Origin of the sequence: Paenibacillus thiaminolyticus, from assembly GCF_003591545.1 — a bacterium.
GTDB classification, from domain to species: Bacteria; Bacillota; Bacilli; order Paenibacillales; family Paenibacillaceae; genus Paenibacillus_B; species Paenibacillus_B thiaminolyticus_A.
The window spans coordinates 57672-114684 of sequence record NZ_QYZD01000009.1 but is presented as its reverse complement, the minus strand read 5'-3'; the positions used below and the strand labels follow the sequence as shown (position 1 = coordinate 114684).

The following is a 57013-nucleotide window of genomic DNA, read 5'->3' as shown; positions in this document are numbered from 1 at the left end:
AACTTCACCTTCACCATCGCCCCAGCCATAATAATAATGAACAGGGCCGCAAAAAGGCGGGTGCCTAGGCCAAGAATAAGAGCGATACCACCGATGATCTCAATCAGGGCAACGGCATAAGCCGCAAATCCAGGCAACCCCAGACTCTCGAAGAATCCCATCGTATTGCCAATGCCGCCCTGGAACTTCTGAAAGCCGTGAATAAGAAACGCTACCCCCAAAAAGATCCTTAACAGCAGAGCACCTATTTCGTGAAGTTTCGTCATTTCCGAATACACATCCTTTAATTTTAGAATAAATGCAACCTGGCGCTGCCATCACCACGGTTACTAATTACAAGTAAATATAAATTAGTCAATCGATATTGTCAAGTAATTATATTTTTTTGGGAAAGATGCTTATTTCCGCTCACCAGTGCTATAATAGAAGAGTAGAGGTGATGGAACATGAACGGAACATCCAGTGAACGATGCCCCCGCTTCGACAAAGCGATGAGCATTTTGAGCCAACGTTGGACAGGGCTTATCATCCATCAATTGCTGGCAGGCCCGCAACGCTTCTGCACGATGGAATCGGCAATCGCTATTAGCGGACGGGTCTTGTCCGAACGATTGAAGGATCTTGAGCGCGAAGGCATCGTGCGTCGCGAAGTATATCCCGACACGCCGGTGCGCATTGAATATTCTTTGACAGAGAAGGGACACGCACTCGAACCGATCATTCGAGACATTGAAGCTTGGGCCGCGCAATGGATCGAGCTATAGCCCACCGCTGCGCTGCGCCTTGTTGCCGATAACATCAAAGCCGGATCTCCTGCGGGAGAATCCGGCTTTGTTCGCTTGCGCGCCTATGAATGGCTACGGCGTCGGCTTCTTTGTAAGCTGCTCTTGTGCGAGTCGAATCATCTCCCGCACCATCGTGCCGCCAATCCGGCCCCCGACGCGCCCTGCCGACTCCGTCGACAACTCTCCGTTGTCTCCCGGCTGCAGCGGCACGCCCAACGTCTTGGCAACCTCGTACTTAACGTCGTCCGGCCGGTTCGGATCAACGGCGAAGCCTTCCTGCCGCATCACTTCCGCCTTGAACGCATTGACGCCCTGCTCTGCTCCGTTCACGAGCAGCCTTCTTCGGTTCCTGCGGGCCATCATCCTGCCTCCTTGCCAGTATAAAGTATGAATCCTTCATACAATGGCCCGGAAGCGGCCAAATTATGTGCCTTGTTCGCCCTCTCCCTCCTGCCCGCCCATAGCAGTCTCCACACGGCAGCGCCGGGCTCCGGCCTTACTACGCGGAATGCAGCCTTATTTTCGTAATGAACATACCCGCGTGATCGTCTTTGCCGGTAAATGTGTCCAGATGTTATCTTCTCCCTTACGCTTTTCGCTACCTTCGTCGGCCGAAGGCCCAAGAAGATCAAGTGCGGCAAGAGTGGTAGCGGATGAAAATCGGTGACGGCATTATTGCAAATGCTGTGGGAACGAATACGAGGCATGCTCTCAAGAAATGATAAGTTCGACAGACTCTCCGATGATTCAACATGGGCGTTCCAAACATAAACAATTGGCAAGCGATGGGTATATGTCTTTCAGCAGCGTGAGAATGTGTCCTTCGTTCATCGGTGTGGTAGTATGGGAAAAGGGAGTACATACCATTGTTTGAGGTGAAGTATCGTGAAAAATGAAATTATTCAACGATTTACAACCTATGCCAAAGTAGACACCCAATCGAATGATGACAGCCAGACATGCCCGTCGACACCGGGGCAACTGGATCTGGCCCGCTTGCTGGTGGAAGAACTGCAAGCGATCGGCATGCAGGAGGTTACTCTGGATGAGAACGGTTATGTCATGGCCACGCTGCCGGCCAATACGGACCAGGACATCCCTACGATCGGGTTCCTCTCCCATCTGGATACGGCGACGGATTTCACCGGAGCCAACGTCAACCCGCAGATCGTGGATAATTATGACGGGAATGCAATCGTCTTGAATGAGGCGCTCCAGGTCGTGCTGTCGCCGGCTGATTTCCCGGAATTGGCCAATTACAAGGGCCATACGCTGATTACGACGGACGGGACGACGCTGCTCGGCGCGGATGACAAGGCAGGCATTGCCGAGATTATGACCGCGATGGCTTATCTTCTCCAACATCCAGAGATCAAGCATGGCAAGGTGCGGGTCGCCTTCACCCCGGACGAGGAGATCGGGCGGGGGCCTCATCGCTTCGATGTCGCCGCCTTCGGCGCCAAGTACGCCTATACCGTGGACGGCGGCCCGCTCGGCGAGCTCGAATACGAGAGCTTCAACGCGGCACAAGCGAAGATTACGGTCAAGGGGACGAATGTCCACCCCGGATCGGCGAAGGGCAAGATGATCAATTCGGCCAAAATCGCTATGGAGCTGAATAACCGGCTTCCGGTCGATGAAGCCCCTGAATTCACCGACGGCTATGACGGCTTCTATCATCTCATCTCCATCCAGGGAGATGTGGAGCAGACCGATCTGCGTTATATCATCCGCGACTTCGATAAGGCCAACTTCGAAGCCCGCAAAGCGAAGCTCGAAGCAATCGTGAAGGAGCTTCAGGGCAAATTCGGTGAAAAAAGCATCATTCTCGACATGAAAGACCAATACTACAACATGAAAGATAAGATCGAGCCAGTCAAGCATATTGTCGATATCGCCTACCAGGCGATGAAGCAGGTCGGCCTCGAGCCGATCATTACCCCGATTCGAGGCGGCACGGACGGCTCGCAGCTCTCCTATATGGGGCTGCCGACACCGAATATTTTCACCGGCGGAGAGAACTACCACGGCAAGTTCGAGTACGTCTCGGCTGATAATATGGTGAAGGCGACAGAGGTCATTATCGAGATTATCAAGCTGTATGAGCAGCAGGCTGCCCAATAAAGCATGAAAAAGGGGCTATCCCGTATCTGATATGCTCCCCTTACGGCAGACAGGTGAAATAATAAAACCTGTGTAAGGGGAGCTTATTAATCTGTCACCGTTCGTGACGATGGGATAGCCCCTTGCTGTGCAGGCCGGCCTTGCGGCCCGGTCAGGCTGCTGTCATGGCGCGCCTCAACAATGCATATGACGCGCCGCTTCCTTCCAGGGAACGCTGTAACCCTGCCCTTTGGCGCAGAAGATAGAGGCTGAGGTGTAGAGCGGATCCGCGTCTTTATTGTACGCCTTTGCCTCCATAATCTCCTCGGCATTATGGCAGCGCTCATATCCACCGAAGCGCAGCTGCAGCATTCCCTTGCCCTGGGTAAAGGCGGCTAGCTCGGCGCTGTAATTCATAAAGGTGCTCACAGGCGCCTTGCCCGTTATCACGACCTGCTCTCCGGCGAACTCTGGCGGATCGAATCGGCCTGACGCCTTCTGGATATCGGTCATGACACGTCCCATATGCTCGGACGCGACCTTCACCTTCACCTCATAGTACGGTTCGAGCAGCACATTGTCCGCCTGCTCCAGACCTTGACGGAGCGCCCGGTAGGCCGCCTCGCGGAAATCGCCGCCGCTCGTGTGCTTATTATGGGCCCGGCCCTTCGTCAGCGTCATCATGACATCGGTGACGGGGGAGCCGGTCAGCAGACCATGGTGATCCCGTTCCAGCAAATACTGCTCAATGACATGCTGATAGTTGACGGTCAGCACGTCAGGGTGGCACTCGTTCCGGAATACGATCCCGCTGCCTCTCGCACCGGGCTCCAGCCGAAGATGTACCTCCGCGTAATGCCCGAGCGGTTCGAAATGCCCGCATCCTGCAACCGCCGAAGCAATCGTCTCCTTGTACAAAATGTCCGGGGTCCCGAAGGAGACGTCGATACCGAACCGCTCCTTGACCAGCCGCTCCAGCACCTCCAGCTGAATGACGCCCATCACATGAATATGAATCTCCTGCAGCGCCTCATCCCACTGAACCTGAAGCGAAGGATCTTCGGCATCGAGCAGGCGGAAGCAGTGGAGCACCTCCTTCACATGGAGCGAAGGCGGAAAGATGACCTTCGACGTCAGCATGGGCACCATCTCGTATGCCACCCGATCGTTCAGCCCGCCCAAGCCTTCCCCCGCTGCCGCAGCCGACAAACCGGTAACAGCGCAGATATGGCCGGCCTCCGCCCGCTCGGCATTGTCATATTTGCGGCCGTTAACTATTCTTATCGAGGTCACCTTCTCGGCGATCCGGTCCGGTCCGGCGCCATAGCGGATCTCGTCCCTGACCTGCAAGGATCCGGCCATTACCTTCAGATGGGTAACGCGGGTGCCGTTCCCGTCATGGCGGATCTTGTATACCCGGGCCGCGAACGGCTGATCGTTCAGGCCGCCCCCCGGAGTGAAGGCATCCACCAGCTGCAGCAGATCGGTTACGCCCACATCCTGCAGGGCGGATCCTGCGGCGCAGGGGAACAGGCGATGCGTCCGGATCAGGTCGGCCGCCGCGTTCCGCCATATATCCCGATCATATTCATCCTCCATGTAACGGACGAGCAATTCCTCATCGCGTTCGGCCAGAAAAGTAATCAGCCCATCGTCCCATTCCGCTTCGCCGCAGACAGAGGTCAAATCCACCGCGTCCGGCGTCAGTTGGGCACGAATATCGTCCAGCACCCGCCCGGCATCCGCTCCGATCCGATCCGTCTTGTTGATGAAAAAGAAGACCGGCACCCGGTGTCTGTCCAGCAGCTGCCAGACGGTCTCCGTATGGCCCTGCACACCCTCCACCGCGCTGACGACGACAATCGCGGCATCCATCACCTGTATGGCCCGCTCCATCTCGGCGGAGAAATCGACGTGCCCCGGGGTGTCGATCAACGTGTAGATACTGCCATTGTATGTCATCACCGCCTGATCGGCGAAGATCGTAATGCCCCGTTCCTTCTCGATCTCATGACTGTCCATGTAGGCGTCCCGGTTATCGACCCGCCCCCGGCTCCGAATGCTGCGGGTATGGTACAGCAACTGCTCGGCCAGCGTCGTCTTCCCTGCGTCTACATGGGCAAATATGCCGATTGTTCTATACATCCTGACACCTCTCGTAGCGGATTCATTGATTGTTATGCTTTCATGTCACGCATGTTCCATCGCCAAAGAGCTGTTCCCATCATAGCACAGAGATCATGGAGGCATCACGGGTCGCTACTGATATGCCGGCGTCCGTCCGTTCTTCTATATAGCGGGCTCAACAGGCGGGCTGCGGCTGGACTTCGGCAAAAGCCCCTAACACAAGCGCACCGCAATATACTAGAATGCTGGATGAATGAAAGCCTCCAGCCGCTCCTTCTAAAGAAGATGGGTGGCGGTAATGCATCTCCGGCATCGCGAATCATTCGGCCGCATTCTTCCCCTTCCGTATTGGATGATATTTACATCGAGGCGAATTCGCGTTATTATCTTATTACGTAATTACGTGAAATAATAAAAAGGTTGTGAGAACATGGGGAACCGGGATTACGGAGCGGAGCTCGATGCATTGCAGTCCCAACTGAGTGAGATCCAACAGCTCGTGAAGCAGCTTGCTGACCTACAATCGGAGGTGGAGATTCATATCGAGCAGGGAGACCTCGGTTCAGAAGGCACGCCAAGTCACCCGAGCGAAGAAGAGGAAGCCGGGGGTATCCTGTACTCCGGCCGCTATCGGGGAGAGAATGGAAGCTGCCGATGGACGCCGCAGGAGAGAACGGTCCGGCAGCTGCTCGATCTGGACGGGGAGAAGGCGGCCAAGATGTTGGCCGCCCTCGGGCATAAGCAGCGAATCGATATTCTCAAATCCGTGTTTGCCGCTCCACTTACCGGAGCCGAGCTGGTCGAACAGCTCCATATGGGCACAACCGGCCAGTTGTACCACCATCTGAAGGCGCTGCAGGGAGCTGATCTGCTTGTCCAAGAGGAACGGGGCGGCACGTATGCCATCCCTCCCTACCGCGCCCTTCCCCTTCTTCTGCTATGGGCCGCCGCTTCTGAACTGCTCGATGCGAGCGACTTTATCGCCCTGACCGAAGCCCGGAACAATGCAGGCAACTATTTAGGAAGCAATCAGAATGGATACGACCCGCTCCATCTGGTAGCGGCGCTCATCGAGAATTCGGTCCTGGAACACCAAGCCGGTCACTGCAGCGAATTGCATCTCTTCATGCACGATGACGGCAGCGTAACCATCGCCGACAACGGCCGGGGCATCCCGGTTCAGGCCTTCGCCCCCGCAGACAAGACGCCGCTGCAGGCGATTCTTACCGAAATCGGCCGCACCAGCCCAAGCGCCTTCATTACGGCGCCCGGCGCCGAGCACAGAATCAATGCCGCCGTCGTCAACGCGCTCTCGCACAGGCTGACGGTCGATATTCGCCGCGACGGCAGCATATTCCGGCAGGACTTCAAGCATGGAATCCCCCAGACCGGATTATTGACGGTAGGGGCGACACGGGAGACCGGCACAAGCATCACCTTCCTGCCGGATCGGGATCTCTTCCGCCTTCCTGTGTCACCGGAAGCTCTGAGCCGGTATACCCGCTCCGTCTCCGAGGCGAACCCCGGCCTGAGCATCCGGCTTCATCGGAACGAATCCCGGTAAGCCTGACTGCGGCCGGCCCCCTCTAGCAGGAGGGGGCTTCCCCTGTGGTTCATAGGGGCACGTCCACTTGCAGAATGCGCTTTGCCCGGAGCCGGACTCCAAAGGACAAGCGTGTAACCCCGAACCAGTATAAGGAGAGCTCAGTGCTAACCCTGACGAAGGATGGCTTGGAGTAATTCCGCGACAGTAACTCCGCCCATTTGCTCAGCAACCTTATCTGCCTTGGTTTTCCTGCGGATCGATCCGACAAGGACAATTTCTACAGCCTGATTACGATCGAGCAGGACAGAGTCGACTTGCAGGGCATTGGTCAACAAACCAACGATGACCGCAATTTGTTGCGGGGACAGCTTGGGACCGGCGTTCGTTTTTCTTTTGTTATTGCGATTGTTACTCCCACTCTTCGCCACGGATGTCACCATCCATCTTAAATTATAATCGTTTCCAGCCTACCTCCACCTTCTCCGACTCCAAGGCCTATAAATAGTGAAGTGAACACAACAATAAGCACAATCGCGGTAATGGTTCTCACCGTCTCATCTTTATCCAAGAAGAACCCTCCTCTCGCATGAAGGTGGTTACTTCATCATATGACGATAACGCTCCCGCGTACCGGATATCCGGCAATTTAGCGAGTTTGTCCGGCAGCAAATCGCCCCTCCCTGCAGGTGCGCCGTTCACCAGTAGGTTCCGCAACGCGCTCCTGCATAATCCCGACTCCTGCCCGCCGGATCGCCCGCAAGACTTCGATGAGTTGGCAGGGCTGGTCATATCCGGGGAACTGGCTGACCAGGAGCGGATCGTCGCGATCTCCAAAGCGAACTGGCAAGGGCCGAGAACCTGGGCGTCCAAGCATCGCAATACGATCGTCATGCCAGCGAAGCCATTGTAGAAGAAAAGAGACCGCGTTCCGCTGCGGGTCTCTCAGTCTGTCCGGCTCCCTTCGGGTTAACCGTCCCCTTCTTGCCGGTTAACGGTTCAGCACGATGCCGTAATTCCGTTCCAGGTACTTATGTATCCGTTGAAAATCGGCATGCGTCAATTGCTTCAGACGCTTATGCTTCAGCTCTTTCCCCAAAATAATCCCGATCGTCTCAGCAGCAAGCGCGGTGTTCGGCATAATGCGGGCCGTGCCGTACGCTTTGATCGTCGACCCGACATTTTTGCCGACGACGAGCACGTTCTCATAGGACTTCAATTGGAAGGAGCGCAGCGGCATGCCGTACCGGTTCGGTGTGCCGAAGCCGATTCCTTTGGGAATCGCCCGCACCGCCTGCAGATCGACTGAATAGCCGCCGATGCTGACATTGTCCCAGAACATTCTGCCTGACATCACGTCCGGATAGTCCAAAATATAATCCGTCTCGAAGCGGTTATAATCCCGAATATATAAATAATCGGGGAACCCGTCCAATTCGGCGTTCTTATATCCGGGAATATGCTCTTGCAAAAATTTCAGAATATGCAGCGCCTCGGCCTTCCCCTTCTCGACGGCGGAACGAACCGATTCCGGATTCGCCGGATCGACGTTGAAGATAAGCAGCGCATTCATAATCACTTGACCGTTCCGCTGGTAGGTGGAATTGATGCCGCGAAAAGTCAGCTGATCATCCTTCGGCTTATATTGAAAGGTCAGATTGCTGAAGCCCGTTGCCGTATTCCAATCGACATATGTATTCGGACCATACTTCTTCTGCACATTGGTCAGCGGATAATCAAGCAGCACCTGCTGGTGCAGTTCGTTCCAGTCTACGTTATTGAACCTCAGCATCAGGGTCGCGGCCATATGATCCGGCTTTTTGCTCTTATGAATGCTCTCCATGCCGGGAATCCGCTTCACTTCCAGCTTGCCCGTCAAGGGGTTGAAATCGGTATTTTCCACGAAATATTCCGCTTCCGCCTTATACTGCTTGCCCTCCTTCGTCCGGTACGTCAGCGATCGGATCGCCTTCTCTTTCCCCCGGGGAACGACATCTACCGCCTCGATGCGGATGCTGCTTTGAATCGGAATATTTTTGCTGACCGATTGGAAATAGCGGTCGAACTCTTCTTCCTTGCGAATGGTGCCTGCGTTATAGCCATTGAATAATCTCCGAATCTCGCCCTGCACGAGGCTGCGCCTCTGATTATCATTCGGCTGGTCGAGTACGATCATCTGGCCTTGAATCAGCTCGCCTCCCGGCTTGCTGCGCGGATCGAGGATGATCACCTTCAGCCCGAGATCGCGGGCGGCCTTCGCCAAGAGCACCCCCTGAATCTCGCTGCCGATAACGACAACGTCGTAACGGGTGCAGCCCGTTCCGCAGGAAGACTTCGCCGGGGCGGCAGCCGCTCCCGCAGGAGGGACTGATGCGGCGACGAGGACCGCAGCGAACAACAACATCATGCACCGGATGAAGATGGTGCGGCTCTGTGACTGTTTCATTCTCGTGTACGTTGCTCCTCCTACTGAAATTTTTCATATTCTATAACAACATATCTTTCCTTGGTAAAGGTTACAAAGAAACAAGTTCCGCTTGCCGGCGAGGTCAAGGCTTGACTTCCCCTTCCGCACGGTGAAATAGTAATAGTAATTCTAGGGGAGGCGGTATCAAAATGACTCAATCGATGACAGAGCTTTACCGATTGGCGGAGGAGCAGATCCAAGAGTATGAACTGGAGCCCGCGGCCCGGCAGTTGATGGCGGTCTGCAGGCAGGGAATCCGCCTGGATATTGGCGTGCCAGATGACGAAGCGGCCCGGGGCCGTTCCCGCGTCGGCGGCAGTCCCGATCTCCCGCCGCAGGCCGAGTGGCCGCTGACAGCGGATGGGGAGCCGATGACCTTCCTGGCCCAGCTCAACCTGGAGCAGCTCGCCGCCTGCGATTCGTTGAAGCGGCTGCCTGTGCGGGGCATGCTCTATTTCTTCATCGGCATCGATGAGCCCGCGTACGATATCGAGCACCGGGTTATCTATGCGGCATCCGCCGATGGCCTGGAGCGGCGGGGGCCTGGCGGGGCTACCGCGCTCGGCGAGGATTTCGATTCCTTCGATGCGCTTGCCCGCCCCACGCTGGAGTTCCCTAACTATGCTTATGTTGATGAGGATATGGTGTCCTTCGATGACGATTCATATGATCGGTATCTTGATTTCGTCCTGGAGATGTCCTCGGCGGGAGAAGCTTCGGAGAATTGGGGCTCGATGTTCGGCTTCGCGGAAGGCCAGCATGGGGATGATGAGATCGAGGCCGCTTGCGCGCTGATTCTGCGACAGGAGTACGGGTATGACCCCACTCAAGCGATGAAAGCGCTGGCCGCCCACTACGGAGGGGACGCCGAGCGAGCCCGGCGCGAGGTGGACGATATCGTCATGCTGCTGGAGATCGACAGCTCGGATGCCGTCGGCTTCCAATGGTGGGATTGCGGAGTCCTGCATTTCTTCATTCGCGGAGAAGACTTGCGGAACGGCCGCTTCGACCGCACCTATTGCTCGCTGTATTCGAGCTGACGGAACCTGCCCGAACCGCTCAGGAAGCCAGCCGCGCGCAGGCCGGCGGCATCAGCCGCTGACCTGCCCTGCCCCTTCCCGTTGCCGTCATGTGAGCCAGTCCGGAATTACACACGTTCCAGCAGGCTGGCTACATATTGATCGAGGCGCTCCCGCATCAGCCGATCGGACAGCCCCTCCACCCCGAGATCGGTCCAGCCCCGGTAGACGGATGGCGGTTCGAAGAGGATGTCCATCAGCGAGACGAGATCCCAGTACGGGTCATAGCGGAACGCGGATCCGGCGTGCCTGATGTAAGCGGACAAAAAGGCATCTGCCGCCTGCACGCCATGCAGCATCGCGAGATTGAGGCGGCAATGGCCGACATCGATGCCCGCCGGACCCAGGCACCCGTTCACCCAATCGACGACACCGCTGACCTTACCGCCCTGCCACAGCACATTGGCCGGATGGTAATCGCGGTGGATGAAGCGCGTCGCAGCATCTGGGCGCGAACCGCCCGCGATGCGGATCGCCTCGTCCCACCGTTCGGGAATGGCCGACCACTCCTGCCTCGTGATTGCACCAATATCGATGTATGTATAGTAATTCCAAGGGAAGCCAGCCGACTCCACCGCATGAATCTGCGCCAGCGCTTCCGCCAGACCGTTCACCCAGCCGTCTGTATCGCGCGGCTCAAGCACAACCGCCCCTTCCAGGCGGGTCATCAGCACGGCCGGCATGCCGCATTCCCGGCCCGTCTCGTCGTAAGCCACCATGCGCGGCGTCGGCAAGCTGCCGATGCGGGCGGCCTGACCGAGGCATTCCGCTTCGTGGCGAGCCAGATCTGGCTCATCCTCCAGCCATTCCGCATTATCGAACAGGCGCACGACGACATCGATTTCTCCGTCGTGAGCAGGGGAACGAAGCGTGACTTGATGAAGCAACGACGAGATGCCGCCCTCCAAGCGTCGGATCGACCGTACGGCCGCTTGCGGATGGACGGCTTGCGCTACCCAGGCCAGCACGCGGTCCGGCAGGTCATGTTCGGCGGTTCGGTTCATCGTTTCCATTCCTTTCCTGATAGGTTACGAATTATTTTACCATGTCTATTGAATCCTTGGGATCGGTTACACGTTTTCACTCGGTCGCAGACCCTCCGTGGATTGACAATGGTAGTACAATAAAGAGTGGCATTATGATCAATCTATTTCATAGACCGTAGATAGCAGATTTTATAAGATTGAAGGGATAGTACAGATGAAATCCATGCTAGACAAAGTGTTCAACCAGTATTGGAGCCCTTATGCCGCCATGGGCATTGCCGGCATTCTGAGCGCAGTGTACTTCGGGATCACCGGGACCGTATGGGCGGTCACCGGCGAATTCACCCGGCTGGGCGGCCATATCCTGCAGATGCTCGGCGTCGATATTTCCGATTGGGCTTACTTTAATCTGGTTCATATGAACGGAACGACATGGAGCCGGACGGACGGCTGGATTGTATGGGGCATGTTCATCGGCGCGCTCATGATGATCTTGTTCAGCAACAATTTCAAAATACGCGCTCCGCGGCAGAAGCGCCGCTTCGTCCAGGGGCTGATCGGCGGCATCATCGCAGGGGCGGGCGCGCGGCTGGCGCTGGGCTGCAACCTGGCAGCCTTCTTCACCGGCGTTCCCCAATTCTCGCTCCATTCCTGGATCTTCATCGTGGCGACGGGAGCGGGTACGTATCTTGGCACGAAGGCCGTCAACACCTCCTGGTGGAAGGGCAAGCCTGCCTTGCAGCGAGGCGGTGCAGCGGCGCGTCCCGCCAAGACCCGGAAGATTCAGCCGTATGTCGGCGGCCTGATAGCGCTGCTGTATGCGGGACTGATCGTCTATTTCTTCCTTGCCGGCCGCACGATGCTGGGCGTGGCTGCGATATTCGGCGCCGCCTTCGGCATTCTGATCGAGAGAGGTCAGATCTGCTTCACGTCCGCCTTCCGCGACCTGTGGATTAGCGGCCGCGCGACGATGACGAAGGCGATCACGGCCGGGATGGCGGTCAGCTCCGTGGCGACCCTCATCATCATTCTCGTGTATGGCATGGAGCCGATCACGAAGATTGCCGCGCCGAGCACCTTCGTCGGCGGCGCCCTGTTCGGCCTCGGCATCGTCATGGCGGGCGGCTGCGAGACCGGCATGATGTACCGCCTTATGGAAGGACAGGTCGTCTTCCTGCCGGTATTTATCGGCAACATTATCGGGGCGACCGGACTGGCCTATGCGTGGGATCATCTCGGCGTATACAACCTGCTCGTGAAGAGCGGTTCGCCGATTAATCTGATTGACCTCATGGGGCCTGCCGCCGCACTTATCGCGACGCTGCTTCTGCTGGGCATCGGCTTCATTATCGCCGTGTATTGGCAGAAAAACTACCGCTTCGGCGTCGGATTCAATTACAAGAAAGGAGCTTGACTTATGACTGTCGATTTCACGTTGGATCTGCGAGGAGAACCATGCCCGTATCCGGTGATTTACACGCTGGAGACGCTGCAAGGGATGAAGAAAGGCCAACTGCTGCAAGTCATCGCCGACTGTCCGGCCGCCTTCCGCAACGTGCCGGAGGAAGTCGTCAAGCACGGCTACACGATGGCTCAGGAGCCTGTGCGGAACGGTCAAGAGTTCACGTTCTATATTACCGCTTAATTGGCATCGGGAGAGCCGGCCTGCAGCGAGTGCAGCCGGGCCGACGACAGGAAGGGCGCACCGCTTGGCGGTGCGCCCTTATCGTGTCCTATGAGGCCATCAATGCGAGATGGCGGAATCGATGCCGGCCAGATGCTTCCGTCTGGCGGCCAGGAACAGCACGCCGAGCAGCACCATGGAGGCGCCGAACACGAACAGCACCATCGGATTGAACCATTCGGCCAGCTTCCCGGCGAGCCAAGGGGAGACGGCGCCCCCCATGAACCGGACGAAGCTGTAGGCAGCGGAGGCGACCGGCCGTTCGACCGGCGCCGATTCCATGAAGGCCGTCGTATTCACCCCAATCCCCATAAATGAAATCACACAAGTAAAAGCAACGACCCATACGGACAGCGGCTGGTTGAACGTACCGGATCGCTTCTTCAACTCCTCATATTGAGTCGCAGAAGACATCAACTCTCCAACCTCCATCCTCATGTTGAACGGACCAGACGGTCCATCCTGCGCTCCCTGCCTGATCGGCAGGCACAAAAAAAACCGTCCTTCTGCCAAGCGTTTGGTAACGGCCAATCTAGTTGTATAATGCAACTATAGTCTACTTGTAGTACACAACTTCTTAGCACCCTGTCAATATCCCCTTCGAGAAACGTGTTGAATTCGGTTGTATGAATCAAGTAAAGTAACAGGTAGAAGCTTGCATGCGAAAGGGTGAGAAACCGATGGAAGAGAAGCAACTGGCCGAGATCTACTTTCAGCTCTCCACACTCGTTCGCCACGCCACTTCCTCAGGTATTGATAAAAAACTGAGAATTTTGGAACGCTCCGCCTATCTGCTCCTGCATGAGCTGTCTACCCGCGGCCCGCTCGGCGTCAAAGCGCTGGCCGATCATTTCCGGCTCGATATCTCCACGATTAGCCGTCAGACCGCGGGACTGGAAGCCAAGGGATATATCCGGCGTCTGCCTGATCCGACAGATGGCCGCTCCAGTTTTCTCGAGATTACGGAATCGGGCATGCACGAGCTTGAACGCACGAAGCGGATTCGGGTGGAACGGCTGACCCGTTTTTTGCAGGAATGGTCTCCAGAGGAATGTCATACCCTGCATCATTTGCTCGTAAAGCTGAACCATTCCCTGCGGATGGGTGACGATCCCGGCATTGACGATGGCTTGAGCATTCATCCTGCCTTATTGCCTGCAGAAGGAGGCGCCTGCACGCATGACGACGGTCAATCATAAGCAGCCGGGCATCATTATTTCGCTGATTACGGCGGTATGTCTGCTCGGGAACTTGATGCTCTATGTCGTGATGCCGATTCGGTGACAGGAGTTCGGGCTGTCCTCCTTGTGGGAGGTTGGCATTCTGCTGTCGGTCAATCGGCTGGTGCGGCTTCCGCTCAACCCGCTGATTGGCTGGCTCTACCGCAAAATGTCCAAGCGGGCGGGCATCCTGCTTGCCGTATTGCTTGCCTCCGTGACGACGGCATCGTACGGGTTGGCAGGGAGCTTCTGGCTCTTAATACTGATACGCTCAGTGTGGGGGGGGCTCGCATGGAGCTTTCTGCGTCTTGGGGGCTATTTCACGAGTATTGAGCTGTCGGACAAAACGAACCGGGGACGAATCATGGGCGGCGCGCAAACCGGTGGAAGTTGGATGAAGCAGTGAAATGCTGCGTGGATGCATCAATTTCTACTTTTTAAGTCGCTATTTGATGAAATTCCTGCAAAAGTACATGATGTTCATCGATTTTTGTCTTTTATCGATTGGATAGTCAGAAATTGGTGCCCTTTTGCAGGATTCCCTGTAACGGAGTACACGTCAAAAAGGAAAAGATGTATTATTGCAGTTTTTCGGCGAGTCGAGCTTTGAAAATCAGGGGGGGGCTGTCTCACTGTAGTGAAACTACTTTTGGGACACCCCCTTTTTCACATTCCCGAATGGGGATTAGTTAATCATCTGCTTCACCAGCTCGCGATTGCGCTGCTTGAACAAGTCGTTGTGCGAAGAGACCATCCCGTAGCCATTCGCATCCGGCTGAATAAATTGCTTCGCCTTGTTCACCGCGTTGGCCGCATCCTGGAAGGCGCCCGCGATCAGATGCAGCTTGCCTTCATGATGCAAAATATCGCCTGCCGCATACAAGCCGGGAATGGAGGACTCGCTGTTCGCATTGCCTTTGACATAGAAATTGTCCACCATCTCAATGTTCAGTTCGCTATTGCCGAGCAAGGCATTATCCCGCTCATAGCCATGATTGATGATCACTTCATCGATGGCTAGGCCCGTCACCTCTCCAGTCGAGTGGTTGGTCAGCTCCACACGCTCGATTACTTCATGATTGGCGCTGGCAATCAGCTTCGTAATCGTCGTATTGAAATAGCATTCCACGGAGCTGTTCTTCAATTGGGTCACCTGCGCTTCATGACCTGACAGCTCTTCCTTGCGATAGGTTAGGTATACCTTCTTCGCGATAGGCTCCAACTCATTGGCCCAATCGATCGCCGCGTTCCCGCCGCCCGAGATGATGACCGTCTTACCCTTGAAATGCCGTAGTGACTTGACCGTATAATTCAGATTTGATACCTCGAACCGTTCGGCACCTTCGATCTCCAGCTTCTGCGGAGTGAGGATCCCGCCGCCGATCGCAGCGATGACCGTCTTCGAATAATGCTGTCTGCCGGAAGCCGCATGAAGCACGAACAGGCCGTCTTCATTTTTGGAAATGGATACGATCTTCTCATTCAGCACCACTTCCGGATCGAAGGTTAACCCTTGCTTCACCATCTGCTCAATTAATTGAGCCCCGGGAACTGGCGTCACCCCGCCGACATCCCAGATCATTTTCTCCGGGTAGACATGGACCTTGCCGCCCAGACGGGGCTGGTACTCGATTAGCTTCGTCTTCATCTCTCGCAAACCGCTATAGAAGGCCGAGAACAGTCCTGCCGGGCCTCCGCCAATTATCGTTACATCAAAGCATTCGTGCTGCGTCAATCCGCTCACTCCCGCATCGTATTCTAATTGCAATTGATTATCATTATCAACCAGTAGTATACAGATCTTGCCTACCCAATACAAGCGAAAACTATTGACAGTTGAAAAGAAGGCAAACTATAGTAAGATCATACTCGACGCTGATAATCATTATCAATAATTATTCTATTTTATTCTATGGAGGTTGCATCATGGCTCGCCTATATACCGAAGCCTTAAATATTGGCTATGGTGAACGTCTCATTGTGAAAAATCTGAGCGTCACGATTCCCGACAAAAAAATTACCACCATTATCGGCTCGAACGGCTGCGGGAAATCAACCTTGCTGAAAGCGATCACCCGCATCATTTCCCATCAATCGGGCTCCGTCATTCTGGACGGCAAAAATATCGCAAGCGAGAATACGAAGCTGCTGGCGAAGAAGATGGCGATACTCCCCCAATCCCCGGAAAGCGCGAGCGGATTGACGGTCGGAGAGCTGGTCTCCTATGGCCGCTTCCCATATCAGAAAGGGTTCGGGCGCCTGACCAAAAAAGACCTCGACGTCATCGACTGGGCGCTGGAGGTCACCGGCACGAAGGAGTTCAAGCACCGCACGGTCGATGCGCTCTCCGGCGGCCAGCGCCAGCGCGTCTGGATTGCGATGGCCTTGGCGCAGGAGACGGATATCATTTTCCTCGATGAGCCGACCACCTATCTCGATATGGCGCACCAGCTGGAAGTGCTGGAGTTGCTGCAGAAATTGAACCACGAGCAAGAGCGCACGATTGTCATGGTGCTTCATGACTTGAATCAAGCGGCCCGCTTCGCCGACTACATGATTGCGATGAAGGACGGGCATATCGTCAAGGCCGGAGACTGCGAAGAGGTCATGCACCACGACGTGCTGAAGCAAGTGTTCCATATCGATGCCGAGATCGGCCGCGATCCGCGAACCGACAAGCCGATGTGCGTCACCTATAACCTGGCTACCGTGTAGAAGAAGGAGAACATTTAAGATGAAAAAAGCAATTATCCCGTTTATTCTGCTCTGCCTGCTGCTGGCTACCGCCTGCGGCAACGGATCAAATAACAACGGCGGCCCCGGCGCCGCAGACGCTCAACCGGAGACAAACGGCTCAAGCACGATTACGTATCAATCGGAGAACGGACCCGTCGAGGTGCCCGCTCATCCGGAGCGCGTGGTCGTCTTGTCCACCTTCGCGGGCAATGTTATGGCCCTGGACGTCAATCTTGTCGGCGTGGACTCCTGGTCGAAAATGAATCCGCGCTTCGAAGAGAAATTGAAGGACGTCCAGGAAGTGTCCGATGAGAACCTGGAGAAAATCATCGAGATGCAGCCCGATCTTATCATCGGTCTGTCCAACATCAAAAATATCGATAAATTGAAGCAAATTGCTCCTACTGTCACCTTCACGTATGGCAAAGTGGATTATTTGACCCAGCATACCGAAATTGGCAAGGTGCTGAACAAGGAGAAGGAAGCGCAGGACTGGGTGGACGATTTCAAGAAGCGGACGCAGCAAGCCGGCGAAGAGATTCAGGCAAAGATCGGCAAGGATGCCACCGTCTCAGTTCTGGAGAAGTTCGACAAGCAGATCTACGTCTTCGGCGATAACTGGGGACGCGGCACCGAGATCCTGTACCAGGCAATGCATCTGAATATGCCGGACAAGGTTAAGGAAATGGCGCTCAAGGACGGTTATTATGCCGTGTCGCTGGAAGTGCTGCCCGACTTTGCGGGCGACTATGTCATCCTGAGCAAGAACGGCGATGCCGACAATTCATTCCAGAACACGGATACGTATAAAAATATTCCTGCGGTGAAGAACAACCGGCTGTTCGAGGTCAATGCGAAGGAATTCTACTTCAATGACCCGTTAACGCTTGATTTCCAACTGGACTTCTTCCGCAAGAGCTTCCTTGGACAATAATGCGAGAAAAGGGCTTTGTTCCGAGAATCTATTGCCGTGTATCTATTGCCGTGAATCTATTACAGAAAAGATGAGAGATCAATGATGAAGGAAACGAAACGCTCCTCCCCCTTTACGTACAAATGGCTGGCCGGATTGCTGTTCTTCGCCTCCACGTTCCTCGTCGCTATGCGGTTCGGCGCAGCCGACACAACACTGAAGGATGTCTGGCTGGCCCTGACGTCCCGCGCCACGGATGAGCATATTGCGCTGATCCGGGAGATCCGGCTGCCGCGGGAGATTGCGGCGGCGGCCGTCGGAGCGGCCTTGGCCGTAGCCGGCGCCATTATGCAGGGCATGACGAGGAATCCGCTGGCCGATCCTGGACTGCTCGGGCTTACGTCGGGCGCTAATGCCGCCTTGGCCATCGCCATCGCGCTCCTCCCGGGAGCCGGATACTTGACGATGGTGGCGGCTTGCTTCCTCGGAGCGGCGGCAGGCGCCGGGATGGTGTTCGGGATCGGCGCCCTGCGCAGGGGCGGCTTCTCCCCGCTGCGGATGGTGCTGGCCGGCGCGGCCGTCTCCGCGCTGCTGTATGCGATCGCCGAAGGAGTAGCCCTTTATTTTAAAATAGCGAAGGATGTGTCGATGTGGACCGCCGGCGGCTTGATCGGCATGTCTTGGATACAGCTGCAAGCGGTGGGGCCGTTCATTGCCCTCGGCATTGTCATTGCCCTGCTGCTGGCCAGACAGCTTACCATTCTTAGCTTGAATGAGCAGGTGGCGGTCGGACTGGGGCAGAAGACGAACCGCATCAAGGCGCTCTTGTTCGTCGTCATCGTCTTGCTCGCCGGAGCCTCCGTCGCTCTGGTCGGCAATCTGACCTTCATCGGCCTGATGATCCCTCATATCGTGCGTGCCGTCGTCGGGACCGATTACCGCTATGTGCTGCCAATGTCGGCCATTATGGGCGCATCCTTCATGCTGCTCGCCGACACGTTGGGACGAACCATCCATGCGCCGTATGAGACGCCGGTCGCGGCGATTGTCGCCATCGTCGGCCTGCCCTTCTTCCTGTTCATCGTACATAAGGGAGGGAAGGCATTCTCATGATCGAACCTGCACTCCGAATCAGACAGCGCCTCATCGTATCCAGCCTGCTGGCCCTTATCGTGATCACGATCGTTATCGGCATGGGGATGGGCTATGCCTCCCTGTCTTACGACAGATTGATCCCGACGATTCTCGGGCAAGGCAGCTTCAAGGAGGAGTTTGTCTTATTTTCCGTTCGTCTGCCGCGCATTCTCATCACGCTGCTGGCCGGGATGGGTCTGGCGCTGTCCGGTGCGATACTGCAAGGCATCACCCGCAATGATCTGGCCGATCCGGGCATTATCGGCATCAACTCGGGTGCCGGTGTTGGTGTGGCCGTGTTCTTTTTATTCTTTCCGGTGAATGCCGGCTCGTTCGTATACATGCTCCCGCTGGTCGCGTTCGCGGGCGCGCTGCTTACCGCGTGCTGCATCTATCTGTTCTCTTACAAGAGACAGCAAGGCTTGCAGCCAATTCGGCTCGTCCTGACCGGTGTCGGCTTCTCCATGGCGCTGTCCGGGGTTATGATCGTCCTGATCTCGTCGGCGGAACGCGCCAAGGTCGACTTTATCGCCAAATGGCTCGCGGGGAACATATGGGGAACGGACTGGCCGTTCATCGGGGCGCTTCTCCCCTGGCTGATCATCCTGATCCCGTTCACGCTGTACAAGGCGAACCGCCTGAATGTGCTCGCCCTTAGCGAGCCTGTCGCCATCGGGCTCGGCATGCCGCTGAACAAGGAGCGGCTCATCCTGCTGTTCACCGCAGTCGCGCTGGCCGCTTCGGCGGTCTCTGTCACCGGCGGCATCGCCTTCATCGGCCTGATGGCGCCCCATATCGCCAAAGCGATGGTCGGCCCGCGGCATCAGCTCTTCCTCCCCGTCGCCATTCTGATGGGCGGCTGGCTACTGCTGCTTGCCGATACGATCGGCCGCCAGCTGGCGGATCCCGACGGCATCGCGGCAGGCATCATGGTCGCCTTCATCGGCGCGCCATACTTCATCTATTTGCTGCTGAAGAAGTAGCTGCTCAACCCAAAAATCCCTTGTGTTCGGATGCTCAGGGGATTCTTTGCGTGCGATCGGACGCTTACTGATGCGGAAGCCGCAAGGAGCGCGGCGCCCGGCTGGTCATTGTGAACCGGGAGCCGACCCCTGCGGATGGAGCAGCCGATCTGATTATCCGCCATTCGATAGGCGAGGTGCTGCGGTGGACGGATGGGCAGCTTTTCGGCAGGCGCACATTGAACCTGCCACTGTACGAATCATGTGCAGCCGGCTCCGGGATGTCGTAGCCATTCCATCGGCAGCTGGCGGAGCAGGCGGAACGGGAAGGTGTATCCTTAAATCAATACGTGCTTTACAAACTAAGTCGCTGATTATTCAGCGGCTTGGTTTTTATTGCAGGGAAATCCTTCAACGTCAGTTAATAGCTTATAATTTGCTATTACTACACGAGGCAGGGTTTGTTAAGGGCACAATTCTGTGGACAAAAGAAAAGTTTGGGTTGGGGACTTAATAGCGGAGGGGTGGGGGCATGCGTTTAAACGAGCCTAACCATACGATGGAAATCAAAACAAACGCTCCTGGGAACGTAGGCAGCAAAAAGACGGAGCCTCGCATCTGCGGCTCCGCCTCTTCAACTTGCAAGATGAACCTTATTTGAGATCAGGTTGTTCGGCCGGCTCTCCCCAGCATTCGACATTGCGAAGCGATTTGAAATTCGAGAGATGGAAGACCGGATTTTTACCCTGGCGCTTCTGCTCCCGGTAATCCTTCAGCGCATCGAAGGCGACTCGGCCCAGCAGCACAATGGCAATCAGGTTCGTAATGGCCATGAACGCCATGAACAGGTCGGCCAAATCCCATACGATCCCGACCTTGGCCACGGACCCGAACAGAACCATGCCCACCACGGCAAGACGATAAATGAACAGCCACTTTTTACTCTTTTTAATAAACTCGATATTCGTCTCCCCATAATAATAGTTGCCGACGACCGAGGTGAACGCAAAAAGAAATACGGCAACCGCAACGAAGCTAACGGCCCAATTGCCGGTATGAGTGGACAACGCGGCTTGCACAAGCTCGATTCCCGTCAGCCCTTCCGTACCGTACGCGCTGGAGAACAGTACGATAAAAGCGGTCGCGCTACATACCAGCAGCGTGTCCACAAAGACGCCAAGGGCCTGCACCAAACCTTGCTTCACTGGATGCGTAACGTCGGCTGCGGCTGCGGCATTCGGGACGCTACCCATTCCCGCTTCATTGGAGAACAGCCCCCGCTTAATCCCCATCATCAGTGCAGCGCCCAATCCGCCGCCGGCTACTTGCTCAAATCCAAATGCGTTCCGTACGATGAGTCCCATCACCGCAGGAAGCTCCGATATATTGGTAATGACAATGTAAAGGGCAAGAAGTACATAACCGCCCGCCATCACGGGAACCAAGTACTCAGAAGCCTTCACGATTCGCTGTACGCCGCCAAAAATGACAAACGCAGTGAGGGCAGCGACACCGACGCCGACCCAGAAGCGATCCAGGCCATAGGCGCTCTCCAAGGCTAGGGAGATCGTGTTCGCTTGCACCGAGTTAAACACAAAGCCGTAGCATATAGTGATGAGAACGGCGAACAGCACGCCCATCCAGCGTTTGTTCAGCCCCTTCTCCATATAATAGGCAGGCCCTCCGCGGAAGCCGCCTTTGTCCTTCACCTTATAGATCTGCGCCAGTGTCGATTCAATAAACCCAGTTGCCGCTCCAATCAAGGCGATAATCCACATCCAGAAGACGGCACCCGGTCCACCCGCTGCAATCGCGAGCGCAACCCCCGCCAGGTTCCCCGTGCCTACCCGGGAAGCCGCGCTGAGGCAAAAAGCGCCAAACGAGGATATCCCGCCTTGACCGTCTTTGGAGCTGCCTGCGCCTTCTCCCAATAAGCGAACCATCTCGCCCACCATTCTAAATTGGACGAACTTCGTTCTGAACGTGAAGTACAAGCCTGCCACAACCAGAATAACAATCAGTACATAAGACCATATCGTATTGTTAAAAGAAATAAAATCGTAAATAAACTCCAAAATTCTATCCACCTTCCTTGTGTTCGTCAAATGTCATCAACCGCATGAAGCTACTGGAAACGTGATATGAGGGGCGGCCCAAAATAGATCTGTTCGGGTGGTAGAATCCTAGGGATTACCGTATAAAAATGTTTCACTTATTATACATTCACGATAATAATATGTAAATAAAAACTATTAATTGGTACTCTATGACCCTTGATTGGTTAATCGAATCACATCTAGCAACGCTATTTTTTGCTTCGTCTTCTCGTGATACAGCCATCTGTCCTTCACATGGTCCACGAACAGCACGCCATTCAAATGATCAATCTCATGCTGAATGCAGCGCGCAAGGTACCCTTCCCCCTTCAGCGTGAAGGACTTCCCTTCCCGGTCCAGACTGGTCACGGTGACCGCATTCGCTCTCTTCACATGTCCGTAATAACCGGGTAACGATAAACAGGCTTCCGGTCCATCCTGTTCCCCGCTTAATTCCACGATCTCGGGATTGATCAGCTCGATTAAGCCTTCACCGCAATCCATCACGATCACTCTGCGCAGGACCCCGACCTGCGGGGCGGCGAGGCCGGCGCGTCCTTCGCTGGCATACAGCGTATCCACCATATCATCCAGCAGCTTGATGATTCGCGGCGTCATCGCATCCACGGGCTTGGCAACCTTGCGCAGAATCGGGTCCCCAAAAGGCAATATCGCGCGTTCTGCCATCACTTTACTCCTTTCTCCTTCATTGGTGGCGTATGCACCCACAAATCATTCGGCGTGCATTCCAGAGCCGTGCACAAGGCGTCTAGCGTCTCGGCCTTCATTTGCCGCGGTTGTCCGTTCATCAATGCGCTAATCGATGGCGCGGACAAAATATAATTCGCTCTTTCACGCAGCAAGCGGGACAGTGCCGCCCCCGACCATATTCCCCTCTCCGCCATCACCTTGCGCAGCATCCATACGAGCATATGAATGATCCTCCTGTTTCCGGAAATTTAGCTGTCGGCTAAATTTATTAGGTATTACCTAATATATGCGATAGAACGCAAAATGTCACCTGAAAATATCCTGAAAAGACAAAAAAATCATTTTCCGGCGAGGAATCTGTCTGCCCCTTCGCAGCCCGACAACCCGGATCGATGTGTCACAGGCGAGAGTGGCCGGTAAGGCGACTATCCAAGAACCAGGCGGCATAGTCTATGAAGAAAGAATGCATATGGGATGTGATGTCATGCAGGATCATCCGCCAACCTCGCGGCATTGTTTGTGCCCGCCCGAACTTCCTTGTCTTTCTTGTGGATGAGGAGCGATACCCGCCTGAATATGAAAATGCGGATCGGCAAATGATGAAGGTCTGTGAAGCGCTGACCCGTTCTTCCTTTTACGATAATACGATTGTCATCTTTACATCCGATCATGGCGAATTGCTGGGGGCGCATGGCAATCTGCATCAAAAATGGTACTGTGCCTACGAGGAGGTCATTCACGTCCCATTCGTCATTCATCATCGGGGTCTTTTCCCGCAGCCGCAGCACACGGATATGCTCACGAGCAGTGCGGATCTCCTGCCTACCCTGCTCGGGCTGTCAAATATAGATACCGAGGAGATTAGAGGGCGGCTCCACGGCCGATTCAGCGAAGCCCGCCCCCTGGTGGGACGGAATCTCGCTCCGTTGATTACGGGACAGAGCCGCCCTTCGCTGCCCGATGAACCGATTTATTTCATGACCGATGATGACGTGACTCGAGGCCAGCATCAGGCGAATCCGCTCGGTATGCCTTATCCGTCAGTTCGTCAACCGAACCATGTCGAGACCGTCATGGCCACCCTGGATCGCAATGGCAGCACAGAGCTCTGGAAGCTGTCCCGCTATTTCGATAACACCCAATTTTGGAACCTGCCTGGACAAAAAGATGTGATCTCCCAACCCGTGGGAAACCCGGCTTGCGGACAACCCCGTTGGGTTACTCAGGTAAAGACGCAGCCGCTGCCATCTCCATCTCCTCCCTACGGGGATGGAGGATGGGGATATTTTCGTGCCCGAACGGGTTATTTCGAGATATCGACGAACCCTTCGCCGAACACGTCTCGCACATCATGAATCGTAATGAAGGCGTCTTTATCAATCGCTTTTACGATCTTTTTGAGCGTGCTCACTTCTTGCTTGCTGATGACAATATACAGAATCTCCTTCGGCATTTTCGTATAATGCCCATGACCGTATAAGACGGTAACTCCCCGATCCATGACGACATTGACCTGCTCTGCGATCTTGTCATGCTCCTTGGACACGATCGTAACGGCCTTCTTCGGGTTGACGCCTTCAATGATGAAATCCATCACCTTCGTCCCGATATAGAGCATCACAATGGTGAACATCAGACTCTCCGCGCCAATAATGAAATAGGAGGAGAAGGCGACGATCAGATCAAAGAATAACAGAGCATAGCTCACGTTCCAGTCCAGATATTTATTCATGATGCGGGCTAAAATGGTCGTTCCCGCGGTCGTTCCGCCGACTCTGATTATTAAGCCGATCCCTACGCCCGTAAAGATTCCCCCGAATATCGTGTTAATGATCAGCTCATTCGATTCAATGCGCCAATCCTGGGTCAGATGCAGGAACAGCGAGTTGAAGACGACGGCGATGATCGTATATACGGTCGTATTTTTGTCCAGAAATTTGTAACCGACGATTAACAAAATGGAGTTCAAAATGAAGCTGACGAGCCCCGGAGACCATTGGAACAGGTAGTACAGTATGATGGTGACCCCCGTCACCCCGCCTTCGCCGAGCTCGTTCGGAATGACGAACACATTGATGGCCAGAGCAAAAATCAATGCCCCCGCCATAATGACAAAAATGTCGATGCAACGTTTTTTCATAATATGATCCTTTCCCGTAACGCTTGTAGTGATTATGGCAGCTATTCTGATGTACGCGCGCAAGCCCGTATCCGTATATTTTATCAAAAAAAGGGAGTCCGGTATGCGATCCGCAGCAAAAAAGCACCTGACTTAGCGCCGGTGCTCTTGTTGTATCTCTATGCGATAATTCCATTCATCATGATATGATTCCGCGGTCTATGTATCCATCGGGATATGATCCCAATCTTCCTCATCGCAGCCGACCATCCAGAACAATCCCCTGCGTCTCTCCATGACGATGCTTTCGTTCATGCCGGCCGGGGCTTCCTTCCCATGGATCCGGCTATCGACGCATGCCCAATGCAGCCGGTAGATTTGGTCGGCTTCATCCAAGATCTCCTCCCGGCTGCGCAGAACGGTCTTCCCATAGAATTCCTCGAACGATTCGCATCTGGACACCGCCTCAATCGCATACTCGCAGTCACAAATATGATCGGGGAAGTCGAGCGATTCCACCAGACCGAGCGCCCAGATAAGCGTCCAGTACGCTTCGTACTGCCACACAATATTGACCGCCTCTTGCTCCACCGGTTCGGCATCCTGCAGCAGCTTGCGCTCCTTCTCCGTCAATTGGTCCTCCACCTCGAATTTGCGCAGCATGCGCATCACGAAGTCCTTCGATTCTTCCAGATCTCCGCCTTGGGCCGCATCGCAAGCGTATTGGATCACAATTAACAGAGCAACCGCTCTTCTCGCAATATCTTCTTGCGGCTTCCACAGACATGCCGCTGCGGGCGGGAGCAGAGGCAAGGTCTCCAGATGCGGAATGCCGCGCTCCTGGATATAGGCGATGGACGCGCGCTTTCTTCGCTCGCCTTCCTCGGAAGTCATCTCCTGCCCCATCACTTTATTGGTGCAGGCCCGGGGAGAGAAGTCGGCCGGTCCCGACGTTCCGTCGGGGTGGACAATCACTTGTCCGTCGCTATCGAGCAGCGTCCCGTCCTGCAGGAATCCGATGCCTTCGATGGCGGCCAGCAGCGCCGTGCACAATTGCAGTTGGCCTTCGTTCAGCTCCTTCTCCGCTTCGATCGCAAGCAGCGTATTGAAGACGGATATTTGCGTAAGGACCAGTTCCTTCCGATTCTTGTCGGCGAAAGGAATACGATTATAAAAGCCCAGCATCCCGGGTATATTGGCTTCGAAATAATCGGGATTTGTTGTATCCTCGGTCGAGACTCGAATCGTCAGCTTGTGCTTTTGGAACAGCGAATTGGATTGGATGACATACTCATTGCCGGCTTGTTCGATCTGGTAGCCTGTCGCGAACACGTCCGCTATCTTATCCCCGATATCATCGATATCGTTCCTGGAAGCAAATATGGTGAAATACTTCAAACTCCACGACCTCCCCGGAATACATATATTGCTAGCCTACTTGACTCCCGAAGCGGCTGTCAAACGCACGAATGCATGTCCCGTCCTTGGATCGGTCGAGCACGGCGTACACAATTCGCTCGAAGAACCTGCCGTAGCCTTCCTTCAGGAGCAGCTCATGCCACCAACCGGCGACCAGCTCCGGATCATTGCGGAACACCCCGCAGCCATATGCGCCCAAGACAAGATTGCGGTCCCCCCGGTTGGCGAAGATGGCCAGCGCCAGACGCATGCGTTCTTGCATGACCCGCTTCGCCTGTTCCGGGTCCTCGCCCTTCAGCAGCACCTGCCCGTAATTGACTGCCGGCAGCGTCAACACCGAGGCGGTCACCGGCTGCTCCAGCAGCTCGAACCGCTTATCGCGGAAAAACACCACATCCGGCGAATAGATGGCATGGTCGGTATACATCATCGATTTGCATGCGCGGTTGGCCCGATAGTAGCCCTCATGGCGCACTTGCGTAGCGTACAGGCCGCTTGATGCGGCGAGGCTCTCCTCCTGCGCCATCGCCCCGTTCAGGAAGCCGCCTCCCGGATTTTTGGCGCTGGCGAAGTTGAGCACGCCGACCCGCTCGGTGCCGGCCCGAGCGAAATCAAGAATCGCCTGTACCGTCGCCTCGTTGGCTACCGTGTGCTCCGCCAGCTTCCCTGCGGAAGGCGGCATACAGTTCCGCACCAGTTCGGCCCCCTGTTCCGGCGTAATAAGCACGCTGCGGTCCTCCGAATCGTGCTGCGCCGCGGCGAAATCGACCCGCCGCCCGTTCATTTCATAATATCCTTGCTGCATATAGCGCAGCGTATCTTGTGCGATTCCCTTTCGTTTCATACTACTCCCCTTCTTGTGCTAAAAGCTGATCCCGGATCTCGGTCAATGCGAAGCCCAATAGATTTCGGCCCCGCCATTTCATCGGATTCTCCGCGTCCGGATTGGCCTTGCCCATCCCGATGCCCCAGATGCGGTCGCGCGGGCTTGCCTCCACGAGGATCCGGTTTTTCGTCGTTTTCAGAAAATTCCACAGCTCCGGATTTTGCGAAAACTTGGCATGGTTGCCCCGCTTCACGATTTCATAGCAGTTGCGCTCCCATATGTCCTTATCGAAGTTCTTCACGGCGCGGCCATAAGCTTTCATCTCTTTCGGATGCTTCGCGTTCATAATCGCCGCCTTCATCTCGTCGTCGCCGAACAGGCGTGCCTTCTCCGCCATCATATACTGTTCCGTGCAGGAATAGCGCTCGCCGTCGACCGTGAATTCGCACATCCACCATTGGCTGAAGCAGCTCTGGTTGACGCTGCCGTCTGCTGGCGGCGTATGTCCCCAGAAGAATACATATTTGAATTTCTGACCCGCGTTATGAGCCTTCCGCAGCTCTTCTATGCTGTACATCATCATATCCTCTCCCAGCTTCTCCGGTACAGCCGCGACGGGCGGTGACCGGCGTTCTCCGTATAGTGATCCGTCTCCTCGACGAGATGGGCCACCTTCCGCCGGAATGCGGCCTTCAGCAGCTCACGGTCGAGAATGACCTCGTATACTTGCTGCAATTCCGTCAAGGTGAACAGCTTCGGCATCAGATGCAGCGCAATGTCCGTATACTCGACCTTGCCCCGCAGCCGCTCGATGGCGCAGGCGATGATCTTCGTATGATCGAAGGCCAGTCCTTCGTTGGAGACGATGGCATACTCCGTCGCATAAGCCGTATCCGTCGATGTGACCTTCCGCTCCACTACGGCAGTCAATATGTCATCTCCGTTGACCAGCGTCAGCTCGTACTGCCGCGTCTTGAGGTATCCATCCCCCAGCAGCTCCTTCGACTCCCGCAGCAGCCGGTACGAGACCTGGAACCAGGCGGCGTTGTCAGCGTCGTCCCCCGCCTCCACCTGCACCTGGCTGCTGTCGATGAGCGCCATATACGAGCAGCTCATTACCCACGTCCGCGGGTCGCGGCCGGGCTCGCTGAACGTATACAATTGCTCCAGGTAGACGTTATCTACGCCCGTCTCCTCCCGCAGCTCCCGCTGGGCCGCTTGCTCCGTCGTCTCAACGGGACGGACGAACCCGCCCGGCAGCGCCCACTGCCCCAGATAAGGATGCCCGCCGCGCTGAATGAGCAGGATGCGCAGCTCCTTCTCCGGCAGCTTGCGGTAATTATCCTCCGCGGTATCCGTCACCGTGAAGATGACCATGTCCGTCGCGACCGACGGACGCTCATAATCCCCTGCGCGGTATTGCTCCAGGAACTCCCGTTCCGTTAGCCCATTGCGATCCCGCAACTCCATTGTTCATCACCTGTTCGTAAATATTTGATATTATCTATTTGATACTAACAATATATGCGACGGGGCGCGCTTTGTCAAGGTTGTCGTGGTTAGGTTGGCCAAAAAAGACCGTATCCATAACAACGGCAGACAAGGCGGGCATTCATTGAGATTTCGAATCCAACGTTTCCAGCACATCTTTAATAATGCGATAAATTAGTTTCTTTTCTTCCAAGGATCGGTTATAAAGTAGTGAATTAACAACTTCCAGTAGTTGCGCATCTTCCAGATTGGAAGATAACACATCCATCTCGTGCAACTGAAACATCTCAGTAGGAGTAATATTGAGACCATGGATAAGCTTCTCCAGTGTTTGTATGGAAATATTGCGATCTCCCCGCTCAACAGAGCCTATATAGGATGGATTCAGACCTGCTTTTTCCGCTAATTCTTCTTGTGTGAGGTTAATTTTCTTTCTCAAATATCTTAATCTCTCCCCAATCAACTGCAGCAACAACGGTTTACCACCTCTCTTTCAGGTTAGAGAAGCATCATACCTGAAAACAGAGTATTAAAGAAGGGATTTGTTTGATATCTGTTCATATATACACTAATATTAAGGATCAGTACTGTTCATAATTCTGACCGCATTATGACCAAGAAGGGTGAAAAGGAATGCATTACTTTAATGTAGCTTTATGCCCCGAAAAAAATAGGCTGCCTTATTTGCAAGGCAGCTTTGTTCGACCGCATGTCTATTTATTTGAAGACTGTCCGGCAGGGGATGAGGATGATGCTTACTCTCTCTCCTATCATAAAATGCAAAACTTGATTGCGTCTACACCTTATCAGGCTCATATTAATCTGTATGCTACCCATATGGATTCGTTACTGAGAGGGGCGGTTGACGGCTTTATTCATTATCAATCCCGCTCCTGCAGGAGATTGCTCGTATGGATGATATATTCCTTGCAAAAGGACAGCAAGGCTTGGGGTTATTATCAGCATGCCATCGAATAGAAAGTGTCCTCTGCCTATCGCCTAGGAAATCATGCCCCGAAACTCCTCCACAAAGCCGTTCAGCCCGTCTTCTGTGAATCGGGCGCGCACTTGCGCCAAGGTTATCCTTCTAGATCTTTTTCACAAATTCAGACTTTAACTTCATCGCTCCAAAGCCATCGATTTTGCATTCGATGTCATGATCCCCATCGACCAAGCGTATATTTTTAACCTTTGTTCCGATTTTCACAACGGATGAGCTTCCTTTGACTTTCAAGTCTTTGATCACGGTTACGGAATCCCCATCGTTCAGGACATTTCCATTGGCATCTCGGATGATTCGTCCATCCTCGTTAGCTTCCGCTTCGGCCCCTGGCGTCCACTCATGTGCACATTCCGGACATACCAATAGATGTCCATCTTCGTACGTATATTCAGAGTTGCATTGCGGGCAGTTTGGCAAATTAGACATAGTTACATTAACTCCAATCGTTATTAATATGTTTATATACTGGCATAGATTTCTCATATTGGCAAATTCACTGGACCCTACGGTTACTGCATAAGCGAAGAAAATAAAAAAGAGCGGGATAATCCGCCCTAACGCAAGGTTTACTCGTTTTCCTTATGCCACATTTCTACGACTTCCGAAATAGGAAGCAAGCCGCCGGAAGCAAGCCGAAATCGTGTATCTTCCGGAACACGAAGCTGCTTACCAGGATGATACGTAATTCCTTCAAACCGACCTCCTTCGTGCCAATTGGTTATGGTGGTTTGACTTACCCCAAAATATTTCGCTAATTCTCCAGATGTGTAAGTTATGAGAGATGTCGGAGCATGCGCTTCAAGCGGAAACCGGGTGTACCACTTCGGCACAATCAACTCGAAATGGTCATGATCATCCATGACTCTGTCGATCTTCATCATCATGGAATCCAGCTCCTCCGGCCGCACCTTCAGAATCCAGACAACGGATGAGATCAATGTCATGCCCAGATAGAGCGAATACAGCCGCCAAAATGCCTCGTCAGGCTCATTGTGATGATGATAGCCCCGAATTTGCCCGACTGCAAAAGGCACGCTCACTTCGGCGCTGAACATCCCGACCTTCACGAAGTCGTGCAGCGGATCTCCCCAGTCGCTTCGGTTGAAATCGATGACCCCCGAGAGCTTGCCGTCCTTCACGATGAGATTGCCGCTATGGTAGTCGTCATGCTGGAAAAGATTCGGCCTGTCCTGCATCAAGTGAAGGTGGCCGTCAATGAAGGATAACAGCCTCTCCTCATGGTCGATCGCCACGCCGCAGCTGGCATATTCCGACCGGTACCGCTGATGCTTGGCAGCCATCCTGTCATGCCAGGATTTCATGCTGTCCGGGCAGGCGACATGATGGATCTTTTGCAACTCCTCGCCCGCTTGCACGCCAATCGCGTACTGCTCTTTCCCGGGAAGGAGCGGCAGATCGTCCGACGCCTCATTTCCCTCCACGTAGGAGACAATCATATACCCGAGCCGCTTATTAGGGAGGACGCCGATGTCAACCGCCCGGGAGCATGTCACCCCCTGTTCCTCCATCATGATGAGCCTGCTGTACTCCATTCTTTTGTTCTCAACTTGATCAATGCCATACGTCCTTAAAATATATTGAGGCCAGCCGCTCTGCCCATACACGATATACTTACTGTCGCTGGAGTATCCCTTGTGAATCTGCTCGATATTGGCGCTGTCCCGCAAGCAGGGAATCGCGCTGCGGAACAGGCCTGCATCGTTCATCATATCCCTCACCTTCGTATCCTCCTCCGTACGTTCATTTCAACGAACCCAAAGCATTCTCAGTTATATTTATTCGCGTCTGGGTGCGAAGACCCTTTTCCCAGATCGATAGCGGGCCGATATATATGTAGTGACAAAAGAAAAAGACACCTGGTAGGATGTCAGATGTCAGAATGCTCGCTGAACAAAGGAGATGGATGATGGTGAGCAAAACGCTAAAGCGTTCGCAAGAGGAAATCGATATTTCGGGCTTTGAGCTCTGCTGCAGGCCCTTAGTTCATACACGGCCGGTTGAATGGGTGGCGGCAGTGCGTGGATCTTCCCCGATCGTTCTCAGGCTAGAAGCAATAAGGAACTGGGCCGTGTAATACGTAAGCATAATCAACGGCCCTGCGAAGGCAACATCGGATACAAATCTATCCCACGCCAATATAGAGTCCGATACCGCGAACAGCACGCTGCCGGCCATCGCCAGCTTGTTCCCCGTCATGATTGCGGACCAGATCATGAAGGAAATGACGATAATATAGACAAGTACAGCGGCAGCCAAGACGTAATTATCGGCTTGAATCAGCGCTTGAAGCAGATGCCAGCTCATGAACGAGGCATACGCCAGGATCGGAATGAGCATGAAGAAGCGAATGCCGGAGATGCGCCATCTGCTTATAAATGAAGTCACATAGAACAAATGCCCGATGAGGAAGGCCGACAGGCCAATGATGAACCAACCCAACAGTCCATCGCCGAGCATACAGAAAAACAGCCCGATTCCTATCATCCAATGACATCTCTTGCGGTTGAATGGCATGTGAAGATACCCGTATGCGATAATCAGCCACATCGGAATTAATTTGAACAGCAGCTTGACCGCCTGCGGCTCGTCAGGAATCACGAAAATATAAAGGATACCCATGACAACGATAAGTGAGGGCAGCCCATACTTCACCACAGGAACCTCTCCCTTCATGCATAGTCCATATATAAGCGGCTCCGTATATCCTATTCTGCATACCTTCAGTAAATGTCTTAATGGCAAGCTGCATCCCGTTATGGACATTAAAAAACGGAGTGCCTCAACAAAGACACTCCGCAATCGCTAACCTGTTCCTATTCGATTAATCCCGATTCGCCAGCTTGGCCAGGAGACGGACAATCTCGATGTACAGCCATACGAGGGTCACGAGCAAGCCGAATGCCCCGTACCACTCCATATATTTCGGCGCGCCCTGCTGCGCCCCCTCTTCGATGAAGTTGAAGTCCAGCACGAAGTTGAGAGCCGCGATAATGATGATGACGACCGAGATCCCGATACCAATCGGGGTGCTGTCATGCAGATAAGGCACCGTTACGCCAAACATCCGAAGCACAAAGCTGAGCAGATAGACAATCGCGATTCCTGCCGTTGCGGCGAATACGCCGCGCTTGAAGCCTGCCGACGCCTTGATCATGCCCGTCTTGTAGGCAAGCAGCATGCCCATGAACACGCACATTGTCAGCAAAGCCGCCTGGAGGGTAATGCCGTAGTACAATGATTCATAGTTGGCTGACAATGCCCCGAGGAACAACCCTTCCGCAATTGCATAGACAGGCGTCAACAACGGCGCCGTCGAAGGCTTGAAGCTGATGATCAGGGCCAGAATCAGGCCGCCAATCGCTCCGCCTATCATATAAGGCAACATTTCGTACCCATTGAAGAACATAGTCCAAGAGACAACGGCTGCCCCCACGAGCAGCGCCAGCGTCATGAACGATTTGTTCACCGTGCCGCCAATCGTCATCGTCTCTTGTCCATTGTAATGTCCGCTATTCTCAAACGTATTCTCGTTGAGCGTCGGATTTCCACTGCGACCAATCAAATGAAAGAACCTCCCAATATATATTTAAACCTATATTACCATATGTTAATATATTCCTCCACCTTGATTGTGAAATATAATGCAATGATTCCAACCGAGATTAGCCCCTGAATCACGCAGAGATGACACTTGTCATACAGATCTCTTTACAGGTGTGAATGTTTTGTCACCCTCTTTACAACTACAATAAGGCCACGGTAATCAATGTGAGAAGAGGGGGAGTAATGTGGAGCAACGCAAAGGGCGAATTCGACTGCTTGATATTCTGCGGGGGTTCGCCATCCTGGGAACACTTGGGACGAACATCTGGATATTCGCGCAATTGGGAGACCTGTCTTATCTGTTGACGGACACTTATACCGGCTGGTGGGGGCTTGATGATCTGCTCAGGATGATTGTGCTCTTCCTTGTGAACGGGAAGATGCTTGGCTTGTTGACGATTATGTTCGGAGTCGGACTGGAATTAAAGTACCAGCAAGCAATGCGCACGGGGAAAGCTTGGCCAGGCGTTTATATGTGGGTCCTCCTCATCCTGATCATGGAAGGCCTGCTTCATTTCACCCTGGTCATGGAGTATGACATCCTCATGAGCTACGGGATCACTGGCATGATTGCGGCCTTTATCGTCCGAGGCGGTGACCGCCTCATATCGATTACGATGAAAGGGATTGGCAGCGTCCATGCGGTCATCATCTTGGCGATCCTGCTTCTTTCCTTGATGGCTCCCCATAAGTCGCTGGGCAGCTTCGATCCGATAGTTACTCTCTATCAAGACGGTTCTTGGCTGCAGCAGATCCAATATCGGCTGTCTCATTTCCTACTGCTTCGCTTGGAAGCCATTTTCGTTATACCCATGAATGTCTTTTTGTTTTTGCTTGGCGTCCGTCTCATGCGCTCAGGGGTCTTTGCCCAAGATGAGAACGGCCACAGGCAGCGTCAAAAACTGTTGAAACTGGGGCTCTTTCTCGGTCTGCCGTTGAACCTGTTGATTTTTATTCCTGGGGGCGCCTTTGATCTGCCTGTGCGCTATTTATTTGCCCCATTCCTTTCCCTTGGGTATATAGCACTCATTGGAAAAATGATACAATATACGAAATGGAACTGGCTGTGGCGCCTGCTTGAACACGCCGGGAAGATGTCTTTAAGCTGTTATGTTATGCAAAATATTATCGCTTCCGTCCTTTTTTATGGCTGGGGATTTGCTCTAGGCGGAAAGCTGAATTCCGTGGCCGTTATAGCGGTCTGGATCGGCATTTCCTTATTCCAGCTATGGTGTGCCTCAACATGGCTTCGTGTCTTTAAGCTGGGGCCGATGGAATCGGTCCGCAGACGCGCAGTGGGAATCTTCGAGTCCAGATAAACCGATAACCGAACTGGAGGCCATCCATGATATTCAAGATCTACCCAAGAGATCAAATCAAGAATTATTTGCTCTTAGATGTTATCGCGATCGTGTATTTATTTTACATGGTTCTCAGCTCCCGTTCGAATCCGGGTCTCTTGGGAAGTCTCCTTCTTCTGCTTTCCTTTCTTGTTTCCTTTTATATCGGACTGTGGCATCGCAATGGGTATCTGCTAGCGGCAGTTCTAGCCGGTCTTGCTACAACTGCTCTGATCAGTATGTACATCGACCCGAACCTCTTAGTCTTTGGCTTTATATTTGCCGACCTGATCGGAAGGTCGAAGTCCAAGTGGCATATTGGTATCGCGATTGCCGCCATTGCCCTTATGTTTATCCTCGTGTATGGGAAGAGGACAGACAATTTCCTATTCCTGCCTATCATGATTATTCAAATGCTCTTCCCTATCGTCATTCATATTATGGAAAAGGCCAAGCGCTTGCAGAGCAAGCTGGATGCAGCCAATCAACAGCTTGAAAAGTACATTCAGCAGGAGGAAAGGCAGCGTATTGCGAGAGATCTTCATGATACGCTGGGGCAAACCCTTATGATGATTAAGCTGAAATGCGAGCTGGCCAATAAGTGGATAGATAAAAACCCGATACAGGCCAAGGAAGAACTGAAGGATATACTGTACACATCGAGAATCGCCTTGAAGCAGGTAAGAGAGTTGGTGTCGGATATGAAGTTCATCTCGCTGGCGCATGAAATCGAGCATTGCCGCAAGCTGCTGCATACGGCAGGGATTGAACTGGACATCGTGGAAAATGGAACGCCTCCCCTGTTAGCTAGCGTAGAAGAAACGATGATTGCGCTCGCGGTTCGGGAAGCGGCGACCAATATTGTCAAGCACAGTCAAGCAAAGCAATGTACAATCAGGCTGGAAACGGTGGACAATCTATATTGTGTGTCGATAACGGATGACGGAGTTGGCCTGTTGCCTATAGCAACCGGAAATGGAATTCAGTCAATGAAGGAGCGGATGCAAGCCCTTCATGGAACCTTCAAGGTGGGCAGCTCACCGGGCGGGGGAACGTCTATTTCTATGCAGCTTCCGCTTCGTCAACTCGGAAAGGAGAGCCCTGCCACATGATTCGAGTCGTCATCGCCGAAGATCAGCAAATGCTGCGCGGCGCCTTCGCCTCATTGTTGAAATTTGAACCCGATATGGAGGTGCTGGCTGAAGTGCCGGACGGGAAACAAGCTTGGGAGGCGATACAGCGGCATCAGCCTGATGTGTGTGTGCTGGACATTGAGATGCCTCTCATCAACGGCCTTGCGTTGGCGGAGCAAATCAGACATGTCGGCTTGCCCTGCAAAATCATGATCGTGACTACGTTTGCCCGGCCCGGCTATTTACAAAAAGCGATCGAGGCTCAAGTGAATGCCTACTTGTTAAAAGATGAACCGATTGAATATCTGATTGAGTCGATCCGCCGGGTCATGGCTGGGGAACGGGTGATCAGCACCGATTTGGCGGCAGCCCTCTTTATGAAAGAAGTTAACCCGTTAAGTGAAAGGGAAGCAGAGATGCTACGTCTTACCAAAACAGGCATGACGACAAGTGAGATCAGCAAGGCCCTCTTCTTAACGAAGGGGACCGTGCGGAACTATTTGTCCGCAGCGATTCAGAAGCTGGAAGCCGAATCGAGACAGCAGGCCGTAAATATTGCCGATGACAAAGGATGGCTCTAGCTCGCGAGTGCACGGCATGCGCCGCTCGGCCCGCATCCAGCGCCCACCCAATTTTACACCAAAAACTCTACCCCTGCCCGTTTCGGGCAAGGGTAGAGTTTTTGGTTGCTCAACCTGCAAATTATTCAAATCTTAAAGATTCCATAGGATCCAGCTTGGCCGCTTTGGACGATGGCATCAGCCCTGCGATGATGCTTACGATCAAGCTGACCGCGATCCCAAAGAGCATCGTTGAACCTGTTAGATTGATAAGCTCTGCGCCGAAGCTTTTAGCTAACAAACTATTTCCAATTACACTTATGCCCATACCGGCCGCAGCCGCGATCAGCCCGCTGAATAACCCGAGCAAAGCAGATTCAGAGAAAAAGATTCTTTTGACATCCTTCTTCCGGGCTCCAATTGCACGTAATATGCCGATTTCCTTCGTACGCTCAACCACGCTTATATATAACACGACCAATATCATAATTCCCGATACGATAAGGGATATTCCCGATATGCCGGCAAGAATCACGGTAGCCATATCCAAATACGTTGTCACTTGCTCCAGCATCGCAGCGGTTTGCGAATTGGCGTATCCTTCTTCTTTTAATGTTTCTTTGATCCCTTCCACATGCTCTTTTTTATCAGCAAAAGCATTGATTTGTGTTGGATGCAAGGTCAGTCCCTGTTCGGCAAAAGCTGTCTCCAGCGTTTCATAGGGTACATAAGCGGCGGTCATGCCTTGCGGTCCCATATTGCCGGCATTATACACGCCGGAGACCTTCCATGTTGCTTCTACCAGTACAGGCTTGTTATCAGGACCCACATCATTCACATATACACTAATTTCTTGACCGACGATCGATTCGTATTGCTCGCTGCTGCTTAATGCCTTCGCAAGAGTCGACGTGATAAGAATTTCATTATCGGCCGGTAGTTTCCCAGTCTCTACATTATCTTCCTTGATGGAATTGGTTAGCGTGGAGAACTGTATAATATCCGACCTCTTGTCACCGAATACCGCATTGCTTTTCATATTATAGGCTGTGGTTTTTTCAATGCTGCTTACGTTAGGAATGTTTTTGATTTGATCAATATTTTCTTCTGTAAAAGGCTCCTGTGCTAACATCATTGGCATGGATTGTTCCGGACCGTTTCCGTTATCTTCGGCCTGTTTGGTAATTTCAATCATCAACGGATTCATGCTGGAGTTGATTTCATCATTGATAAAGTTCGTTACTCCACTGCCCAGAGACAGCATCAGAATGACACTGATGATTCCGATGGAGCCTCCAATAGCAACTAGTATATTTCGTTTTGCATTCAATTTCATATTTTTTAATGCAAGCTTGATCGAAGACATCAAGCTGAGACTTTTGGGGTTCGTCTGCTCTGTTTTTTCAACGGATCGATAAGCATCCTTTAGTCTAACATCTTCTACCACTCTGCCATCTTCGATTTTAACGATTCGGGTGCCCGAATCCGCAACCTTCTGGGAATGGGTTACCGTAATAACGAGCTTGCCCTTCTTTGCGATATCGTTTAACAGATCTAATATTTGCTGGCTCGTTTCTTTATCTAGAGCCCCTGTCGGTTCATCAGCCAGAATGATATCCGGATCATTAGACAGGGCCCGGGCAATCGATACGCGTTGCTTTTGTCCCCCGGACAGTTGATTTGGTTTTTTCATCATATGATCCTGTAGACCAACCTCAGCCAAAAGTTGTATTGCTCTCTCCTTGCGCTCTTTTTCACTTTTGTTGGCCATTTGCATCGCAATCATTACATTTTCCAATACCGTAAGGTGAGGAATCAAATTAAAGCTTTGGAATACGAACCCGATTTTACTTTTCCGATAATCATCGAGTTCGCTTTCCTTCATATTTTTCAGGTTCTTGCCCTCTGCCAGGACATCTCCCGTATAATTAGAATCCATGCCGCCAATGATATTCATCAATGTTGATTTCCCGCAACCCGACTCACCGAGTATAGATACAAATTCTCCTTTGTTGAAGCTCAAGCTTACGCCATGAAGAATTTGAGTTTCTAACTTTTTGTCTATGGTGTAGGATTTCTTGATGTCTGTAATTTCCAACAATTTCATTTATTGTCCCCCTTATAAAAACCGCGTTTCAGTAAATTCAGCTCCAAAATATAGATGCCCATTGCTTTCTCAAAGGGCAGATCTTCCGCAAAATTGTGAATTAGGCTTTGGATCGTAATGGCCATCATTATTTTCATCATATGAAATAGGTCTTGTTCATTCGTGATATTCAATTTGTCCGTATTAATTAATTGGCTAATTTCCAGAAAATGTTCACCTACATTGACTTCAGTGAATCTTTGTGTAAAGGTCGTTTCCATCTTATAATTCATATTTAAAAAAGCATTTCTAAAAAAGTTTCGATTCTCTTTATTTTGGAATTTCAGCATCTCTCGAAACATTTCAATAAATGCATCAAAGATGTCGCCATCAAACTTTTTTAAGCTTGCAATAAACTTCTCCTGATTGTCCTTGGTGTGTTGCTCTAACAAAAAGTAAAACGCCTCATCCTTATCTTCAAAATATTGATAAAAACTGCCTCTTGGGATCCCGGCTGTCTGGACGATATTCGCAACGGAAGCTTCATGCAATGGAACTCGCGAAAACTCTTCCTTCATTGCACTCATTAACTTTCTCCGTTTGTCTTCGGATAAATTAAAAAATGTTTGTTTTGGCACCCGTATTCCTCCAATCATTGAAATGACACCGTGTCATATCAGGAATGTTCTAAGTATAAATAACATGATGTCGTAATTTCAATAGAAATATATGACACTGTGTCATAAGGGCAGTTTCACTCAGTTGCTGCTCTCATATTTCTTTGATCTTTTTAGTGATAGAATGAAACAAGAAAACACCAATCAGGGTCCTTCTGCAGATTAGCGATCGGGCTAGATGGTTAGCTTTATTCTTTCCCTCATGGTAAGAAGCCATAACAACAAAGGAGAAGACAGGAATGACAGAGACAGCAGATTGGAAAAACGGCGCTCGCGGGCATAAATTTGTCGCTTCCTTCAGCGGCGGCAAGGACAGTACGTTAGCGCTATATAAAGCGATGCAGGTTGGTGAAGCCGTCGGCCTGATCGTCATGCTGGAGGAAGAAGGGCAGCGCTCCCGCTCCCATGGCATGCCGCCCGAGCTGATAAAGGCCCAAGCGGACTCGATCGGCTTGCCTGTATATACAGCCGCCACGAGTTGGGCGGATTATGAGAAGAACTTTATGATCCTGCTGGCCACAGCGAGAAGCGAAGGCGCAGAAGTGTTGGTCACCGGCGACCTGGATATGCCCGCGCATGGCTGCTGGCATGATAGAGTGACGCAAAATGCCGGCTTACGGCTGGGAATGCCCCTCTGGGAAATGGATCATCTGGAATCGGTCCGGCAATTCATCGATCTCGGCTTCGTTACGATGCTGGTGACCGTGAATTTGTCGTTAGGCATGCGGGAGGACGACTTGGGCCGATTGCTGACCCACGAGTATGTGGAGGAGCTTCTCGCCCGCGGCATCGATCCTTGCGGAGAAGGCGGCGAGTTCCATACGACCGTCATCGACGGGCCAATATTCAGACAGCCCATTCCCGTTCGTAAAGGTGAGATGGTAAGAAGCGGAGAATATGCGTTTTTGCCTTTGGAGCTGGACAAGCCTTGAGACAGAGGTGACGAAGGAGCCGGCAAAGCAAGCGGCTGCCCCTTGAAAACTTCCGCGAGACAGCCGCTTATTCAATTGGGTTATTCGCATGATGGGTGAGCTGGTTTTCCTTATTTGCGGCGATGGAAGCCGCCATACCATTCATCGGCCCCTATTATGTCTTCCCAGTTCGCCTCCCCGGCCAGAACTTGCTGCCCCAGAGCGGTTAGGCGAACCGCGCATTGGCGAAAGGACGGGACGGAATCATGATAGTCCGGAAATGCGGTCAGCCCTTCGATTTGCAGCAACGGAGAAGGCTCTTCCGACATTTTCTTCAATCGGTACCCGTACTCCAGATTACCCATTCCGAGCACATGCAATCGGTCCCCAACCTGCTTGAATAGCTCATATGGATGATGAATCCCCGCAGATACAGCTTCTAAAGTGACCTGCTCAATGATCCCGATTCCATTCCGCTCGGATGGAATCCGGGCCAGATGCGCCTCGAATGCGTCCCGCACAAAGGGCACGGCGGAAGTATCCTCTTTGAGCAATTGAAGATGCTCACTCCATTCGGCTGACGTGTACGCTTCCCATACTTTTTGGCCCAATGTAAGCTCCTCTTGCCCAATCGGCTGCCATGTTCCCGATAACGTCTGGAGTTGTTCCGCAGATAGCTGCCCCAACCCGCGGAACAACTCGATGCCCGGATAAGATCCGATGCACAAGAGACTCAATTACGTGTCTCCCAAGGGATGATGATAGAACCAATGCAGCAAGTAGGAAAGCATCGTCTGGTCGAACAAGTCATGCTCGAACCATAAGACGATTTCTTTGTATTTACCGAAGTTCTGTAAGATCTCTTCCTGCTTCTCGCATGTCTGCATATACTCATTGTGCGGAATCCCTAAAGTCTGTTCCAAATACTGCGCCCGCTGTCTTCGATTCTGAGCCGCATCCATATGTCGAAATACGGGACCATGAGGATATACTTCTCTCCATACCAGAATCTCTCCTTGATAACGCCTTTCTTTAACTTCTCCGCGACAGAATCTCCATTTACAATATGAAGCATGCCTGTACCTCCTTCATAGAGATCGTGGAACACGGATATGAAATCAGCAACGTGAAGTGACTTCTTCAGCATGCGGCGGGCATCAAAGAGCCTTTTTTTCAAAGTGGATACGGACACGCCCAAGCAGCTCGAGATTTCCAGAATGGAATAGCCGGCTATTTGTCCCCATTCATGGATAGGAACGCTCGGGTGCCGCTTGCGGCGCAGCATTCGAGAGCACTGACGCTCCAAGATAACTTACGAAGGAAAAATAAATACCTACCGAGTATGTAAAAAAGATGGGTTGGTCTGGCAATGATTGGAGGAATATTGAAATAGTACAACGTATGGAGTTTATTCCTCCCGATGTTGTCCAAGTTATGGCGAACGATATGTTAAAATCAATTGGAGCGGACATGTCTAAAGAAATGGTAAAACACGGTATTAAAGTAGCTATAGCGTCAGGTATCGATAAGGCGAAAAAAAGTCTAACTACAAAATATGGGGCTACTAAAGCTGCGAAAATAGTACCATTCTTAAGTTTCTTTGCTTGGGGATATACGGCCTATGATATCCTTACCACTGTGGCCGACGGACATAAAGCGTCTTTTCTTGCTGATGCAGCCTCTCAGAAAAAAGGAGTAATTTATAAGCAAGCTAGATCTACTGGTGATATGTCGAAGTGGTATTTGTGGGACGGTAGTAGTCGATATGGTAAATATCCATACGCTATTTTAAATCCGAATAAATACCAGTTTGGTAGAGTTATTGTAAACTAATTTAAACCAAAAAGAGAGGGGGAGATCCCCTCTCTTTTTGGTTATTTCAAACGGGTTCTTATAAAAGCCAAAACTAGAATCACAAAAATTACTGTTCCACCTTTAATTTGTAAAGCCCCAATTTCTTTTGGGTCACTAGGCATGTGAAATGCAGATATATAAATAAAATACAAAAAAATAAAAATCAAGATAAATATTACTAGATTTAATGTTGTTTTTTTAACAACATCTTTTTTCATCAGATTTGCTCCTTTTACTTGGGTTCCTTTACACCACACAGTACGTATGTGCCGGATTGAATTCTTTGGATTAGTCCGGAATCCTGAAGTTTTTCACTGTCTCCACTACAGTCGAATAAGCAACGCCTGTATCTTCAGAGATTTTCCGTAAAGATCCAAATATGTAGCCATCGTTTTCTTCTGCACATTTAAGAAAATAATTTACGACCTTAATCTTTTTCCCTCCAAGCAGTTCCAACATGGGTCCTAAGCTACCCCACTCTGCAATTACATTCCCGCGTTCATCCGAGACAAATATTTTCAATATGATCATCTACCCATATTTTACCATATAACGAAAGATAAGTCCATTTGATTTTATATTTCGCACTCAAAATAGTTTCTTTTTCATACATTTATCTTTTAGATCCATCCTCAACAAGTATAAACCTGTTTAAACAGGTATAAACCCGTAAAAAATGGTTCAAAAAGTGGTTCTCAAACCATTGAAGCACGTTGGTTGTCCCCTTTCATCCGTCTTCTCTTCTTCTAAGTGCCGGTATCGGCCAAAAAGGTTACCTGTGCCTGCCCGAATCTTCTTGCTTCTTGTCTGGACGGAATATTTCATTCGCAAATCTATGGAGTACTTCTTGGTGCTGCGTATGAATGGCGATTCCGCTCATTCACCTCCCTCCTTCTCCTGCATGCCGAAAATTTTATTGGGCTAACTCCGTAAACATATCGCCCTTCATAATGGCTATGCCTTGTTCCTTATCACCAAGTAGAAGCAGGGTATCGCCGGGTTCGCCAGGGTATAAAATGGAAAGTCAATTAGGGTTTTGAAGAAAGAATAGAACCTGCCTCAGGCGCGAACCCAGGTTTTTCGTTCTTCTCTCAGTATTTAGCGATGTACAGCGTTTGATTTGCTCATCACATTGGAGTGATAATTATCCTATAAGGAAAAGTATGACAGAGGTTGGTGAATTTACTTGTTTCCTGTAGATAAGCGCAGAGTTAAACGTGAAGTTGAAAAGTTAGGTAGCAGCAAAAAGACTACAAAAGGTTTAAAAGTCTCACTTGTTGCAGATTCCTACAAAAAAACAATTTGGAATCTGATGGACAAGCTGCAAGAGGCAGATGCCTATTCCATGGCTCAATGGTTGGTTCATGTAGAGAGATGGATAGATGATCATGGAAAAGAAACGAGAGCCAAATATGAACGTTAGGAAATTGTCTTTATTGAATTGGGGGCTATGAATTTTGGTTATGAAGCCTCATATGAACACCCAGCAATAATTATCGCGAACAGTTATAATACTGTGTTACTTGCTCCGTGCAGTTCTAAAACTTACGGAAGAGGTAGAAAGGATGTGATTGATCTTCCTAAAAGTGATACAACTGGACTAACAAGTGACTCGGGGATCGGAGTAGGAGGAATACGCTGGATTAGCAAGAATCGTATTTTAAACCGTTCAGGCAAAGTTACCAACCCTATAATTCTAGAGAAAGTAGATGAGTATTTACTAAATTCTCTATTTTTCTATAAAGTACTCTCTGCACATCACGATAATGAAATTTTTGATCTTAAACGTAAGCAAAGTGCATTAAAGGCTGAACTTTCAGATGTAAAATCTGTTTTAAAGTCTGTTGAAGAACTGCTATTAAATCACTCTCCTGAATTATTAGAGTCATTTAAGGAAGTTGCGGCAAGTAAAAACTTAGAGAATTTTTAACTAAGATGGACAGGTCAAAGAATTCACGTTAAAATGTTAAGTATCTAATAGCAGTGTATCGTTTATGAAGCGGATGCCTCTGAAAGGAGGGTCCGCTTCTTTGGTCTTATAACAATTTTGGCAACAACGAACAAATACGCCCCCCCTTATACCTAAAGATGCAATTGGATTTCTGCTCACATCGAGTTTAATCAATCCATTCCTAATATAACAATGTCATAAGATAAAACTCCTGCTGAGTGCTACGATGCAACCCAGGCTTACTTTCACCTCACTCCATCCGCAAGGCAACCGTTATTTAGTCTCATCATCCTCAAGTGGATTGCCCTTTATGTTTCTAACTGTTTCAATTTGGCCAAGAACATATTTTTGGGCAATATTGTTAACATCCGCATAAAGACTTATAATCAAATGAATCAAGCATGACGGCGATCTTCACCCTATTGAACGCTCAGTAGTTACATAGCTTCGGCAATATGCACCTTAACGGATGGTCTGCAACGACTTTGATAGAAGGCAGCAAATATCCGTTTTGCAGACACCTTTCTATGGAATCATTCAATAGACCATTTTCGTAAAGGAATAAGTGCTAAATGTCCCCACTCCTTGAGCATGTGCCCAAAATAAATAAAATTCCCCCTAAATATCGAAATATAGCTTTGCTGATCTTGATTTTCGGCGGTCTCCTCTGCCTGCGATGGACGTGGTCTCCCTCCTCTCTCCATTCAGCCGCTGGTCGAGAATGCCGTCAAGCACGGCCTCCTCAGCCGCAATGAGGGCGGCACGATTCAGCTTCGGATTACTCGCCAGGATGGCTTCACGCGGATTGAAGTCACCGATTACGGCCGCGGCTTATCTATTATGAGCCAGCCGGATGAGGGAACGACCGTATCCTTTGTCATTCCGGATAAACATCATTAATATTCTATAAGGAGCCAGTCATGAACCGTCCCTGTCCTGCAGCTGGCCGGGGACTTCAAGGCTGGTTGCTGGCGCGGCAAGATTTGATAACCCAGGAGGTAATAACGATCTGATGATCAAAAAATTGTTCAAGTGGCTGGCCTGGATCGTGCTCACGCCCGTTGCTGTGCTCGCCATTTTTCTCATCTATATGACAGCGGTTGATTATAAGCCCCCTGCTCAAGTAGAACTTCTAACCAATAATAACACCACCTCTACGCTGAAGCAGGGTCAGCCGTTCACCGTCACGACATTCAATCTCGGCTACGCCGGCCTCGACCAAGGGCAGGACTTCTTCATGGACGGCGGAACGGGATCCCGCTCCAGCAGCAAGGAACAAACGGAAGCGAACCTGCGGGCTATTGCCGATTTTCTACAGGGTAGCCGCTCCGATTTGTATATCCTGCAGGAAGTAGACGTTAATTCTTCACGCAGCCATCATATTAACGAGGTTCAGATGATTAGCGACAGCCTGCCGGGATATAGCAGCACATTTGCCTATAACTATAAGGTGGCCTGGGTTCCCGTGCCGCTGACCCATCCAATGGGTGCGGTGCAGAGCGGATTGCTGACGTTATCCACGTTCTCCAGCACCTCTCATATCCGCTTCGATCTGCCGGGCAAAGAGATCTGGCCTGTGCAGCTGTTTGAACTGGATCGCGCATTTATCGAGAGCCGCTTCCCTGTCAATAACGGCAAAGAGCTCGTATTGATTAACCTGCATTTATCGGCCTTCGACAAGGGCGGCACCATCCGCAAGCAACAGCTTGATTTTCTGGGGAACTATATTCAGCAAGAAATGAAGAAGGACAACTACCTCATCATCGGCGGCGATTGGAACCACTCCTTGCCGGGAACCGACCACAGACGCTTTCCCTCGCAGCAGGAATGGCCGCAGTGGCTGCAGCCCTTCCCTGATACCTTCGCTCCGGCTGGATTCCAATGGGCGGTAGACCCGGGCACGCCTTCCGTCCGCACGCTGGACAGCGCATATCGGCCAGGGGTTAACTTCCTCGCAGTTATCGACGGCTTCCTCGTCTCTCCGAATGTCGCAATCGTCGATGTGATCGGACACGATCTGAACTTCGAGCACAGCGATCATAACCCGGTGACCGGGAGATTTATTTTGAAATAAGCCTGATGTAAAGAAAGCCAGCGCCTCTGATGTTCGGAGATGCTGGCTTTTTTGCGGTTCTGATAGGCCTCTGCCCTCTCCATATCATCAACTTGCCGCCCGTTCCTCTTGAAAAAACCAGTTGTCATGCCGATGATAGAAGAAAAGAGGGGGGAAACATATGCCTTCAGCACTGCTGGTGATAGCCAGTGTTCTCGCTGTCTCTTTTATACTTAGTCTGCCTCGCGGCAATACGAGCTTCTCTATCTTCTTGCTGCTGGCAGCATGTACGGTCGGTCTGTACGCTCTGTTCATCTACATCGATAACAAGCGCGGCGCAAAAATGAATGCATGGCTGCTGTCGAATTCCGCTCTGATTCGTCAAGACGGCGCTCACTATAACGGCATCCTCATCGACAGCCAGACCCAATTTATGCAATATGAAATTTGCTTCTCCTGGATTCTGTTCTCCTATCGTACCAAGTCCAGCTACTATGTGAACGGCTACCATCCCACTCCGCTGCTTAATCTCTTCTTTTGCAGCTTTATTTGCATCTTCGGCTGGTGTTCGCTTCCCTTTGGGCCCGTTTATGCCGTGCATTCGCTCGGCAGCAATATTATAGCCCGCCCCAAGCCGCTGAATACGGTCCTTCAAGAACTGCGCGAGTACCGTGGGTAAAATGCTTATACTTCCAAGCAGTGGCCCTCAGAACTGCCGAAAAACAAAAAACCGCATACTCGCGGTTTCGTTGTTCGGCATTATATTCTTACCGTATGAGCCATAATGCCTTTGGCCTGCAGCGCAACTTCCGTAACTGTTCCTTTTTTGAATTTTTCAACGACGATATCTTCAACGATTGCCCGTTGCTCTTCTTCGTTAAGGGATGTAAATCTAGTCATGTACTTGAACAATATTTCTTTCATGTTTTTTTCCCTTTCATTTCGCAGATAAAGTCATCTTTCTCCACTTTAGCACGATTTAGAATACAGTTCACCGTCATTTTTATTGTGAATAATACTTGGAAAGAACGAGAATAATTCAAATTAAGCATCCAGCCAAACCCTTTTACAACTATAAAAATTAATGAAGATTTATAACGGAACTTTAAAAAAATCAAAAAAAATCATTTCAATACAGTCCAATTTCGATTAAACTATAACTGTCTTCATAAAATTGAATTGAGTGTTTGAGATGGATCAATACAAGTTTAGTCCTGAACACAATAAAATGATTGTTGATGCTATTGTTGACGGTTATCGTGACTATATTGAACATCGTAAAGATCGCAAATCAAAAATGAAGATTAGCTCAGCTTTTTCCTGGACAAAGGGTAATTTTATTGAAAGCAAGCTCGCTGAAGAGTGCATTGGTCACGGCTTCACATATAAAAAATCAAAAGCGGGATTAACATGGGATTATCTACAATTCATACATGGAGACTCCAAGATTCTTTTTCTTATAAAAAATGCGGCTTATTTCAATGAAGAATGCTTTTCACAAGCAAAACTGTCTAACGATAACGGAAAGAAAGGTCCGCGACGCACCTATCTCCATGAACTCTCGAAAATCAATAAAGACTTAGCCTTCCCCTCCATACGGCAATCATCGAAAAGAGGAAAGGAAACAGAGAGGGTTGAACAGCTTTCCTTTTTGATTGTCGAAAGCCAAATAAGAGACGAACTAGAGAAATTCACATCATCCTACAATCAATTTCATATACTTACATACGGACTTGATGAGGCATACCAGATATCTGAAATCATACACTATTTGCCTAATCCCAATGATAACATCGCTTACTTCGTTGAGGATCTCTCCGACTTTATCTCCGGAGCTGAGTTAACTGAAGAGGATCGCGATGTAGTGGCACCTGAAATGAACGATGATGTTATGGATCCAGCCGCATTTGATATCGGGATATATGAGGATGAACAGCAAAATTCATAAATTAACAGAATTGTGTTGGTAATTAAGGAGGGAGCAAGCATGTTCATTGGTAAAAATCTAACCAATTTACGCATCATGCATGGATATTCGCGAAAGCATCTCTCCGAAATGTTAGGTGTTACAGAACAAGCCGTCTGGCAGTACGAGAACGCTTATACATCTCCGAAAATGCAGATCGTGAACGAGTTAAAACGAATTTTTAGCGTAAAAAGCAAATACTTTTATACAGAAGACATGCTTTCACGGTACATGACGCCTGCCAATGTCGACGTAATGAACATCGCATATCGTTCAAAAGTATTGAATGTCATTTCGAAAACGCAGGCAGAAGCAAAGCATGTCGAATATTTAGATACTTTTGTCAACTACGTAACGGCCAAAGTCAGCCTTCCTACCCTAAAAATCATTAGGTTAAGGGACGAGGTTATTGAGTATTTAAATCATACAGAGGACGACAGATCTACGCAAATATATCATGTCGCTTATTTAGCGCGAACAAGACTCGACTTACCGAATTCTAATAATGATGATCTCATGTTCCTGATCGAAAAGAGCGGAGTATTCGTTTTTGAGAAGGCAATTGGCGAGGAGATTGATGCTTATAGCCTCTGGACCCGAAACGATCGACCCTATATCATTTTAGGTAATATGAAACGATCGGCTGTTCGAAGGAACTTCGATATCGCACATGAGTTGGGTCATCTGTTGCTTCATTATCGCCTCGAGTTCGCGAACTTAGACCGGAAAGAGCACAAAATGATTGAGAATGAAGCGGATATATTTGCGGGAGCATTATTACTACCGGAAGACGACTTCACACTTGACATGAAGGATGTTTCCCATATCACGAATCCAGATGATTACTTAGATTTGAAAAAGAAATGGAAAACTTCGTTGCAAGTGTTGGGTTATAGGGCAGCTAATCTTGGGATCATCGAGCCAAAAGATCATCGGAACTTTTACGCGGCAATGCACCGGAAAGGTTATTTAAAAATTGAACCGCTTGATGATGTAATTCCGATCCAGAAACCAATGAAAATCAAAACAATCATTGATCTTGTTTCAAACAGGGGGCTCTTAGACATTGGTTATATGATTGAGAACGATTGGAAAGTAGAAGTATCCTTCTTTCATCATATGACAGGAATTGATCCAAGCTTTTTTAATAAGTACATGACGAGAAACTTGGATTTCGGATTCCAGAATGTTACCAAAATACCTGAGCTTTGAATGAGCAGCATCCCCTTCAAGCCGTCACTCAAAAGAACCTCAAGATATCATGAGGAAGCGAGTGAGCTTGAAGGGGATATTTTTACGGGATGGATTATGGCCATTCATTGGAAACCGCACAAATCTCATACGCCCGATGCTCCACGTCATAACAGTCTGCTCATGTCGATACAGGCAAAGCAAAACGGCCTCAATCCTATAGGGTTTAGGACGAAGGCCGCTTCACTCATTTTTATCTTTTGTACTGTCTACAAAACGGGTTGCAGTTCACTGTGTAGACCAAGCGTCCGCGCTTTTGCCGTACGAATGTCATGGATAAGCTCCGGGTTTTCCAAAAGGGACACGCCATAAGAAGGAATCATTTCTTTTATTTTCGGTTCCCACTCTTTTACATGCTGCGGGAAGCATTTTTCGATGACCTCAAGCATGACGGACACGGCGGTCGAAGCTCCCGGAGAAGCTCCGAGCAAGGCGGCTATCGAGCCATCGGCGGCACTAACCACTTCCGTACCGAATTGAAGCGTTCCTTTACCGCCGGCAACCGTGTCTTTAATGACTTGCACACGCTGACCCGCCACCAGCAGATCCCAATCCTCGTTTTTGGCGTTCGGGATAAACTCTCGCAACTCTTCCATGCGCTTTTCTTTCGATAACATAACTTGCTGGATTAGGTATTTTGTCAACGACAGGTTTTTTGCACCCGCCGCCAACATCGTGAGCACATTATTCGGTTTTACAGAACCTATCAAATCAAACATGGAACCGGTTTTTAAGAACTTTGGCGAGAAGCCGGCAAACGGTCCAAAGAGCAACGTTTTTTGATTACCGATAAATCTGGTGTCAAGATGCGGAACCGACATTGGAGGTGCGCCAACCTTGGCTTTACCATATACTTTGGCATGATGCTGTGCTACTACTTCCGGATTATTGCACACCATAAATAACCCGCTTATCGGGAATCCTCCAATATGCTTTCCTTCAGGAATACCGCATTTTTGAAGTAAAGGAAGACTTCCTCCCCCGCCGCCGATAAAGACAAATTTAGCCGTATGGCGTTCGACTTCGCCTTTATCATTCCGTACTTTCAATTCCCACAAGCCGTCGCTAGTACGTGTCATATCCTCAACACGATGTTTGTAATGGATATCGACGTTTTTATTCTGTAAGTGATCGAATAATATGCGCGTTAAAGCGCCAAAGTTGACATCTGTGCCGGATTCGATTCGTGTTGCCGCTAGCGGTTCATTCAAGGTCCGGTCTTTCATAATCAGTGGGATCCAATCCTTCAATTTTGCCGGGTCATCGGAAAATTCCATCCCTTGAAACAGAGGATTGTTTGATAGCGCTTCAAAACGTTTTTTCAAAAACGCTACATTTTGCTCCCCTTCTACTAAGCTCATATGAGGCAATGGCATGATGAAGTCTTGCGGATTCCGAATCAGATTGCTTTTTACAAGATAGGACCAAAACTGCAGGGAAACTTGAAACTGTTCATTCACTTTTATCGCTTTGCTAATATCGATGGACCCGTCCGGTTTTTCGGTTGTGTAGTTCAGCTCGCACAGCGCAGCATGCCCCGTTCCCGCGTTATTCCATTCGTTAGAGCTTTCCTCTCCTGCGCTTGCCAGCTTCTCAAACACGGTAATTTCCCAGTACGGCACCAATTCTTTCAACAATGTCCCCAAAGTCGCACTCATGATTCCGGCACCAATTAAGATAACGTCTGCTTCGGTTTGTCTGCTGCTCATTTTTACCGCCCTTATACGCTGATATTTGAAGAAAAGATGTAGGCGCTCCTGCCTGCTCCCCCTTCACAGCAAGCCAGAGTGTGATCGGAATCATACACCTTTTCTATTATTACCTGATCATAGTATACCACTATCATTAAAAGATTAAGTTATTTACTATTATATGACAGTTACAAAGTAAATAAAAGCCAGTAAATTTCAGAGATGCACTTGCGGTAAAGGAGTTAGCAACCGAGAACAAAACCCTCGGAATACAAAAAGCCTTAACCCAGCTACTTGCAAGGGTTCTTCCTTTGATTTTCCGTTTCCAATGAATAGCGCGTGATGATGCATATACAGGCTAACATTGATATAATTTCATAAGAAGCTAATCCATTTATCTTAGTTATTTTGCACAGAACTGTGTGTCGATAGATACTTACACTTTAGATAAGTGATTATGAAGGAGATACAGCTATGTATGAGATGACGCATAATCAAGCCCAAACAATTGTTGATAGAATGATGAAGGATATTCCATATAATATTAATATTATGGATCGAACAGGCAAGATCATCGGGAGTGGAAATAAAGGAAGGATTGGTACGCTACATCATGGTGCGTTGAAAGCCATAAAACAGAGAAAAATTGTGGAAATTAACAAAGATGAAGAGTTCGTGAAGAAGGGCATTAACTTACCGATCGAATTGAATGGCAATATTGTCGGAGTGGTAGGAATCAGCGGCGAAGTAAAGGAAACGAGACCCTTCGGAAATATTTTAAAATCAGCTGTTATTTTGTTAATCAACCAAAGCATCGCATTGGAAAAGGAGAATTTGAAGAATAACTTAAAGCAAGAATTTTTTAGCTTAATTATAAATTCGGACACCACTTATACAAATGAATTAATGAATAAGGCATTGACCTATGGCATTCAGTTAACAAAACCCTCTCAAATCTTATATGTGGTATCTCCTAATGAGATTGCTGAGGATATCACTGAAAGCTTATCCTTCTTTAAAATGTCCAAATATTCGCTTTGCTTAGTCATTCAGGAAGAAGATAAGATTGAAGCCCTGCAACAAACAATTAGAAATCAGCATCCCGATGCTTTCATTTCAATCAGTAAAATGAATGACACGATCTCTGAAGGACTTTGGCAAGCTAAATCAGCTATGCGTGTATTGAAGGGTATTTATTCCAACGAAAAAACCATCTTCTATTCAAAATGTGAGTTCATCGCTGATATGTCAAAACTGCAACAGAATGATATAAAGCCAGAGCGCCTGGCCCATTTACTCGAAAAAAATGATGAATTGATAACAACACTTCAAGTTTATCTCAACTGTAACCTAAACGCCAATGAAACCGCCAATAGGCTCATGATCCACAGGAATACGTTGAACTATAGATTAAACAAGATATATACGATTACAGGCAAAGATCCCAAAAATATTTTGGATCTCGTGGAACTCATTTTTATGCTGATTAATCGGATCAAATAAAGAGGATGTCCCCTATGAGTCTTCTGGGACATCCTCCTTGATTCTTATTTTAATAATCTAGCAATGCTTTCAGATGTGCGGGCAACATTTTCCTTACCTCTCGCCAGTAAGGTATCAATATCTGCTGCTCCGGGAACAATCCCAAAGATGGCATCAAATCCTTCATCGTATAAGGTTTCAACATCCATGCCCACATAGCCTGCCAAGGCAATCACTTTCATATCGCTGTTAACACTTTTTGCTGCCTGGGCAACTCCAAAAGGTGCTTTACCGAATTTCGTCTGAAAATCTATGCCCCCTTCTCCTGTAAAGCAGTAATCCACATTTTTCAGTTTTTCTTTTAATCCTGTATATTCAATAACAATTTCTATTCCCTTTTTCATGGTAGAGTTGGTGAAAGCGATCAATCCACCGCCAAGGCCGCCTGCACCACCTGCACCAGGTACATCCAAAATTTCAACTCCAAGCTGCTGTTTTGCAATATTACCGAAATGCCTTAAATTATCATCCAACATTTTAACCATTTCAGGAGTGGCACCCTTTTGCGGACCAAATACAACAGATGCGCCCCGCTCCCCGCATAATGGATTGGTTACATCCGATGCAACCAAAATTTTAATATTTTTTAATTGCGGATGCACATCAGTAGTATCTATCTTATCCAACGCACCCAGATATCCGCCGCCAAGCTGCAGCTCATTCCCGTCTTTATCCAGGAATTTATACCCTAGTGCTTTTGCCATTCCAGTGCCTCCATCATTCGTAGCGCTTCCGCCAATGCCTAGAATGATATCCGTAATGCCCTTTTCAATACATTCCTTAATTAATTCACCGGTTCCTAAGGTAGTCGTAATTAAAGGATTTTTTGTTTCCTTCGTAACGTGATGAATTCCACTGGCTGATGCCATTTCAATCACACCCGTTTTGCCGTCTCCCAAAATTCCATAATGGGCGAGAACTGGTGTACCAAGAGGCCCTGTCACTTCTTTGTGTATCAAGGTACCGCCTGTTGCATCTACCAATGACTGGACAGTGCCTTCACCTCCATCAGCCATAGGTACGTGAATGCACTCCGCATCTGGAATAGCTCTCTTTATGCCGATTTCCATTGCATTGCATACTTCTTTTGCCGTCATGCTTTCTTTAAACGAATCAGGAGCCAACATGAATATTTTCCCCATGAGTTATTTATCCTCCACTCTTTCTATAAGATAAATCCGAAAAGAACTACTGCTACGATAGTCATTGTTAGACCGACCATACTTTCATACAGGACAACTTTCATTCTATCCTTCATGCTCATGCCCATAGCATTACGTGTAACGTGGAAGTAGGTTCCATGTGGCAAGTGGTCGATTACAGTAGCACCGGCATGGGTCATAACGGCAGCCGATAGAGGTGCAACACCTGTATTTATAATCGCACTTGAGAATGAACCCGTAGCCAAAATGACACCTGTTGAAGTGGATGCTGTTGCTGCTCCCATTAACACGCCTGCTATTGGTGCAAGGAATACTCCTGAAATGCCTGAAGCTTCTACAAGAGCAACAACTTCTGCAGGCAGGGTTGACGCTGTAATCAATCCGCCAATGGCACCTGCACCTATAATGATCAAAATAGTTGGTGTCATTCGATTTAATCCGGCCGTACAATAATTGATTATTTCTTTTGACTTACCTAACGCCAAGGAGCCAACGACACCGGCAAATGGCAGGATAAACAAGGAGTCAATTTTTAGTACTGCGAGGAAATCAACGCCTAACATCGAGCCAATCGGGCTAATCATCAAAAGAATAATAGCGATGACCGGAGCTACTAGAGCTTTAGATAAAGGTGGGAGATCCGAGGAGCTGGTCTTTTCCAACTCGGCGGCTTCAAGATCCGTTACTTTAGTGCCTTTATACTTAATGAATGATGCGATAAGAACCGCAACTACTACCCCGAAGAGAGCAGGGACTAATCCGCCAATCATCACCTGGTTAACATCGAGTTCGAATCCGCCTGCTGCTGCAATGGTATTCGGGTTTGGAGAAATAATATTACCCGCTTTACCACCGCCCGATAACGCCACTAGCAAGGCAATCTTGGAATATCCCATTTTATGGCCAACAGCCAACGCGATGGGTGCAACAATCAATACGGCTACAGGAATGAATACCCCTACCGCTGTGATAACCATGGTAGCGAGTGCAAGCGACAGCATAGCTTTCGTTCCACCGAGTTTATCAACAATAACTTTTGCAATGGTTCCCGCTGCTCCAGATTCCATCATAACGCCAGCAAAAACACCCGCAGCGATAATCCGAATAACTGTACCTTGAACACTTTGTGTTCCGGAAATCAAAATTTTGATGACCTCTGAAAAATCAGCCCCACCAATAAAACCGCCAATAATTGCTCCCAGAATCAATGCATAAGTTGGTGCCAGTCTAAACAAAATTAAAATGATTGCAAGCGCGAGACCGGCTAAAGCGCCAATCCAACTAATATCCAATGCTGCTTCCATCTTAAATCCTCCTCTAGGTGATCTAGTTGAATGCGTTTTCATTTTACTTGCATCATTAACTTTTAACAATTGATATTCCAATGAATATTTTTGTGCATATGCACAAAATAATGCGAGTTTAATCGGGTCTCAAATGTGAACCCTAGATACAGCAAGTGATAGGTTTAAGTTATCCTAAAATTAATGATTTTATTCAGAGGAGGTATAATATAAATATTGTGTGACAACATGTCAAAAGGCCCCCAACCAATTTCTCGATTGAGAAAAATGAAGAATGTACGCTCTTTCCGTCCGGGTGTCAATGCTTCAAACGCCGTTTTCAAGCCGGGGATTTCATCCAACTTACTGTACTTGCCAATAATTACTTCAAAATTTTGTAATTTCAACAAAAGCTGTTAGTATCCCTATTCAGCTCGAAGCTGCGTTTTGATCTGAGCAAGGGTTACACCAGATTGAGCTGTTGTGCTAACGTATACGTATGAGACATTTCTTGTTCTCCTCTGCGTAGGGTGGTAGGTAGTACTTCTATTTTACGCAGAGAGTCAAGGGTGTCTCTTTTTTTGCATTTAATTACAGTGAATTTTGGCATGTACAGTTATTATGCACGTTTTTGACAATTTGGATTATTTTGTCGAGTTCCTATTACATTCACTACTATTACTCGACGGAGTTACTCGAGACGGTTATCATGCCTATACGGACGATATTAAGCAAAGAGCAAAAGAAATGAACCTTAAAGCTGATACTCGTTTTAATGGCCCCGCAGTATTAGCTTACCAAATGGCTGGAGGAAAAGGACCTTCTCGGTACGGTAGTAATAACGCTTGGAGTGTTCACCATATTTATTCTGGTAAGTTTGAGTACATTGATCAAGAGAAAACGATACATGCAACAAAAGAAGGGAAGCTTTTTACACAGAGTGCTGGATTAGTAGTGTACATCCTATCGCTGATCAAATGTGTGACGAATATCCGTTCTTCTCTTGGTATTTAAGGGCTAAAGCTTTTAAAATGTTTCATTATGATCCTGATGGTGTCTTTTCAGGAGGGAAAATTGATATAAACGGTTTTGCCATTCACTGATATCCTAACAAAAAAGGACCCGGATAAATTATCTTCGGTCCTTTCGTCTTTTTCCTATCCAACCTTTCTCAAACTAGATGTTAGTAACATACGATTCCAACTTTTAAAGTGCAATTCCAAATGGAAAATTTCGCCCTACTTGTGATACGGTTCCCCCCGATTGATCTTAACCGCCCGGTAGATCTGCTCCACCAGCACCAAGCGCATTAGTTGATGCGGCAGCCTCATGCGGCCGAAGAACAGCTTCGCCTGGACGCGACGCAACACCTGCTCGGAGAGCCCATGGCTCCCTCCGATCACGAACGTGGCGTGTCTCGACCCGTAGGTGCAGAGCCGGTCGAGTTCGGCGACCAGTTCCTCCGAGCTCCACAGATGGCCGCCGATCGCGAGCACGATTACATGCGCGAGGAGCGTCCGCCCTCGCGCTCCTTCACGATCGACACCTCCGCTTCGCTTAAGGTGTCCGGAGCTTTCTCGTTCGCGACCTCAATCATCTGGAATTTGATGTAAGGGGTCGGCCGCTTCGCATATTCCTGAATGCCCTGCACCAAATACTTCCTTTTAATTTTCCGACGGCAATTACTTGAATGAGCATATATATCCTCCGTCTCAACGATGATGTATTATCAATGAAGTACGCCCTCTCCGTTACAATTCCACAGCTTCAACCCCATTCGATAACTAAAGTCCCAGTGATTAACCGGCAACACCTCCATATTTCCTGCATATTCATAGATCAGCGCAGCAAAAAGGCCATTTCACAAGAAAGACGGAAACGTTGGCCCTCAGTAATGGCAATAAGGAGGTGTTTTCAATGAAGACGAAATATATAAAAGAGTTTTTCTTTTTCCCCGATATCTGCATCATGTGCGGAATCTTCCTGGTCAGCTTTGGCTTTCTGATTCCGAACCTGACAACCACTGGCCCATGGATAACTTTCGCCATAGGAATGGCGGGTTACGCCGCTGCCGAGTATTTCACGCACCGCTTCCTTTTTCACCTAAGAACTCCGAAGAACCCCTTCTTCTTAAAATTACTTAAGCGTTTACATTATGATCATCACTCCAATCCGCATGACCTGCATTTATTATTTCTGCCTTTGTGGTACACTCTGCCGAACATCCTCATCGCGGGAACCATTGCCTACTTTATTTCAGCAAGCTTCGTGATTGCAAATGCTTTTATCGCTGGCGTGATCCTATTCCTCCTATTTTATGAGTGGAAGCACTATATCGCCCATCGTCCGATTACCCCCGTCTCCCCATGGGGCCGTTGGATGAAGAAAGTCCATTTATGGCATCACTATAAAAATGAAAATTACTGGTACGGCGTCACAAACCCGGTGTTTGATCTCGCATTGGGAACCTTTCAGGACCACAAAAATGTCGAACTAAGCCAGACGGCCCGCAACCTTGAACAAC

61 protein-coding genes and 5 pseudogenes (2 of these 66 only partly in view) are annotated in these 57013 nt (G+C 50.1%); 31 read left to right on the top strand and 35 right to left on the bottom strand.

All coding sequences use genetic code 11. The features are described from left to right. Positions 1–266, bottom strand: the 5' portion of a protein-coding gene (locus DQX05_RS12365; RefSeq protein ID WP_119793922.1) for a DoxX family protein. The gene continues 145 nt to the left of window position 1, outside the view; 266 of the gene's 411 nt are visible here — the first part of the coding sequence; it begins with the start codon at positions 264–266; its stop codon lies beyond the left edge, outside the window. Positions 267–446: 180 nt separating this feature from the next. Here DQX05_RS12365 and DQX05_RS12360 point away from each other — a divergent pair, with 180 nt between their 5' ends. Continuing rightward, a complete protein-coding gene (locus DQX05_RS12360) occupies positions 447–764 on the top strand; it encodes a winged helix-turn-helix transcriptional regulator (RefSeq protein WP_006678333.1) in 318 nt (105 codons plus the stop codon). A 93-nt stretch (positions 765–857) separates the two neighbouring features. On the opposite strand, the gene DQX05_RS12355 is transcribed toward DQX05_RS12360, so the two are convergent. Further along, positions 858–1145, bottom strand: a complete 288-nt coding sequence (locus DQX05_RS12355; RefSeq protein WP_087440376.1) for an alpha/beta-type small acid-soluble spore protein — start codon at positions 1143–1145, stop codon at positions 858–860. Positions 1146–1670: 525 nt separating this feature from the next. Here DQX05_RS12355 and pepT point away from each other — a divergent pair. Next, positions 1671–2909, top strand: a complete 1239-nt coding sequence (gene pepT / locus DQX05_RS12345; RefSeq protein ID WP_119793919.1) for a peptidase T — start codon at positions 1671–1673, stop codon at positions 2907–2909. A gap of 174 nt (positions 2910–3083) precedes the next feature. On the opposite strand, the gene DQX05_RS12340 is transcribed toward pepT, so the two are convergent. Beyond that, positions 3084–5033, bottom strand: coding sequence for a GTP-binding protein (locus DQX05_RS12340; RefSeq protein ID WP_119793918.1), 1950 nt, complete (start codon positions 5031–5033; stop codon positions 3084–3086). 412 nt (positions 5034–5445) lie between these two features. Between DQX05_RS12340 and DQX05_RS12335 the strand changes: the two genes are divergently transcribed. Beyond that, positions 5446–6579 (top strand): ATP-binding protein, encoded by a 1134-nt coding sequence (locus DQX05_RS12335; protein WP_119793917.1) that lies wholly within the window; start codon positions 5446–5448, stop codon positions 6577–6579. A 146-nt stretch (positions 6580–6725) separates the two neighbouring features. Here DQX05_RS12335 and DQX05_RS12330 read toward each other — a convergent pair whose 3' ends face one another. Together DQX05_RS12330 and DQX05_RS31980 are read right to left on the bottom strand one after the other, a co-directional pair. Then, a complete protein-coding gene (locus DQX05_RS12330; protein WP_244194008.1) occupies positions 6726–6989 on the bottom strand; it encodes a hypothetical protein in 264 nt (87 codons plus the stop codon). A 17-nt stretch (positions 6990–7006) separates the two neighbouring features. Beyond that, positions 7007–7129: a hypothetical protein gene (locus DQX05_RS31980; protein ID WP_259391937.1), complete on the bottom strand. Its 123-nt coding sequence runs from the start codon at positions 7127–7129 to the stop codon at positions 7007–7009. A gap of 18 nt (positions 7130–7147) precedes the next feature. Between DQX05_RS31980 and DQX05_RS12325 the strand changes: the two genes are divergently transcribed. Then, the gene (locus DQX05_RS12325) at positions 7148–7471 is read left to right on the top strand and encodes a kanamycin nucleotidyltransferase C-terminal domain-containing protein (protein ID WP_119793916.1); all 324 of its coding nucleotides are present in this window, start codon (positions 7148–7150) and stop codon (positions 7469–7471) included. Between the two features lie 78 nt (positions 7472–7549). On the opposite strand, the gene DQX05_RS12320 is transcribed toward DQX05_RS12325, so the two are convergent. Beyond that, complete coding sequence (locus tag DQX05_RS12320; RefSeq protein WP_119793915.1) at positions 7550–9004, bottom strand: FAD-dependent oxidoreductase; 1455 nt, start codon at positions 9002–9004, stop codon at positions 7550–7552. Positions 9005–9174: 170 nt separating this feature from the next. Between DQX05_RS12320 and DQX05_RS12315 the strand changes: the two genes are divergently transcribed. Further along, positions 9175–10065 (top strand): YwqG family protein, encoded by an 891-nt coding sequence (locus tag DQX05_RS12315; RefSeq protein WP_119793914.1) that lies wholly within the window; start codon positions 9175–9177, stop codon positions 10063–10065. A gap of 107 nt (positions 10066–10172) precedes the next feature. Here the strand turns inward: DQX05_RS12315 and DQX05_RS12310 are convergent, their stop codons facing one another. After that, positions 10173–11108, bottom strand: a complete 936-nt coding sequence (locus DQX05_RS12310; RefSeq protein WP_119793984.1) for a phosphotransferase family protein — start codon at positions 11106–11108, stop codon at positions 10173–10175. 196 nt (positions 11109–11304) lie between these two features. On the opposite strand from DQX05_RS12310, the gene yedE reads away from it, so the two are divergent. Continuing rightward, on the top strand, positions 11305–12504 hold the full coding sequence (gene yedE / locus DQX05_RS12305) for a selenium metabolism membrane protein YedE/FdhT (RefSeq protein ID WP_119793913.1): 1200 nt from the start codon (positions 11305–11307) through the stop codon (positions 12502–12504). 3 nt (positions 12505–12507) lie between these two features. After that, complete coding sequence (gene yedF / locus DQX05_RS12300; protein ID WP_087440365.1) at positions 12508–12735, top strand: sulfurtransferase-like selenium metabolism protein YedF; 228 nt, start codon at positions 12508–12510, stop codon at positions 12733–12735. A 99-nt stretch (positions 12736–12834) separates the two neighbouring features. Here the strand turns inward: yedF and DQX05_RS12295 are convergent, their stop codons facing one another. Next, positions 12835–13188: an MFS transporter gene (locus DQX05_RS12295; RefSeq protein ID WP_182914721.1), complete on the bottom strand. Its 354-nt coding sequence runs from the start codon at positions 13186–13188 to the stop codon at positions 12835–12837. Between the two features lie 266 nt (positions 13189–13454). On the opposite strand from DQX05_RS12295, the gene DQX05_RS12290 reads away from it, so the two are divergent. Next, positions 13455–13973 (top strand): MarR family winged helix-turn-helix transcriptional regulator, encoded by a 519-nt coding sequence (locus DQX05_RS12290; RefSeq protein ID WP_259391936.1) that lies wholly within the window; start codon positions 13455–13457, stop codon positions 13971–13973. Positions 13974–14079: 106 nt separating this feature from the next. After that, entirely contained in the window at positions 14080–14400 is a 321-nt protein-coding gene (locus DQX05_RS12285; RefSeq protein WP_182914720.1) for an MFS transporter, read from the top strand. Positions 14401–14679: 279 nt separating this feature from the next. Here DQX05_RS12285 and DQX05_RS12280 read toward each other — a convergent pair whose 3' ends face one another. After that, the gene (locus tag DQX05_RS12280) at positions 14680–15729 is read right to left on the bottom strand and encodes an NAD(P)/FAD-dependent oxidoreductase (protein ID WP_119793911.1); all 1050 of its coding nucleotides are present in this window, start codon (positions 15727–15729) and stop codon (positions 14680–14682) included. A 191-nt stretch (positions 15730–15920) separates the two neighbouring features. Here DQX05_RS12280 and DQX05_RS12275 point away from each other — a divergent pair, with 191 nt between their 5' ends. The 6 genes and pseudogenes from DQX05_RS12275 to DQX05_RS12250 all read left to right on the top strand — a co-directional run. Then, positions 15921–16709: an ABC transporter ATP-binding protein gene (locus DQX05_RS12275; RefSeq protein WP_119793909.1), complete on the top strand. Its 789-nt coding sequence runs from the start codon at positions 15921–15923 to the stop codon at positions 16707–16709. A gap of 19 nt (positions 16710–16728) precedes the next feature. Next, on the top strand, positions 16729–17664 hold the full coding sequence (locus DQX05_RS12270; RefSeq protein WP_119793907.1) for an iron-hydroxamate ABC transporter substrate-binding protein: 936 nt from the start codon (positions 16729–16731) through the stop codon (positions 17662–17664). Between the two features lie 81 nt (positions 17665–17745). Further along, entirely contained in the window at positions 17746–18756 is a 1011-nt protein-coding gene (locus DQX05_RS12265; RefSeq protein ID WP_119793906.1) for a FecCD family ABC transporter permease, read from the top strand. Continuing rightward, a complete protein-coding gene (locus DQX05_RS12260) occupies positions 18753–19760 on the top strand; it encodes a FecCD family ABC transporter permease (RefSeq protein ID WP_119793904.1) in 1008 nt (335 codons plus the stop codon). The genes DQX05_RS12265 and DQX05_RS12260 overlap by 4 nt, the downstream gene beginning before the upstream one ends. A gap of 110 nt (positions 19761–19870) precedes the next feature. Beyond that, a complete protein-coding gene (locus tag DQX05_RS31975) occupies positions 19871–20029 on the top strand; it encodes a hypothetical protein (RefSeq protein ID WP_310735662.1) in 159 nt (52 codons plus the stop codon). Positions 20030–20041: 12 nt separating this feature from the next. Further along, positions 20042–20113 (top strand): annotated as a pseudogene (locus DQX05_RS12250) (toxin-antitoxin system HicB family antitoxin); the annotation flags it as partial. A gap of 279 nt (positions 20114–20392) precedes the next feature. Here the strand turns inward: DQX05_RS12250 and DQX05_RS12245 are convergent. The 3 genes from DQX05_RS12245 to DQX05_RS12235 all read right to left on the bottom strand — a co-directional run bounded on the left by DQX05_RS12245 (position 20393) and on the right by DQX05_RS12235 (position 22767). Continuing rightward, positions 20393–21814 (bottom strand): alanine/glycine:cation symporter family protein, encoded by a 1422-nt coding sequence (locus DQX05_RS12245; RefSeq protein WP_119793902.1) that lies wholly within the window; start codon positions 21812–21814, stop codon positions 20393–20395. 189 nt (positions 21815–22003) lie between these two features. Further along, positions 22004–22522 (bottom strand): peptide deformylase, encoded by a 519-nt coding sequence (def, locus tag DQX05_RS12240; protein WP_119793900.1) that lies wholly within the window; start codon positions 22520–22522, stop codon positions 22004–22006. Further along, positions 22522–22767 carry a helix-turn-helix domain-containing protein gene (locus DQX05_RS12235; protein WP_119793898.1) on the bottom strand — a complete coding sequence of 82 codons (246 nt, stop codon included), beginning with the start codon at positions 22765–22767 and terminating at the stop codon, positions 22522–22524. The genes def and DQX05_RS12235 overlap by 1 nt, the downstream gene beginning before the upstream one ends. Positions 22768–22998: 231 nt before the next feature. Here DQX05_RS12235 and DQX05_RS12230 point away from each other — a divergent pair, with 231 nt between their 5' ends. Next, positions 22999–23901 carry a sulfatase-like hydrolase/transferase gene (locus DQX05_RS12230; RefSeq protein WP_119793896.1) on the top strand — a complete coding sequence of 301 codons (903 nt, stop codon included), beginning with the start codon at positions 22999–23001 and terminating at the stop codon, positions 23899–23901. Here DQX05_RS12230 and DQX05_RS12225 read toward each other — a convergent pair. The 10 genes from DQX05_RS12225 to DQX05_RS12175 form a co-directional block, all read right to left on the bottom strand. Next, positions 23850–24686, bottom strand: a complete 837-nt coding sequence (locus DQX05_RS12225) for a YitT family protein (RefSeq protein ID WP_087440351.1) — start codon at positions 24684–24686, stop codon at positions 23850–23852. The two genes, DQX05_RS12230 and DQX05_RS12225, sit on opposite strands and share 52 nt — an antisense overlap. A gap of 198 nt (positions 24687–24884) precedes the next feature. Further along, positions 24885–26063: a DUF4272 domain-containing protein gene (locus tag DQX05_RS12220; protein ID WP_119793894.1), complete on the bottom strand. Its 1179-nt coding sequence runs from the start codon at positions 26061–26063 to the stop codon at positions 24885–24887. Between the two features lie 31 nt (positions 26064–26094). Next, positions 26095–26928, bottom strand: a complete 834-nt coding sequence (locus DQX05_RS12215; RefSeq protein WP_119793893.1) for a TIGR02452 family protein — start codon at positions 26926–26928, stop codon at positions 26095–26097. 1 nt (position 26929) lies between these two features. Next, positions 26930–27490 carry an NADAR family protein gene (locus DQX05_RS12210; RefSeq protein WP_119793891.1) on the bottom strand — a complete coding sequence of 187 codons (561 nt, stop codon included), beginning with the start codon at positions 27488–27490 and terminating at the stop codon, positions 26930–26932. Then, positions 27490–28380: an NUDIX hydrolase gene (locus DQX05_RS12205; RefSeq protein ID WP_119793889.1), complete on the bottom strand. Its 891-nt coding sequence runs from the start codon at positions 28378–28380 to the stop codon at positions 27490–27492. The genes DQX05_RS12210 and DQX05_RS12205 overlap by 1 nt, the downstream gene beginning before the upstream one ends. Positions 28381–28522: 142 nt before the next feature. Further along, positions 28523–28876: a helix-turn-helix domain-containing protein gene (locus tag DQX05_RS12200; protein WP_259391935.1), complete on the bottom strand. Its 354-nt coding sequence runs from the start codon at positions 28874–28876 to the stop codon at positions 28523–28525. A 612-nt stretch (positions 28877–29488) separates the two neighbouring features. Then, a complete protein-coding gene (locus DQX05_RS12190) occupies positions 29489–29830 on the bottom strand; it encodes a zinc ribbon domain-containing protein YjdM (protein ID WP_119793885.1) in 342 nt (113 codons plus the stop codon). Between the two features lie 140 nt (positions 29831–29970). Further along, positions 29971–31134: a phosphotransferase gene (locus tag DQX05_RS12185; protein ID WP_259391951.1), complete on the bottom strand. Its 1164-nt coding sequence runs from the start codon at positions 31132–31134 to the stop codon at positions 29971–29973. A 274-nt stretch (positions 31135–31408) separates the two neighbouring features. Beyond that, a complete protein-coding gene (locus DQX05_RS12180; RefSeq protein ID WP_259391934.1) occupies positions 31409–32080 on the bottom strand; it encodes a lysoplasmalogenase in 672 nt (223 codons plus the stop codon). A gap of 166 nt (positions 32081–32246) precedes the next feature. Further along, complete coding sequence (locus DQX05_RS12175) at positions 32247–32987, bottom strand: Bax inhibitor-1/YccA family protein (protein WP_119793881.1); 741 nt, start codon at positions 32985–32987, stop codon at positions 32247–32249. Positions 32988–33213: 226 nt separating this feature from the next. Between DQX05_RS12175 and DQX05_RS12170 the strand changes: the two genes are divergently transcribed. Genes DQX05_RS12170 through DQX05_RS12160 form a run of 3 tightly spaced genes read left to right on the top strand, consistent with a single transcriptional unit; the run spans position 33214 to position 36082 of the window. Beyond that, positions 33214–34347: a DUF418 domain-containing protein gene (locus DQX05_RS12170; RefSeq protein ID WP_119793880.1), complete on the top strand. Its 1134-nt coding sequence runs from the start codon at positions 33214–33216 to the stop codon at positions 34345–34347. A 26-nt stretch (positions 34348–34373) separates the two neighbouring features. Beyond that, the gene (locus tag DQX05_RS12165) at positions 34374–35480 is read left to right on the top strand and encodes a sensor histidine kinase (RefSeq protein ID WP_119793878.1); all 1107 of its coding nucleotides are present in this window, start codon (positions 34374–34376) and stop codon (positions 35478–35480) included. Beyond that, positions 35477–36082: a response regulator transcription factor gene (locus DQX05_RS12160; RefSeq protein ID WP_119793877.1), complete on the top strand. Its 606-nt coding sequence runs from the start codon at positions 35477–35479 to the stop codon at positions 36080–36082. The genes DQX05_RS12165 and DQX05_RS12160 overlap by 4 nt, the downstream gene beginning before the upstream one ends. A 121-nt stretch (positions 36083–36203) precedes the next feature. Here the strand turns inward: DQX05_RS12160 and DQX05_RS12155 are convergent, their stop codons facing one another. Next, positions 36204–38168 (bottom strand): ABC transporter ATP-binding protein/permease, encoded by a 1965-nt coding sequence (locus DQX05_RS12155; RefSeq protein WP_119793875.1) that lies wholly within the window; start codon positions 38166–38168, stop codon positions 36204–36206. Next, positions 38165–38785 (bottom strand): TetR/AcrR family transcriptional regulator, encoded by a 621-nt coding sequence (locus DQX05_RS12150; RefSeq protein WP_182914719.1) that lies wholly within the window; start codon positions 38783–38785, stop codon positions 38165–38167. Before DQX05_RS12150 ends, DQX05_RS12155 begins: the two co-directional genes overlap by 4 nt. Before the next feature lie 278 nt (positions 38786–39063). Here DQX05_RS12150 and DQX05_RS12145 point away from each other — a divergent pair, with 278 nt between their 5' ends. Continuing rightward, positions 39064–39756: a Dph6-related ATP pyrophosphatase gene (locus DQX05_RS12145; RefSeq protein WP_119793873.1), complete on the top strand. Its 693-nt coding sequence runs from the start codon at positions 39064–39066 to the stop codon at positions 39754–39756. 110 nt (positions 39757–39866) lie between these two features. Here DQX05_RS12145 and DQX05_RS31970 read toward each other — a convergent pair whose 3' ends face one another. Genes DQX05_RS31970 through DQX05_RS31960 form a run of 3 tightly spaced genes read right to left on the bottom strand, consistent with a single transcriptional unit; the run spans position 39867 to position 41020 of the window. Beyond that, positions 39867–40472 (bottom strand): hypothetical protein, encoded by a 606-nt coding sequence (locus DQX05_RS31970; protein WP_259391933.1) that lies wholly within the window; start codon positions 40470–40472, stop codon positions 39867–39869. Further along, positions 40473–40742 (bottom strand): DUF1835 domain-containing protein, encoded by a 270-nt coding sequence (locus tag DQX05_RS31965; protein ID WP_259391950.1) that lies wholly within the window; start codon positions 40740–40742, stop codon positions 40473–40475. Then, positions 40643–41020 carry an RNA polymerase sigma factor gene (locus tag DQX05_RS31960; RefSeq protein ID WP_259391932.1) on the bottom strand — a complete coding sequence of 126 codons (378 nt, stop codon included), beginning with the start codon at positions 41018–41020 and terminating at the stop codon, positions 40643–40645. Before DQX05_RS31960 ends, DQX05_RS31965 begins: the two co-directional genes overlap by 100 nt. Before the next feature lie 68 nt (positions 41021–41088). On the opposite strand from DQX05_RS31960, the gene DQX05_RS12135 reads away from it, so the two are divergent. Further along, positions 41089–41568: a hypothetical protein gene (locus DQX05_RS12135; protein WP_119793871.1), complete on the top strand. Its 480-nt coding sequence runs from the start codon at positions 41089–41091 to the stop codon at positions 41566–41568. A gap of 41 nt (positions 41569–41609) precedes the next feature. Here the strand turns inward: DQX05_RS12135 and DQX05_RS12130 are convergent, their stop codons facing one another. Further along, complete coding sequence (locus tag DQX05_RS12130; RefSeq protein WP_119793869.1) at positions 41610–41807, bottom strand: hypothetical protein; 198 nt, start codon at positions 41805–41807, stop codon at positions 41610–41612. A 70-nt stretch (positions 41808–41877) separates the two neighbouring features. Then, positions 41878–42048 (bottom strand): replication/maintenance protein RepL, encoded by a 171-nt coding sequence (locus tag DQX05_RS33095; RefSeq protein ID WP_397335362.1) that lies wholly within the window; start codon positions 42046–42048, stop codon positions 41878–41880. Between the two features lie 727 nt (positions 42049–42775). Here DQX05_RS33095 and DQX05_RS12120 point away from each other — a divergent pair. The 5 genes and pseudogenes from DQX05_RS12120 to DQX05_RS12100 all read left to right on the top strand — a co-directional run bounded on the left by DQX05_RS12120 (position 42776) and on the right by DQX05_RS12100 (position 46272). Beyond that, positions 42776–43012: a hypothetical protein gene (locus tag DQX05_RS12120; RefSeq protein ID WP_119793865.1), complete on the top strand. Its 237-nt coding sequence runs from the start codon at positions 42776–42778 to the stop codon at positions 43010–43012. Between the two features lie 3 nt (positions 43013–43015). Further along, a complete protein-coding gene (locus DQX05_RS12115; RefSeq protein WP_310735664.1) occupies positions 43016–43519 on the top strand; it encodes a type II toxin-antitoxin system PemK/MazF family toxin in 504 nt (167 codons plus the stop codon). Between the two features lie 708 nt (positions 43520–44227). Then, positions 44228–44440: pseudogene (locus DQX05_RS31955) on the top strand (ATP-binding protein); the annotation flags it as partial. Between the two features lie 112 nt (positions 44441–44552). Then, positions 44553–45614, top strand: a complete 1062-nt coding sequence (locus tag DQX05_RS12105) for an endonuclease/exonuclease/phosphatase family protein (protein ID WP_119793862.1) — start codon at positions 44553–44555, stop codon at positions 45612–45614. A 160-nt stretch (positions 45615–45774) separates the two neighbouring features. Then, positions 45775–46272 carry a hypothetical protein gene (locus tag DQX05_RS12100; RefSeq protein WP_119793860.1) on the top strand — a complete coding sequence of 166 codons (498 nt, stop codon included), beginning with the start codon at positions 45775–45777 and terminating at the stop codon, positions 46270–46272. Between the two features lie 134 nt (positions 46273–46406). Here DQX05_RS12100 and DQX05_RS12095 read toward each other — a convergent pair. Next, positions 46407–46517: pseudogene (locus DQX05_RS12095) on the bottom strand (Crp/Fnr family transcriptional regulator); the annotation flags it as partial. A gap of 268 nt (positions 46518–46785) precedes the next feature. On the opposite strand from DQX05_RS12095, the gene DQX05_RS12090 reads away from it, so the two are divergent. Together DQX05_RS12090 and DQX05_RS12085 are read left to right on the top strand one after the other, a co-directional pair. Beyond that, positions 46786–47541 (top strand): spr1630 family ClpXP-sensitive toxin, encoded by a 756-nt coding sequence (locus DQX05_RS12090; protein ID WP_119793858.1) that lies wholly within the window; start codon positions 46786–46788, stop codon positions 47539–47541. 39 nt (positions 47542–47580) lie between these two features. After that, positions 47581–48771, top strand: coding sequence for a spr1629 family repressor/antitoxin (locus DQX05_RS12085; RefSeq protein ID WP_119793856.1), 1191 nt, complete (start codon positions 47581–47583; stop codon positions 48769–48771). A gap of 248 nt (positions 48772–49019) precedes the next feature. On the opposite strand, the gene mqo is transcribed toward DQX05_RS12085, so the two are convergent. Continuing rightward, on the bottom strand, positions 49020–50534 hold the full coding sequence (mqo, locus tag DQX05_RS12080; protein ID WP_259391948.1) for a malate dehydrogenase (quinone): 1515 nt from the start codon (positions 50532–50534) through the stop codon (positions 49020–49022). Positions 50535–50975: 441 nt separating this feature from the next. On the opposite strand from mqo, the gene DQX05_RS12075 reads away from it, so the two are divergent. Beyond that, entirely contained in the window at positions 50976–52004 is a 1029-nt protein-coding gene (locus tag DQX05_RS12075) for a CdaR family transcriptional regulator (protein ID WP_119793852.1), read from the top strand. A gap of 44 nt (positions 52005–52048) precedes the next feature. On the opposite strand, the gene DQX05_RS12070 is transcribed toward DQX05_RS12075, so the two are convergent. The 3 genes and pseudogenes from DQX05_RS12070 to DQX05_RS33090 form a co-directional block, all read right to left on the bottom strand. After that, complete coding sequence (locus DQX05_RS12070) at positions 52049–53185, bottom strand: glycerate kinase family protein (RefSeq protein ID WP_119793850.1); 1137 nt, start codon at positions 53183–53185, stop codon at positions 52049–52051. A 23-nt stretch (positions 53186–53208) separates the two neighbouring features. Beyond that, a complete protein-coding gene (locus tag DQX05_RS12065) occupies positions 53209–54510 on the bottom strand; it encodes a GntP family permease (protein ID WP_119793849.1) in 1302 nt (433 codons plus the stop codon). 252 nt (positions 54511–54762) lie between these two features. Next, positions 54763–54857, bottom strand: a pseudogene (locus DQX05_RS33090) (YdeI/OmpD-associated family protein); the annotation flags it as partial. Between the two features lie 379 nt (positions 54858–55236). On the opposite strand from DQX05_RS33090, the gene DQX05_RS12060 reads away from it, so the two are divergent. Continuing rightward, complete coding sequence (locus tag DQX05_RS12060) at positions 55237–55503, top strand: hypothetical protein (protein ID WP_220483171.1); 267 nt, start codon at positions 55237–55239, stop codon at positions 55501–55503. A 224-nt stretch (positions 55504–55727) separates the two neighbouring features. Here the strand turns inward: DQX05_RS12060 and rlmH are convergent. Beyond that, a pseudogene (gene rlmH, locus DQX05_RS12055) lies at positions 55728–56187 on the bottom strand (23S rRNA (pseudouridine(1915)-N(3))-methyltransferase RlmH). Positions 56188–56406: 219 nt separating this feature from the next. On the opposite strand from rlmH, the gene DQX05_RS12050 reads away from it, so the two are divergent. Beyond that, positions 56407–57013: the 5' portion of a sterol desaturase family protein gene (locus DQX05_RS12050; RefSeq protein ID WP_119793845.1), read on the top strand. Its footprint extends 26 nt past the window's final position; 607 of the gene's 633 nt are visible here — the first part of the coding sequence; the start codon lies at positions 56407–56409; its stop codon lies off the right edge, out of view.

Coding starts and splice junctions, on each gene's coding strand:
- DQX05_RS12360 (WP_006678333.1), top strand. CDS start 447: ATGAACGGAACATCCAGTGAACGATGCCCCCGCTTCGACAAAGCGATG.
- DQX05_RS12355 (WP_087440376.1), bottom strand. CDS start 1,145: ATGGCCCGCAGGAACCGAAGAAGGCTGCTCGTGAACGGAGCAGAGCAG.
- DQX05_RS12340 (WP_119793918.1), bottom strand. CDS start 5,033: ATGTATAGAACAATCGGCATATTTGCCCATGTAGACGCAGGGAAGACG.
- DQX05_RS12335 (WP_119793917.1), top strand. CDS start 5,446: ATGGGGAACCGGGATTACGGAGCGGAGCTCGATGCATTGCAGTCCCAA.
- DQX05_RS12325 (WP_119793916.1), top strand. CDS start 7,148: ATGAAGGTGGTTACTTCATCATATGACGATAACGCTCCCGCGTACCGG.
- DQX05_RS12320 (WP_119793915.1), bottom strand. CDS start 9,004: ATGAAACAGTCACAGAGCCGCACCATCTTCATCCGGTGCATGATGTTG.
- DQX05_RS12315 (WP_119793914.1), top strand. CDS start 9,175: ATGACTCAATCGATGACAGAGCTTTACCGATTGGCGGAGGAGCAGATC.
- DQX05_RS12310 (WP_119793984.1), bottom strand. CDS start 11,108: ATGAACCGAACCGCCGAACATGACCTGCCGGACCGCGTGCTGGCCTGG.
- yedE (WP_119793913.1), top strand. CDS start 11,305: ATGAAATCCATGCTAGACAAAGTGTTCAACCAGTATTGGAGCCCTTAT.
- yedF (WP_087440365.1), top strand. CDS start 12,508: ATGACTGTCGATTTCACGTTGGATCTGCGAGGAGAACCATGCCCGTAT.
- DQX05_RS12295 (WP_182914721.1), bottom strand. CDS start 13,188: ATGTCTTCTGCGACTCAATATGAGGAGTTGAAGAAGCGATCCGGTACG.
- DQX05_RS12290 (WP_259391936.1), top strand. CDS start 13,455: ATGGAAGAGAAGCAACTGGCCGAGATCTACTTTCAGCTCTCCACACTC.
- DQX05_RS12275 (WP_119793909.1), top strand. CDS start 15,921: ATGGCTCGCCTATATACCGAAGCCTTAAATATTGGCTATGGTGAACGT.
- DQX05_RS12270 (WP_119793907.1), top strand. CDS start 16,729: ATGAAAAAAGCAATTATCCCGTTTATTCTGCTCTGCCTGCTGCTGGCT.
- DQX05_RS12265 (WP_119793906.1), top strand. CDS start 17,746: ATGATGAAGGAAACGAAACGCTCCTCCCCCTTTACGTACAAATGGCTG.
- DQX05_RS12260 (WP_119793904.1), top strand. CDS start 18,753: ATGATCGAACCTGCACTCCGAATCAGACAGCGCCTCATCGTATCCAGC.
- def (WP_119793900.1), bottom strand. CDS start 22,522: ATGGCAGAACGCGCGATATTGCCTTTTGGGGACCCGATTCTGCGCAAG.
- DQX05_RS12235 (WP_119793898.1), bottom strand. CDS start 22,767: ATGCTCGTATGGATGCTGCGCAAGGTGATGGCGGAGAGGGGAATATGG.
- DQX05_RS12230 (WP_119793896.1), top strand. CDS start 22,999: ATGAAGAAAGAATGCATATGGGATGTGATGTCATGCAGGATCATCCGC.
- DQX05_RS12225 (WP_087440351.1), bottom strand. CDS start 24,686: ATGAAAAAACGTTGCATCGACATTTTTGTCATTATGGCGGGGGCATTG.
- DQX05_RS12215 (WP_119793893.1), bottom strand. CDS start 26,928: ATGAAACGAAAGGGAATCGCACAAGATACGCTGCGCTATATGCAGCAA.
- DQX05_RS12210 (WP_119793891.1), bottom strand. CDS start 27,490: ATGATGTACAGCATAGAAGAGCTGCGGAAGGCTCATAACGCGGGTCAG.
- DQX05_RS12205 (WP_119793889.1), bottom strand. CDS start 28,380: ATGGAGTTGCGGGATCGCAATGGGCTAACGGAACGGGAGTTCCTGGAG.
- DQX05_RS12190 (WP_119793885.1), bottom strand. CDS start 29,830: ATGTCTAATTTGCCAAACTGCCCGCAATGCAACTCTGAATATACGTAC.
- DQX05_RS12185 (WP_259391951.1), bottom strand. CDS start 31,134: ATGATGAACGATGCAGGCCTGTTCCGCAGCGCGATTCCCTGCTTGCGG.
- DQX05_RS12165 (WP_119793878.1), top strand. CDS start 34,374: ATGATATTCAAGATCTACCCAAGAGATCAAATCAAGAATTATTTGCTC.
- DQX05_RS12160 (WP_119793877.1), top strand. CDS start 35,477: ATGATTCGAGTCGTCATCGCCGAAGATCAGCAAATGCTGCGCGGCGCC.
- DQX05_RS12155 (WP_119793875.1), bottom strand. CDS start 38,168: ATGAAATTGTTGGAAATTACAGACATCAAGAAATCCTACACCATAGAC.
- DQX05_RS12145 (WP_119793873.1), top strand. CDS start 39,064: ATGACAGAGACAGCAGATTGGAAAAACGGCGCTCGCGGGCATAAATTT.
- DQX05_RS31960 (WP_259391932.1), bottom strand. CDS start 41,020: ATGCTGCGCCGCAAGCGGCACCCGAGCGTTCCTATCCATGAATGGGGA.
- DQX05_RS12135 (WP_119793871.1), top strand. CDS start 41,089: ATGGGTTGGTCTGGCAATGATTGGAGGAATATTGAAATAGTACAACGT.
- DQX05_RS12130 (WP_119793869.1), bottom strand. CDS start 41,807: ATGAAAAAAGATGTTGTTAAAAAAACAACATTAAATCTAGTAATATTT.
- DQX05_RS33095 (WP_397335362.1), bottom strand. CDS start 42,048: ATGTTGGAACTGCTTGGAGGGAAAAAGATTAAGGTCGTAAATTATTTT.
- DQX05_RS12105 (WP_119793862.1), top strand. CDS start 44,553: ATGATCAAAAAATTGTTCAAGTGGCTGGCCTGGATCGTGCTCACGCCC.
- DQX05_RS12100 (WP_119793860.1), top strand. CDS start 45,775: ATGCCTTCAGCACTGCTGGTGATAGCCAGTGTTCTCGCTGTCTCTTTT.
- DQX05_RS12090 (WP_119793858.1), top strand. CDS start 46,786: ATGGATCAATACAAGTTTAGTCCTGAACACAATAAAATGATTGTTGAT.
- DQX05_RS12085 (WP_119793856.1), top strand. CDS start 47,581: ATGTTCATTGGTAAAAATCTAACCAATTTACGCATCATGCATGGATAT.
- DQX05_RS12075 (WP_119793852.1), top strand. CDS start 50,976: ATGTATGAGATGACGCATAATCAAGCCCAAACAATTGTTGATAGAATG.
- DQX05_RS12070 (WP_119793850.1), bottom strand. CDS start 53,185: ATGGGGAAAATATTCATGTTGGCTCCTGATTCGTTTAAAGAAAGCATG.
- DQX05_RS12065 (WP_119793849.1), bottom strand. CDS start 54,510: ATGGAAGCAGCATTGGATATTAGTTGGATTGGCGCTTTAGCCGGTCTC.
- DQX05_RS12060 (WP_220483171.1), top strand. CDS start 55,237: ATGAACCTTAAAGCTGATACTCGTTTTAATGGCCCCGCAGTATTAGCT.